Source organism: Halomonas caseinilytica, assembly GCF_001662285.1.
GTDB lineage: Bacteria > Pseudomonadota > Gammaproteobacteria > Pseudomonadales > Halomonadaceae > Halomonas > Halomonas caseinilytica.
Genome location: NZ_BDEO01000011.1, coordinates 112442 through 167630, shown reverse-complemented (window position 1 = coordinate 167630; position 55189 = coordinate 112442). Strand labels below are relative to the sequence as shown.

The following is a 55189-nucleotide window of genomic DNA, read 5'->3' as shown; positions in this document are numbered from 1 at the left end:
CCATGAGCGTCAGGCTCAGCAGGCTGGCGCCGAGCACCAGCATGAAGGCATAGGGCATCAGCACCGAGACCCACACCGAGCGACCGGCGTGGGTATCCGGGGCATGGAAGATGATCGCCAGGGCATCCTCCAGCATGCGGAAGGCGAAAGAACTGAAGACCAGCAGCACCGGGATGCCGAGAATGCCGATGGCATCACGCGAGTCGAGCAGCGAGCGCACCGCATCGAGTACCACCTCGGCATAGGCGGGAGTGAGGTGGCGCACCTGGATGGCCAGCACGCCCATCAGTTGCTGTTCGTCCACCACGCCGGCCAGCAGCACGACCAGCAGGGCAAACAACGGCACGATCGACAGCAGGACGTTGTAGCCGACGCCGCCCGCCAGCAGGATGCCGCGATTGCGCAGGAAGGTGGTCAGTACCCGCCAGGCGAAGTGTGCCACGCGACTGGCGAGAAGTGGCAGGCGGCGTCGGGAGGATGGCACCGGAGAATCAGACATGGGCAAGCCGGTCGAGGATCTTCCGGCATGATACGCTGTTCGACGCGATTCACGTCAATCGCCGCATGCCGGGATGGCGAACGTCTGCCCCATGAGGTTCGCTTGTGAAGGATTGTGCCCCGGTGTGGACGAGGGGGCGCAAGGTGGCGCCCCAGGGTGTATGCTGAATCGACCCATCGCGTATGGCCCGGGAAGGGGCCTATACCATCCACATCGACCCATGTCGGGGGAGAAAGCCGATGTCAGACAGTTCCATGCGAGAGCTCTTTCAGGACAACCGCGTCAGGGTGCTGGCTATCGTGGCCGTGGTGGCCGTGATCTGGGCGCTGTTCGCTCAATCCAGTGTCAGCTCCAGCAACGAGGCGCGTCGTTCCCTGCAATCACGCCTTGAGGCGGCGCAGACCGAGAACCAGACGCTCAAGAGCCAGGTGGCTGAGTACGAGGCGGCGCAAACCGAGGTCGAGGAACTCCAGGCGCGTACCGCTGAGCTCGAACAGCAGCGCAAGGCCGCCGAGGCAGAGTTGGAGAGCGTCACCTCCGAAGTGGAGCAGGCCGAGGCGCAGCTCGAGCAAGCCAATGCTGCCCTCGAGCCCTTGCAAGCCAAGGTTGACAAGGCCGAGCAGCAGCTCGAAACGCATCAGGCGTCTCTGGAGCAGGCCCAGCAGGAGGCGGAAAAGGCCACTCAGGCTCGGGACGAAGCTCAGGCGGCTCGCAAGGAGGCCGAGCAAGCGCGCAAGAAGGCTGAACAGCAACGGGAGACCCTGGCGAAAGAGGTTGCCGAACTCGAGGAGCAGCGCGACGAGCTCAAGTCTTCCCTGAAGCCATTGCGCGAGCAGCACCAGCAACTGCAGGCTCAGCGTGACGATGCCAGCAGCAAGCTGGATGCCTTGCAGGCCAAGCTCCAGGAAGGACGCCAGGAGTTGGCCGGGCTCGACGCCAAGGTCGATGCGCGCAGCCAGCAATTGGCACAACTGAAGAGCGACCTGGCGGGCTGGCGCGATGCCCTGGCTGACCTGGATGCCGAGGTGGCATCCGACGATGGCGCCAGTGACGGCAAGGCTCGCCCGGAAGCCGGTGACGACGCCTCGACGTCTTCCGGGTCGAGCGAGGGCGACGCCTCCCGCTCTCAGGATGGCAAGGCCGCATCGTCTTCCTCCGAGTCAGGCGAGGGCGACGAGAAGGCGCAGGAGTCATCCGACCAGGAGAAGGAGGCTCAGGAGGCCTGAGCGTCTCGAGTTGCCGATGAAAGGACGCGCCAAGGCGCGTCCTTTGTCGTTCATGGGCATGCTCGACGTTGCATGACGCCGAGCGGGGACAGGTATACTGGTCACTCCGGCCGCAAGGCGGTCGGCCCCCCAAAGTGCAAAAGGAGCGAGTCGTGATCGAAGGGGTCAAGCATATCGTTGCCGTGGCGTCCGGCAAGGGAGGCGTCGGCAAGTCCACCGTCACCGCCAACCTGGCCTTGGCCATGGCGGCCGAAGGGTATCGCGTCGGCATTCTCGACGCCGATATCCATGGGCCCAGCCAGGCTCGCATGCTGGGTGTCGCCGAGGGGACAAGGCCCGAATCGGCCGGCGAGAATCGTCTCAAGCCCCTGGAAGCCCATGGCCTGCAGGCGATGTCCATGGCATTCATGATCGACGTTCGCGAACCGACGGTGTGGCGTGGCCCGATGGTGGCCGGTGCCTTCCAGCAGTTGCTGACCCAGACAGTGTGGGATGACCTGGATGTGCTGTTCATCGACATGCCGCCCGGCACGGGGGACATCCAGCTTACGCTGGCGCAGAAGGTGCCGGTGGACGGCGCCGTGATCGTCACCACTCCCCAGGACATCGCGCTGCTGGATGCCCGGAAGGGCATCGAGATGTTTCGCAAGGTCAATGTGCCCACCTTCGGCGTGGTGGAGAACATGAGCCTGCATGTCTGCTCGAACTGTGGCCACAGTGAGCCGATTTTCGGCGAAGGCGGGGGCGAGCGCATCGCGGCGGAATATGATACCCGCCTGCTGGGACGCTTGCCGCTGACCCTGGCGATTCGCGAGCAGGCCGATGGCGGCGAGCCGACCGTGGTGGCCGAGCCCGATGGCGAGGTGACCGCTACCTTCCGTGATATGGCGCGCCAGGTGGCCGAGCAACTGGGCGGGCCGGTAGACGAGGGACCGGAGATCTCGTTCAGCGAATGAGCTTTGTTGAACCGTGACGACAGGCGTCGTGCCCGCTATCATGGCGGGCCTTGTTTCGACCCACCAGGACGACCCCATGAGCATCAAATCCGACAACTGGATCCGTCGCATGGCCGAGCAGGAGGGCATGATCGAGCCCTTCGAGGCCGATCAGGTACGTTATGTGAACGACCAGCGGGTGATCTCCTACGGGACGTCCAGCTACGGTTACGATGTCCGCTGTTCCGATGAGTTCAAGGTGTTCACCAACATCCACTCGGCGGTGGTTGACCCCAAGGGGTTCGACGACAAGAGCTTCGTCGACATCAAGGGCGATGTCTGCGTGATTCCGCCCAATTCCTTTGCCCTGGCGCGCACCGTCGAATACTTCCGCATTCCCCGCAGCGTGTTGACCATCTGCCTTGGCAAGTCCACCTATGCGCGTTGCGGCATCATCGTCAACGTGACGCCGCTCGAGCCGGAATGGGAAGGGCATGTGACCCTGGAGTTTTCCAATACAACCAACCTGCCGGCCAAGATCTATGCCAACGAAGGGGTGGCCCAGATGTTGTTCCTGGAATCCGACGAGGTCTGCGCCACCTCCTATAAGGATCGTGGGGGCAAGTACATGGGGCAGCGTGGGGTGACGCTGCCACGGACCTGAATGAGCCTGTGCCGAAGCGGAGGGGCGACCTGCCAGGTTGCTTGTCAGGCCCCTTCGGCTTTTGTCGTGGCAGGCTCGCGATGCGGTTATTCGAGGCCGAGCTCCCGCCGGTACCTTTTGCTCAACCCCATCGTCACTAGATGATGCGATTCGCTGAGATAGTGGCTCAACTCGTCGTTCGGGCATTGGCGGCCGTCGTATAGCTGTATCCATTTCAGGCCGCGCGAGGCCAGGTAGGGAGCGGGTCTGAATCCTGGCTGATCGCGCAGCACCTCGAAGTCGAGCTCCGAGACCTTGAAAGTGAATGCCGGCATATCGAGCTTCTCCCAGCCGCCGATGGCGAATACCTTGCCTCCGACCTTCCAGACATGAGAACCGCCCCATTGCATGACGTAGGTGGTCGCCGGCAGGGAACGGCAAACGTCATTGTATTCGTCGTACGTCACTCCGACCTCCTTGGTGGCGACATTCCCCGGGCGGCGCTTTTCCATCAGGATTCTGCGTGACCACAGGGCGCCCAACGTTCATTCGTGTGTCTGTTATCCGGGTTTCCCCGGAGGTTGTAATGAGCTCTTGGTAAAAAATGTTGCAAACACTTGATTGAATCGTACGTTTTGCTGCCAATCTTTTCAGATATCGGTGGCGCTGGATCGCACCGATCTTCAAGGCAACAGGGCAATAAGACAAAAGGATACGATAATGATCAAGGGACTTCCCTCTGGAACCACGGCTGGAATAACTCAATACTTCGAGCTTCGCCGCCTGACGGCTACCATCCTCTGTGCCGGAATGGGAGTGGCCGGGCTCATGGCCTCGGCTCCGGCGATAGCTTATTCCAGCGTCTATGTGTTCGGCGACAGCCTGAGCGACACGGGGCAGTTTCCGGATGGCGAGTCGGGCGGGCTGAATGCGCAACGCTTTACCAACCGGCTGGGACCGGACCACGACACTACACCCTATGGGCCAGTAGCGACGCAGTTGCTGGCACAAAAGCTGGGCCTCTCCGCGATTCCTTCGACTTCCATCGGCCGGCAGCAGGCCGGCTTGCTGGATGGCACCAATTATGCGGTGGGCGGGTATACCACCGGCCAGATATGGGCCTCGATCACCCAGGAGGGTGGCTCGGTTGTGCAGGCGGGAACGCCATTCGACCGGACCCAGAACGGCTATCTCCCCGCTGTCGGCGGCATGGCCGCCCCGGAGGCGCTCTACTACATCAACGGCGGCGGCAATGATTTCCTGAGTGGCCAGGTGACAGGGCCGGAGGAAGCCGTCAGCGCCGCTCATACCTTGGCCGATGCGGTGGATGCCCTGGCCGAGGCGGGGGTGCACGCTCTCGGGTGATCCGAAGGGGATGGGGTCAGTGCTGAAGTGCGATTCGATTATCGGTTCGCGGACAGTGATTTGCCCTGATACACCGCGCCTTTCGTGGCGTATCGCCACCTCGACGCTGACGAAGCGGCCGAGGTACGCCTGGCCAGCCTGCCGAGCAATGCATGGAGTGCCGATGACATGGAGCGCGACAGCGATCACTACCTGCGCGTCGATGCCGGCTGGCGCATGTGGCTAGGCGAGAATGGCAGGCTGCATCTAGGGGCCGGTGCCGAGACATGGGATGACATCGCCGCCCATTTCGAGGTTGGCGCTAGCCTGGCCTTCTAAGTGGCGACGCTACCAGCCCCCGACGTGGTCAGTGGGGGCTGGTAAAGTGTTCAGTCGTCTTCGTCCAGCTCCTCGGCGGCATCGTCGTGGGAAAGGCGCATGCCGGTAGCGGGCAGAGGGGTGCCGTCCATGGTGACGGCGTCGCCCGCCAGCTTGAGGCGGCCTTCGAGGAACCAGTTCACGGCGATGGGCAAGATCAGGTGTTCGCGGGCCTGCACCTTATCCTTCAGGCTGTCTTCGGAGTCCGTGCGGTCGACCCTTACCTCGGCCTGGAGTGCCACCGGGCCGCCGTCCAGCTCTTCGGTGACGAAGTGCACGCTGCAGCCATGCTCGGTCACGCCATCGGCGAGGGCTCGGGCATGGGTGTGCAGGCCCTGGTAGGCTGGCAGCAGCGAGGGGTGGATGTTGAGCATTCGGCCCAGGAAGCGCTGGACGAAGCGAGGGGTGAGAATGCGCATGAAGCCGGCCAGGACCACAAGGTCGGGCTCGTGGCGCTCGATAACCTTGATCAGCGCACCATCGAAGGCTTCACGGCTCTCGTATTCCCGATGGGGCAGCGCCACGGCGTCGATGCCAGCATCGCGAGCCCGCTTGAGGCCGTAGGCGTCGGGCTGGTTGGAGATCACCGCGGCGATCTCGCCGCCGAGGCGGTCGTGCTCCTGGGCTTCGATCAGTGCCTGGAGATTGCTGCCGTTGCCGGAGATCAGCACCACGATCCGCCGCGGCTCGGCGGGCTCGGGGGTGAAGTCCTGCAGGGTGTCGCTGGGGTAGTCGGTCTCGCTCATTCGTTCAGGTTCTCCAGTCGGACCGCCTCGTCATTCTCGCCGCGTGCGACGATGTCGCCGATGCGGTATACCGTCTCGCCCTGGGCCTGGAGGTGGGCGCGGGCCTGGTCGGCCCGATCCGCCGGTACCACCAGAACCATGCCAATGCCGCAGTTGAGCACGCGATGCATCTCGTGTTCGTCGACGTTGCCCTGGGTCTGTAGCCAGTCGAAGACCGCCGGACGTTTCCAGCTTGCGGCGTCGATGCGGGCGGCAGTGCCCTCGGGCAGGACCCTGGGCAGGTTCTCGAGCAGCCCGCCCCCGGTGATGTGGGACAGCGCATGGACCGGGATGTCGGTTTCCTTGAGCAGGGACAGCAGCGGCTTGACGTAGATGCGGGTCGGCGCCATCAGGGCATCGCCCAGAGGGCGGCCGTCGATGGCGGTGTCCAGGGATGCCTCGCTGAGCTCGAGAATCTTGCGGATCAGCGAGTAGCCGTTGGAGTGGGGCCCGGATGAGGCCATGCCGAGCAGGACATCGCCTTCGTCGACCCGCTGGCCATCGAGGATCTCGTCTTTCTCGACCACGCCGACGCAGAAGCCGGCCAGATCATAGTCGCTGCCCTCGTACATGCCGGGCATTTCGGCGGTTTCGCCGCCGACCAGAGCACAGCCGGCCTGTTCGCAGCCCTGGCCGATGCCGGTCACCACATCCGCGGCGATGTCGACATCCAGCTTGCCCGTGGCATAGTAGTCGAGGAACAGCAGAGGCTCGGCGCCGGCAACGACCAGGTCGTTGACGCACATGGCCACCAGATCGATGCCGATGGTGTCGTGCCGGCCGAGATCCATGGCCAGGCGCAGCTTGGTTCCCACGCCATCGGTGCCGGAGACCAGCACCGGCTCGCGGTAGCCGCTGGGGAGCTGGCACAGCGCGCCGAAGCCGCCCAGCCCGCCCATCACCTCGGGACGAGTCGTGCGACGGGCGACGCCCTTGATGCGGTCGACCAGGGCATTGCCGGCATCGATGTCGACGCCGGCATCCTTGTAGCTGAGCGAGGCGCCGTTCGGGCGCTTGGTGGAATCGGTCATGGCCTGTCCTGTTATGAACATTGCTGTCGAAGGCGCGTCCCGGTGCCTTGGCCGTCAATTGGCGCAAGGACGCCGCGGTGGGCAAGATCGGGCGCAGATTGTAGCATCACGAGGCGTGGCACGCACCGCCACACCGGGCATCGCACAGGGAGAGCAGGATGCGTAGACAAGGTTGGATAGCGGCCGTACTGGCGGCGCTGGGGTTATGGTTCCTGATCAGCATAGAACCGGTGTTGATGCCGTTTTTCGTCAGCATGGTGCTGGCCTATCTCGGTGACCCGCTGGCCGATCGGCTCGAGGAGAAGGGACTGTCGCGACGATTGGCGGTATCGCTGGTGTTCTTGCTGCTGACGCTGATCATCGTCTTGAGCCTGTTGCTTGTCATCCCGGTCCTGGGCCGGCAGATAGGACAACTGATCGAGTCGTTGCCCGCCATTCTTGGCTGGGTGCAGAGCACGGTGGTGCCGCGCGTCCAGTCGATGACGGGGATGGATCTCAGCACGGACTTCGATCAGATGCGTCAGGCACTGGTCGACAACTGGAAGGAAACCGGCACCTTCGCTGCGACCTTGCTGGCCCAGGTGTCGAAGTCGGGACTGGCACTGGTCGCGATGGTCGGCAACCTGGCGTTGATTCCGGTGGTGACCTTCTACCTGCTGCTGGACTGGGATGACCTGGTGGCCAAGGTGCGCGGTTCGCTGCCGCGTCGCTGGGAGCCGACGGTGGTGCGACTGGCCGGGGAATGCGATGAAGTTCTCTCGGCCTTCCTGCGCGGGCAACTGATCGTCATGTTGTGCCTCGGGATTATCTATGCCATTGGCCTGACCTTGCTCGGCGTGAAGTTCGGGCTCTTGATCGGGCTGCTGTCGGGGCTTGCCAGTATCGTGCCCTATCTCGGCGTGATTGTCGGTATCTCGGTATCCGGCCTGGTCGCCTTCTTCCAGTCAGGCGAGATATGGATGCTGCTGGGCGTGGCGGCGGTCTTCGGCTTTGGCCAGTTCATCGAGAGCATCGTGCTGCAGCCCAAGCTGTTGGGTGACAAGATCGGCCTGCACCCGGTGGCGGTGATCTTCGCCGTGCTGGCCGGCGGCCAACTGTTCGGCTTCACCGGGGTGCTGGTGGCGCTGCCGGTGGCGGCCATGGTCATGGTGGTGTTGCGTTATCTGCACGATCGCTATAAAAACAGTGCGCTCTATGACGCGGACCACCGAGCTTCGAACGAGGAGTCGCCATGAGTCGAGCGCCCGCGCAGTTGCCCCTGGGCGTGGGGCTGCGAGACGATGCCACCTTCGCCAACTTTCATCCTGGCCCCAGCGCGACCCTGGTGGCCTGCCTGAAGCATCAGCTGGACGAGAGTGGCGAGCCGTTCCTCTACCTGTGGGGGAGCGATGGCGTGGGACGCAGCCATCTTCTGCAGGCGGCCTGCCATGCCGCTTCCGATCAGGACCGGCGGGCCCTCTATCTGCCACTCGAGGAGCTGGGGCACTTTCCGCCGTTGATGCTCGAGGAGGTGGAAAGGCTCGACCTGGTGGCCATCGATGATCTGGATCGGGTGGTTGGTCGCAAACGCTGGGAAGAGGCATTGTTCCATGCCTTCAATCGGCTGCGGGACGACGGGCGACGCCTGATCGTCGCCGCTTCGGTGCCCCCTCGGCAACTGGCGGTCACCTTACCCGATCTGGCATCCCGCCTGACCTGGGGAATGACGTTTCAGGTCCCCGGGCTCGATGACCAGGGGCGCCTCGACGCCCTGCGGTTGCGCGCTCGGGGGCGAGGCATGGAGCTGCCCGACGAGGTCGCCCGATACATCCTGCATCGTGGCCCCAGACGCCTGGATGCGTTGTTCGACGTCCTGGAAACCCTGGACCGAGCTTCGCTCTCGGCCCAGCGCAAGCTCACCATTCCTTTCGTCAAGCAGGCGCTGGGCTGGTAGCGCGCTCATGTCTCCTGGCGGCACAGCCACTCGGTCTCGAAGCGGAAGGCATTGAGGACGTCATCCTGGGTGAAACCGTGGCGCGTCAGGGTGTCTTCCCATTCCTGGGTATGACGATAGTCCGTGAGGGCGTCATCGAAGGCATCCCGCAACGTCTCGGCGTCGGTGGGGAAGGTGAACCCGCCCCAGCTCCGGACGATCTTGCCGTCTACCTTGGGATCCTCGAAGCCTTCCACCACCTCGACATCCGGACTCTGGCCACCGAGCTGACTGACCGTGAGGCCGGTGCCGGCATAGGCATCGGCGCGATCGGACAGCAGCGCTTCGATGGCGGCGTCGTTGGACGCTATGGTGGTCATCCGATCGTCGGGAACCTCGAGTGCCCGAAGGATATCGACCTGGGTCGCGCCCTGCAGAACGGCGACGCTGATGTCGTCACGACTGGCGAAGTCTTCGTAGCCGCGAATGTCGAGGGGATTGGTGGCCCTGACCAGCAGTCCTTCGCCATAGGAGGTGTTGGGCGCCGAGAACAGCACGCGTTCGCACCGTTCGGGACGAATGGCCATCTCGGCGGCGGCCATGTCGAAGCGTCCTTCCTCGAGGCCCGGTATCAGGTCGCCGAAGGACGTGGCGACCCACTCGATATCATCGATGCCGATTTCCTCGAGCACGTGGCGCGCCACCTCGGGGCCGGCGCCCTGGCCCTGACCTTCATCGTCCAGATAGCCGTAGGGCACCTCGTTGGCCACGGCGACACGGATGCTGCCCTGCTGGCGAAGTTCCTCCAGTGATGCGGCCAGGGCGGTCGGAGCCGCCAGGATCACTGCCAATGGCACGGCCAGCCAGGCGAGGCGTGTGCTGTCGATGTCCTTTTCGTCCATTGCCTACCTCCTCCGTTTGGCACCACCAGGCAGGGAGACATCGCTGGAATGCCTGCCAAGGCAGGCATTCCGAGTCTCCTGCGTGGCGTGAGACTCCTCTCACAGCGTAGATCGCTACCCTGGTGGCCGCCATCGGCGGTGGCGTTACCGGTTCAGTTGTATCTCGCGGTGTTGGCCATCACCCAGGCGTGTCTCGTGAATGATGACCTTGCGCTGGCCGCTCGAAGGGTCAACCAGGCTACCTGATACATAGAAGTGTCCGGAGGGCAGGCCGCGCAGCATGAAGTAGCCATTGCCATCGGTGCGGGTCGTGTGGGTATAGGCGCGGGCTCGTGGATCCGCCCGTTCCACCGCGCGGCCGGCCAGGGCCTGTTCGGCCGCTTCAGCGGAATAGGTGGTGACCGGCGCCACCGAGACGGTCTCGCCGGCGCCGACCACGGTGCCGGAAGGGGTGTCGAGGGTCAGGCGACCACTGAGCGCGGCGTTGCCGGTTTTCTCGAGGGCGGCATACTCGTCCGCGGGAAAGTCGACCTGTCGCGGTACGCGACCAGTATCGGTAGCGGGCTTTTCGCTGATATCGGTGATGTCGACCGAGTCATCGCGCTGCGTGCCGCTCGATGGGGGAAGGGCCTGGCAGCCCGCGAGAACGGTGCCCAGTAGAAGGGGCAGAAGGATATGGCGCATGGCGTCTCTCTTTCTTTAGCATTGGCCCTGTGTGCCGCAAGAGCTTAACGCAAAAGGGCCACCGCCAGTAGCGGTGGCCCTTGGGGCGCCGTGTCGGAACGAGGATCAGGCCTTGCGGGTGGCCTTCTCGACGCTCTCGGAGGCTTGCTTGACGTTGGCGTCGGCCAGCTTCTGGCTTTGCTGGACGAAATCCTGCTGCAGGGAGACGACCTTTTCGGCGTCATTCTTGAAGCGTTCGGTCAACTCCTTGGTGACCTTCTGCTGGCCTTCCATGTAGGTACGCAGACCGTCGGCATCCTTGACGTCGAGCAGGGAACGCAGCTGGGCGATGCCGGTTTCGGTGTAGGCCTGGCTGGCATCCAGCTGAGCGCGCAGCAGCTTTTCGGTGTAGTCCACGGACAGCGACGCATAGGCGCGTGCCGGGCCGAAGAACAGGGATTCGAATTGCTCGGTGAACTGTTGGGTATTGAAGTCGCGCATCGTCTGCACCCTCCTGGGGTCGGTCTTCGGTGAAGGCCTGGGCGATCCGCCGATGCCTTCTCGTTCATGTTGCAATGCACAATAGCAGGCGCTTTTGTGCGTCGCAACATGCCGAATGTAAAAAAATGCACGTGCGCAACGGCGCATCCCGGAGGAGAAGTGAACGATGCGATCAGGAATCGTTCATAAGCGCCTTGCAAGCTGACCGCGGCATCGCCATGGTGAGAGCAGGATATGCCGACGAGGAAGCGAAAATGAGCGACAAGCGTATCGAGCGTGACAGCATGGGCGAGCTGGAAGTGCCGGCCGAGGCCCTCTACGGCGCTCAGACTCAACGTGCGGTGAACAACTTTCCGGTCTCCGGGCAATCCATGCCGGCGGCCTTCATCCATGCCATCGCGCATATCAAGCGTGCTGCGGCCAGGGTCAACCATGACCTGGGGCTGCTCGATGGGCCGCGTGCCGAGGCCATCGTCAAGGCGGCCGAAGCGGTGATCGACGGACGGCATGACGATCAGTTTCCGGTGGATGTCTTCCAGACCGGCTCCGGGACCTCGAGCAACATGAACGTCAACGAGGTGATCGCTCACCTGGCCGCCGCCGAAGGTGTCGATGTCGGCCCCAATGATCACGTCAACATGGGACAGTCGAGCAACGACGTGATTCCAACAGCCCTGCACCTGTCGGCGGCGCTGGAGGTGACTCGCGAACTGCGCCCGGCACTGGTGCACCTGCGCGAAACGATCGACAGTCGGGCCGCCGAGCTCGATGAGGTGGTCAAGACCGGCCGCACCCACCTGATGGATGCCATGCCGCTGCGCATGAGCCAGGAACTCGGTGGATGGTCGAGCCAAGTGGGGCAGGCCATCGAGCGAATCGACAGTGCCATGGCGCGGCTTTGCCGTCTGGCCCAGGGCGGCACGGCGGTGGGAACCGGTATCAACGCCCATCCCGAGTTCGCCGAGCGCATGGCCCGGGAACTCGGCCAGCGCACCGGGCTGACGCTGACGCCCAACGACAGCTTCTTTGCCAGCCTCGGTTCCCAGGATGCCGCGGTGGAGCTTTCCGGCCAGCTGCGAGGCCTGGCCTGTGTGGTGATGAAGATTGCCAACGACCTGCGCTGGATGAACTCCGGGCCATTGGCCGGCCTCGGCGAGATCGAGCTCGAGGCGTTGCAGCCGGGCAGCTCGATCATGCCGGGCAAAGTCAATCCGGTGATTCCCGAGTCGGCCGCCCAGGCCGCCGCCCAGGTCATCGGTCTGGATTCGGCGGTGACCGTGGCCGGCCAGAGCGGCAACTTCCAGCTCAATGTCATGCTGCCGCTGGTGGCCAACAACCTGCTCACCGCGATCACCCTGATGAGCAATACCTCGCGCCTGCTGGCCGATCGTGCCATTGCCACCTTCAAGGTGCGCGAGGATCAACTGCGCGAACCGCTCTCGCGCAATCCCATCCTGGTCACGGCATTGAACTCGGTGATTGGCTACAACGCTGCGGCGGCCATCGCCAAGCAGGCCTACCAGGCGGGGCGGCCGATCATCGAGGTTGCCGAGGAGCAGACCGAGCTGTCGCGCCAGGAGCTGGAGCGCCTGCTCGACCCGGCGGCCCTGACACGGGGTGGGATACCGGAATGACCGGGGCGCCCGGGAGCTTGAAGTCGTACGCTTGAAGCGGGAAGAAAAGCCCCTTGACCCGATGTTGTCGGGGGCATTCAGCTTATGTCTCCTGTTCCCTTTCCTTGCCTTCGCGGATCGTGGAGTGCGCTTCGTGGTGCTCGTCGCGGTCCGCCTCAGGTGTTTCATGTTCATCGGCTCGGGAGGGGCGATAGCAGAGCGTGGTGAGAATCGGGAAATGGTCCGAGCCGAACCCCGGCAGACGCCGCATGTCGCGTAGCGTGAAGTGTTCGCTGGAGAAGACATGATCGAGCGGCCAGCGCAGCAATGGATAATGTGCGTGGAAAGTGCTGAACATGCCGCGACCTCGGCGTGGATCGAGCATGCCGCTGATGCGACAGAAGAGCCGGGTCGTGCGTGACCAGGCCACGTCGTTGAGGTCGCCGGCCACGAGGGTCGGGGCGGGGGCATCGTGGATGCGCTTGCCGATCAGCAACAGTTCGGCGTCACGCCACAGCGATTCCTCGCTTTCGTTGGGTGCCGGCGGTCGAGGATGCACGGCGTACAACTGGATGTCGTCCCCGCAGGGCAGGGTGACCCCGGTCGATATGGACGGAATGTCGTCCTGGATCAGCCGCTCGACCTGCGGTGAAACCAGGGGCAGTCGTGAATAGAGGTGCATGCCGTACAGGTTGTCCTGGGGAATGCGTACGGCGTGTGGCCATTGGTTGGCCAGGGCGGCATCGAGTTGACGGCCCCACCAGTCGTCTGACTCGAGGGTCAGGACGATATCCGGCTGATGCGCGTGAATGAGATCGACCAGCCCTTCGGCATTGCGATTGGGTGTCAGCACATTGGCGACCAGCAGACGAATGCAGCGATCGTCATGGCCGGGTTCGCTGCGCTGGACCTGCACGGGCCAAAGGCGTGTCCACGGCAATATGTAGCAGGCCTGGACCACGAGGGTGGCAAGGCTGCTTGCCACGATCATCCAGCGCCATGGTGCCTCGGTGAGAGGGGCGAGCAACAAGGTCAGCAGTGCCAGCGTGGCGATCTGTAGACGCGGAAACTCGCAGCTGCGTATCCACCACCAGTGAAACGGCAGTCGGGCAAGAATCGTGATTCCCAGAAGCAGGATGGCAAGGGTCGCGATGATGACGGACAGCACGGCACGTCCTCCATGTCGATGCCAGTGGTATAGCGGAGCATACCGCGGATAGTGCAGCGATGGGAGAGCCGGCCGCTGGTCCGTCGTGCGCGTCGCGGCAGGGTCTCACGCGACACGATCAAGGAGCGCGACATGGCATGCCTCGAGACTCGTTGGTATACAGACGCATGCGTTTCAGGAAGTGTGGTGATGATTCCTTCTCGAAAGACGTTTCAGTTTCTGCGTTTCAGGAGTGTATCGACTCGATGTCAGACACGTTATCGCTCGACCCGTCAGGTTGCCGCAATCGTTACCTGTTGATGCGTCACGGCCATAGCGAGGCCAATCGACAGGGGCGCATCATCAGTTCACCGGGGCAAGGCATCGCGTCTTTCGGTCTGTCGCCGCAAGGACGCAAGGAGGTGGACGATATCCTGGAGACTTGGCATTGGGAGGTGCCGACACATGTCGTGCATTCCGATTTCCTGCGTACGACCCAGACGGCGGTTCGAGTGGCGGAGCACTTTGGTGTCACCGTGACGCCGAATCCCGGGCTGCGTGAGCGAGGGTTCGGGGAGCTCGAGGGGGAGGAGGACGCCCGCTATGCGGATGTCTGGGCCTGTGACGCCGTCGATGCGAGCCATGCGCGATTCGGTGTCGAGCCCGTCGAGGCGGTTGCCGCGCGCATGGTGGCGGTCGTGCGCGAGCTGGAGCGTCGCGCAGCAGGAGGCGTCGTGTTGCTGGTGAGCCATGGCGATCCGCTGCAGATCCTGTTGTCCGCCGTGACGGGTTTCGATCTGCGACGTCACCGCGACCGGTCGCCGTTGCGACCCGCCGAGGTGGTGGCGTTGTTCGAGAGCTGAGCCAATCTCCTGGTATTGGCCTCAGCGACATTCTCGTCACCGCGCCTAGGCGATGGCAGTGAGTCGGTCGCGTGCCAGGTATTCCGCCAGGCGCTGCTGCTGGTCGGGCGTCAGCCGCAAGGCCAGCTTGGTGCGTCGCCAAAGGATGTCCTCTGGTCGACGTGCCCACTCATGCTCCACCAGGTAGTCGACTTCGGCGGCGGTCAGGCCGGCACCGAACGATTCCCCGAGATCCTCGATGCTACGCGCTCCATCCAGGAATGCCAGGCACAGGGTGCCGTAGCTGCGTGCGAAGCGCTGCGCCTGGGCCTTGCCCAGGAAGGGATAGTCGGTCTCGAGGCGTGCCGCGAAACTTGCCTGATCGTCGATGTCGCCACCGGGGAGCGCGGCGCTCTCCGTCCAGCTACCGCTCATCCCGGGAAAGTGCGGGGTGAGGGCATCGAGGGCCGCTTCGGCGAGCTTGCGATAAGTGGTGATCTTGCCGCCGAACACCGACAGCAGCGGTGCGCCGCTGCTGTCGTCCAGGTCCAGCGTATAGTCGCGGGTCATGGCGGAAGGGTCTGCCGATTCGTCGTCGCACAGGGGGCGCACGCCGGAGAAGGTGCGCAGGACGTCCTGGCGCGTCAGGGGCGTGGCGAAGTGGTCGTTGACGACGTCGAGGAGATAATCGATTTCTTCCTCGCTGGCCTCGACCCGGGACGGGTCGCCCTGATAGCGACGATCCGTGGTGCCGATCAGGCTGAAATCCTCCTCGTAGGGCAAAACGAAGACGATGCGCTGGTCGGTGTTCTGCAGGATGAAGGCTCGCTCGTCGGCGTTGCGGCGCGGCACGATCAGGTGGCTGCCCTGGATCATGCGAACGCCGTAGCGCGAGACTCGTCCCGCCTGGCCGCGCACCACACTGTCAACCCAGGGGCCGGCGGCATTGACCAGGGCTCGGGCGTAGCGAGTGAAGCGTCGACCGGTATCGCCGTCTTCCAGCTCGATCTCCCAGTGGTCGCGATGGTCCCGCGCGGCGACACAGCGTGTCCTGACCATGATGCCGGCACCATGGCGCTGGGCATGCATGGCATTTAGCACCACCAGTCGAGCGTCGTCGACCCAGCAGTCCGAGTATTCGAAGCCTCGGCGGATGTCTGGCTTCAGGCCCAGTGATGACGACAGGCGAATCCCCCGGGAGCCGGAGAGTCTCTGGCGCTTGCCGAGATGATCGTAGAGGAACAGACCGGCCCGCAGCATCCAGGCGGGCCGCAGATGTGCGCGATGCGGCAGCACGAAGCGCAGGGGGCGGATGATGTGCGGCGCCTTGGCGAGCAGCACTTCGCGCTCGCGCAACGCTTCCCTGACGAGTCGGAATTCGTGGTGTTCCAGGTAGCGCAGGCCGCCATGGATCAGCTTGCTGCTGGCCGAGGAAGTGGCGCTGGCCAGGTCGGCCTGTTCGCATAGCGCGACCGAAAGGCCGCGACCGGCGGCGTCGGCTGCGATACCGGTGCCGTTGATGCCGCCGCCGATCACGAAAAGATCCAGGATGTGGTCCTTGGAAGTGCTCATCGCACAAGCTCCGACCGGCGAGCTGCCGGGTTCGTAGGTGAACATGATGTGTTTGAAAACGAAAATATAACAATCGAATTCGAACATCAAGCCGGCCCGCTCATTCAAGTGGGCGTGACGCGGGGCTGGGTGGAGTGGCGTTGAGCGATGCGGCGAAGGAGGGCGGCGCCGGCAGCACAAGCGCCACGGATCGTGGGATCAGGCCAGGTAGAGTGTCACGTCGTGCTGCGTCAATAGCCGCTTGATGCTCTCCGGGGGCTCGCGATCGGTGAACAGTGCGTCGAGTTGGGCGAGGTTGCCCTGGCGTACCACGGGATTGCGCTGAAACTTGGAGTGATCGGCGGCCAGGAAGACCTGACGGGAATTGTGGATGATGGCCTGGGCGACTCGGACTTCCTGATAGTCGAACTCGAGCAATGAGCCGTCTTCGTCGATGCCACTGATGCCGATAATGCCGTAGTCGACCTTGAACTGATTGATGAAGTCGATGGTGGCCTCGCCGATGATGCCGCCATCCCGGGAGCGTATCTGGCCGCCGGCGATGATGACGTTGAAGTCCTCCTTGTGCTGCAGGATGGCCGCGACATTGAGGTTGTTGGTGATGACCTCCAGGCCGTGATGATGCAATAGTGCCTCGGCGATGACCTCGTTGCTGGTGCCGATGTTGATGAACAGCGAGGCATGGTCGGGAATCTGCCGGGCGAGCAGGGCAGCGATGCGTTGCTTGGCTTCCAGATTGAGTGTCTTGCGGGTCGAATAGGCGGTGTTGACCGTACTCGATTCAAGCCCGGCGCCGCCATGCACGCGGCGAATGCGGCCCTCGCTCGAGAGCTGGTTGAGGTCGCGACGTATGGTCTGCGGCGTGACCGCGAAATGCTCGGTGAGCTGCTCGATACTGGCGTAGCCCTGGCGTCCTACCAGTTCGAGAATGCTGGCCTGGCGTTGTTGTTGATTCATGGCGACTCCTTGGATGTCGACGATTCTACTGCATCGGTGGCGGTGATGCAGTGAGTCGCCGGTATGCGCCGAAGGTCGTAGTCATCACGGCCTTTCTCCAATTGAGTGGGCAAGGCCACTGGAGTAGGCTTTATGATCGTAAACGAACATTGACGTTGCAAAACGAAATTGGCCGATCAGGAAGCGCTGAAAGCTGCGCTTCTTACAACGACAGGACGCTTTCATGGCTTCTCATCTGCTCGCCATCGATCAGGGCACCACCAGTTCCCGCGCCATTCTCTTTGATCGCGAGGGCCATGTCGCCGTTACCGCCCAGCGAGAGTTCCCCCAGCAGTTTCCCGAGGATGGTTGGGTCGAGCACGACCCCGAGGCGATCTGGGAAACGGTGGTCGCCACTTGCCGGGAGGCCATCGACAACGCGGATATCGGCATCGGTGACATTCTCGGCATCGGCATCACCAACCAGCGAGAAACCACCCTGGTATGGGACCGTGTCACCGGCGAGCCGCTTTACAATGCCATCGTCTGGCAGGACAGGCGTACTGCCGAAACCTGCGAGCGGCTTCGTGAGGCGGGGCATACCGAGCTGGTGCAATCGCGCACCGGCCTGTTGATCGATCCCTACTTCTCGGCCACCAAGCTGGCCTGGATCCTGGATAACGTGCCTGATGCCCGGGAGCGTGCCGAGCGGGGCGAGCTGGCCTTCGGCACCGTCGATACCTTTCTCATCTGGCGCTTGACCGGTGGACGGGTGCATGCCACGGATGCCACCAATGCGTCGCGTACCGCCTTGTTCAATATCCATGAGCAGCGCTGGGATCCATCGCTGCTCGAGCTCTTTGGCATTCCCGAAAGCCTGTTGCCGGAGGTCAGGGATTCCAGTGATGACTTCGGCCATGCCGATGCCGAATGGCTGGGGGGAGAGCTGCCCATCGCGGGCGTGGCGGGCGACCAGCAGGCGGCGCTGGTCGGGCAGGCCTGCTTTGCGCCGGGCATGGGCAAGAGCACCTATGGCACCGGCTGCTTCATGATCGTCAACACCGGTCATGAGGCGGGTGTGTCGCGCAACCGGCTGCTGACGACGGTCGGGTACCGCCTGAATGGCGTGACGACCTACGCCATGGAAGGCAGCATCTTCGTCGCCGGGGCCACCGTGCAGTGGTTGCGAGACGGCTTGCAGCTGTTCGCCGATGCCGCCGAGACCGAGGCGCTGGCGCGCAAGACGCGCCGTGGGCACAGCGTCTATCTGGTGCCGGCCTTTACCGGGCTAGGGGCGCCGTACTGGGATCCCAAGGCACGCGGCGCCATCTTCGGCCTGACCCGCGACACCGGCATCGCCGAGATCGTCGCCGCCGGCCTGCAGGCGGTCTGTTACCAGACCCGGGATCTGCAGATGTGCATCAATGACGACATGACGGCCGCGCCGGGGACCCTGAGAGTCGATGGCGGCATGGTGGCCAACAACTGGGTGATGCAGTTTCTGGCCGACATGCTGGGCGTGAGGGTCGATCGGCCCACGGTGCTGGAGACCACGGCCCTGGGGGCCGCCTATCTGGCGGGGCTGAAGCTCGGTTGGTATCAGGACCTCGAGGAGATCGCCGGTCTATGGCGTTGCGAGCGAAGCTTCGAGCCGGAGATGCCGGAAGAGGAGCGCAGCCGACTCTATGCCGGTTGGCTGGAAGCGGTGGAGAGGGTGCGTTCGGCACCTTCGGCGCATGACCCAAGTCACTGATCCTCGGGCCGTTGAAGGAATCGGCTCGTGACAATCGGGGGTTGCATTTCGGCTCGGGATGCGTAGAATACGCATCCGTTGTCGAGGCGAACATCGCCGAGGGACGTAGGACCATAGCTCAGTTGGTTAGAGCGCCACGTTGACATCGTGGAGGTCGGCGGTTCAAATCCGCCTGGTCCTACCAAGATATTGCTTCCCATCTCGACACGCCTTCGATAGAGGACCATAGCTCAGTTGGTTAGAGCGCCACGTTGACATCGTGGAGGTCGGCGGTTCAAATCCGCCTGGTCCTACCAGATCCCGAAAGCCCCATGGTCTTCTTGCCGTGGGGCTTTTTCGTGTGCGCCCGGTGTCCGGGAGTCGGTTGCTTGTGAGGCGAATCGTACAAGGCTGCGACGGCTGGCGTCAGGCCCCGACGTCGTGGCTGGCGCCGGGGAGAGTGTCAGAAGGTCGTGCGGGCGATGAATATCTCGACCAGTGATTCGATGCCGGCCTGGTCGGCCTCGGAGAAGCGATTGCGTTCGGGACTGTCGAGGTCGAGTACGCCCCACAGGCGATCATCGACGACGACAGGCACGACCAGCTCGGCCTGGGAGGCGCTGTCGCAGGCGATGTGGTCGGCGATGGCGTGGACGTCGTCGATGCGCTGGGTCTGGCGGGTCCGGGCTGCCGCGCCGCATACGCCCTTGTCGAAGGGAATGGGGTGGCAGGCCGGCTTGCCCTGGAAGGGCCCTAAATGGAGCATGTTCGGCTGGCGTTGGAGATAGAAGCCCGCCCAGTTGAGAGCGGGGATTTCCTGCATGAGCAGTGCGCAGGTCTGGGCGCTGTTGGTCAGCCAGTCGGGAGTATCCAGCAAGGCATCCAGCTGTCGGCCGAGCAGGGTGTAGTCGGTCATGGTCTCTCCTTACAACGCGAGGGGCCGGCACAGCGGCCGGCCCCGACATTCCGATGCTTCGATGATCCGGACGGGTACCAGGGGCGCCCATCCGTCTCTGTTCATTTCCAGCCAGGTACCGCCTGGGCGCCGAACAGTTCCTCGGCCTTGGCTTCCACTTCGTCGCTCTGGTAGGCATCGACCAGCTGCTGGATGCTTTCCTTGTCCTCGTCGCCGGCACGTACGGCGATGATGTTGACGTAGGGCGACTCTGCGCCTTCCTTGAGCAAGGCGTCGTCCAGGGTCAGGCCTGCCGGCTGCGCGAAGGTGTTGTTGATGAAGGCCATGTCGACATCGGGCAGCACGCGGGGCAGCTGGGCGGCCTCGATCTCGCGGAACTCGAAACCATGGGGGTTTTCAACCACATCCAGCGGCGTGGCTTCGAGGTTTTCCGGATCATCCAGCGTGATCAGCCCCTCGTTGTGCAGCAGGATGAGGGAGCGCCCCTCGTTGGACGGGTCGTTGGGCAGGGCGATGGTCGCGCCATCCGGCAGTGCCTCGATGCTGTCGTACTTCTCGGAATAGGCGCCGATCGGGTACACGAAGGTGCGGCCGGCGATGGCGAAGTCATAGCCGCGGTCTTCGACCATCGACTGCATGTAGGGCTCGTGCTGATAGGCGTTGGCGTCCAGGCTGCCGTCGGCCAGGGCGGCATTGGGGGTCACATAGTCGGTGAACTCGATGATCTCGACGTTCAGGCCGTGCTCGCGCTCGGCGATATCCGCGGCGACTTGCATGACCTCGGTTTCCGGGCCGGCGACGGTGCCGACCTTGAGGGTCTGCTCATCGGCATTGGCTTGGCCGAAGGCCAGGACGGAGGCGGCCAGGCCGCCGATCAGGAAGTTGCGCATATGTGATGTCTCCCTTCGAGGAAATCATGAGCTCATGGTTATGTTATTGGAATAACCAGGATATGTGTAATTCTTTTTGGTTATCAGCGTCCGTGGTACATCATTTGTGGTCGCTCTTGCGTACCAGGTAGTCGCCGAGGCTCTGAAAACCCTGGACCATGATCACCAGGATTGCCACGGTGATCAGCATGATGGTGGGGTTGAAGCGGTTGTAGCCATAGCGAATGCCCAGGTCGCCCAGGCCGCCGCCGCCCACCGCGCCGGCCATGGCAGAGTAGCTGACCAGGGTGACGATGGTCACCGTCAGGGCGGTGAAGATGCCTCCTCGCGCCTCGGGCAGCAGTACCTTGGTGATGATCTGCCAGGGCGTGGCGCCCATGGATTGGGCGGCCTCGACGAGCCCGGGGGATATCTCATTCAGCGCCCCTTCCACCAGTCGGGCAATGAAGGGAATGGCGGCGATGGTCAGCGGAACGGCAGCCGCGTTGGTGCCGATAGAAGAACCGACCAGGGCGCGGGTGAACGGAATGATGGCCACCATCAGGATGATGAAAGGGATCGAGCGTCCGATGTTGGTGATGATGCCGAGCACGCTGTTGAGCACTGGCTGGGCGAGGATCTGGCGCGGCCGGGTGACATAGAGCATCACGCCCAGCGGGATGCCGAGCGCCGCGGCGATCAGGCCGGATACCGCGACCATGTAGAGGGTATCCAGGGTGGCCCCGAGGATCAGGTTAATCATCGCGCTGGACATGGCCGAGCACCTCCACTTGCAGATCGTGGTTTCGCAAATAGTCGAGGGCGCGGCGCGTATCGTGCGCATCGCCCATCAGTTCGGCAATCATCAGGCCCAGGGTGCGGTCCTGGATCGATTCGACCTTGGCCTGGAGGATGCTGACATCGACACCGCATTCCCGAGCCAGGCGCGAGACGAGCGGGGTGGAGACGGCATCGCCGGAGAACGCCAGGCGCACGACCGGGTGGCTGTGCTCGCCCGGCGTCTCCTCGAGGCGTTCGATGAGCGCGGCGGGCGGCTCGAGTTCGAGGAAGTCGTTGAGAAAGTCGCGTCCCAGCTGGGTGGTTGGCGAGGTGAAGAAGTCGCCGACATCGGCTTCCTCAACCAGCTCGCCGTCGGAGATCAGGCTGACCCGGTGGCAGATCGACTTGACCACCTCCATCTCGTGAGTGATCAGCAGGATGGTCAGACCGAGCTTCTGGTTGATGTCGCGCAGCAGCTCGAGAATGGCGCCCGTGGTGTGGGGATCGAGCGCTGAGGTGGCCTCATCGCAGAGCAGCACCCGTGGACGGCTGGCCAGGGCGCGGGCGATGGCCACGCGCTGTTTCTGGCCGCCGGAGAGCTGGGCCGGATACTGGCGCGCCTTGTCGTCCAGGCCGACCAGTTCGAGCAGCGGTGTGATCCGTTCGCGAATGTCGCCACGCTTCATGCCCATGAGTTCCAGGGGGAGGGCAATGTTGTCGTATACGGTGCGCGAGGTCAGCAGGTTGAAATGCTGGAAGATCATGCCGATGCGATGGCGTGCCTGATTGAGAGCTTCGCCGGACAGCCCGGTGAGCTCCTGGCCATCCACGGTCACCGTGCCGGTGGTAGGGCGCTCGAGGAGGTTGACGCAACGAATCAGGGTCGACTTGCCGGCCCCGGAGAGGCCGATCACGCCATGGATCTGTCCCTGAGGGACATGCAGGTCGACCGCCTTGAGGGCTTCGATACCTCGGGCGTTGCGGCGCTTGCTCGTGGGAAAATAGGTCTTGGAAACGTTCTGCAGTCGGATCATCTGGCCACCAGGCGGTGGCGCCGCAGGGTCGCGGAGCGGGCGGGCAGGTTCGGGAGGCCAAAAAAAGGCCACCCTGACGGGTGGCCATCAACGCTGGACACACCCTTTTAGCTGCATTTCACAACGCGCCGGACATGCCGCCGCGACGTCGGCGCCCGCAATCCGGGTACAAATCGGCGCCTACGAAATGTAGCGCGAAATCCTAGGTGTCATACGGGTGTTTGTCAATCGCTTTGGACGACTCTGGTGGCGATGCTGCCTTGATACAGCAAAAAAGGACTATGCGTCGCTCAGGTGCAGTAATATTTATGGCATCACGGCGACAGCCAGGTGCCGCGGCGGTAGCTGGCGCAAGCTGGTGACGTGGACGCCGGCTGGCTGGTTTTCATAGACTGGTTACCTTTTCGCCGTTCGGCATTGGCTCAATCAATGGGGATTCGTCATGTTCACGGGTATCGTCCAGGGAACCGCCGAGGTGGTGGTCATCAAGGAGGCCGAGGCTTTTCGCACACATGTGCTGTGGTTGCCGGAGGCGCTGTGCGAGGGGTTGGAGATCGGCGCCTCGGTGGCGCACAACGGTGCTTGCCTGACGGTCACCTCCATCGATGGGAGGCGTGTCGGCTTCGACCTGATGCGCGAGACGCTGAGAGTCACCAATCTGGGGGATCTTGAGGTCGGGGATCGCGTCAATATCGAGCGTGCAGCGCGTTTCGGCGATGAGATCGGCGGTCATGCCATGTCGGGTCACGTCATGGGGACGGCCGAGCTGGTGGACGTCGAGCAGGCACCCAACAATCGGCGGCTCTGGTTCGAGCCGCCCGAGCGGCTGGCGCGCTTCCTGTTCGACAAGGGGTACGTCGGCCTGGACGGGGCCAGCCTGACCATCGGCGAGGTGCGACCTGGCACCGAGGGGCGCGGAACGCGTTTCTGCGTGGACCTGATTCCCGAGACGCTGGCGCGCACCGTGTTTGCCGACCGTGTTCCGGGAGATCGCGTCAATCTCGAGATCGATCCCCAGACCCAGGCGATCGTCGAGACGGTCGAGCGAGTGATGGCCGAGCGTGTCGACTGAGCCGTTCAGCCCGCGTTGGTGACCGGAGTGGCGCTCTGAACCGGGAGCCGCTTATATAGACAGTCATGTGCCGTGCCGGCGGGGGTGGTGTCTCGCATCCCGGAGCGCCATCCGCTACCATGTGCGGCTTTTCTCGCACCCCGGACGCATGACGTCCCCGCGCAGGATGTTCCCCATGTTGAAACGTCTGATCGATGACCATTTCAAGCTTGCCGAGCATGGCACGAATGTGAAGACCGAGGTGATCGCCGGTATCACCACTTTCCTGACCATGGCCTACATCATCTTCGTCAATCCGAGCATCCTCTCGGAATCGGGGATGGACTATGGCGCGGTGTTCGTGGCGACCTGCGTGGCGGCGGCCATCGGGTGTCTGATCATGGGGCTGTGGGCCAACTATCCGATCGCCCAGGCGCCGGGCATGGGGCTCAACGCCTTTTTCACCTATGGCGTCGTGATGGGCATGGGCTACAGCTGGGAGACCGCGCTAGGGGCGGTGTTCCTGTCCGGCTTCACCTTCTTTCTGCTCAGCATCTTTCGTATCCGCGAGTGGATCATCAACTCGATCCCCATGTCGCTGCGGCTCGGCATCGCCGCGGGCATCGGCCTGTTCCTGGCGATGATCGCCCTGAAGAATGCCGGTATCGTGGTCGCCAACGAGGCCACCTACGTGGCCCTGGGCGATCTTTCGGCACCTTCGGCCCTCTATGCGCTGCTCGGCTTCTTCGTGATCACGGCCCTGGCATACCTGCGTGTGACCGGCGCGGTCATGATCGGCATCCTCGGCGTGACCCTCCTGGCCATCCTGCTGGGGCATAACGAGTTCGGCGGCGTGATGTCCATGCCGCCGTCCATCGCGCCGACTCTGATGTCGCTGGATATTGCCGGCGCTCTGGACGTGGCGATGTTCAGCGTGATCTTCGCCTTTCTGTTCGTCGATCTGTTCGATACGTCCGGCACTCTGGTCGGGGTGGCGCATCGTGGAGGATTGCTCGACGAGAACGGCAAACTGCCTCGCATCGGGCGTGCCATGATGGCCGACAGCACTGCGTCCATGGCGGGTGCCGTGCTGGGAACCTCGACCACGACCAGCTACATCGAATCCACGGCCGGCATTGCCTCCGGCGGCCGTACCGGGCTCACCGCCGTGGTGGTGGCCGCGCTCTTTCTGATCAGCCTGTTCTTCTCGCCGCTGGCCGGCTCGATTCCTGCCTATGCCACGGCCGGTGCACTGCTTTACGTGGCAGTGTTGATGGCCGGCAGCCTGGCCCACGCCGATTGGGACGACGCCACCGAGGCGGCCCCGGTGCTGATCGCTGCACTGGCCATGCCGCTGACTTTCTCGATTGCCGAGGGCATCGCGCTTGGCTTCATCAGCTTTGTGGCCATCAAGGCGCTTTCAGGGCGTTTCAAGGACCTGAACCCTGCTGTGGTGGTGCTGGCGCTGATCTTCGCTGCCAAGTTCCTGTTCCTCGACTGACACTTACTGACTGAGATTCGTGATGAGCATCTACGGCGACTACATCAAGTCCGTGATCCGTACCGTCCCCGATTGGCCTCAGCCTGGGGTCAACTTTCGCGATATCACGCCGCTTCTGCAGAACAGTGCGGCGTTTCGCAAGTTGATAGACAGCTTCGTGCACCGCTATCAGGAGATGGACCTCGATGCCATCGCCGCGATTGATGCGCGAGGCTTCATCGTCGGCGCGCCCCTGGCGTATGAGTTGGGCTGCAGTTTCGTGCCGGTACGCAAGAAGGGTAAGCTGCCGTTCAAGACCATCAGCGAAACCTACACGCTGGAATACGGCGAAGCCGAGGTGGAGCTGCATTCCGATGCCTTCCGCGAGGGGGATCGCATTCTGGTGGTGGATGACCTGATCGCCACCGGCGGCACCATGCTGGCCGCGGCCAAGTTGATCTCCCGCAGTGGCGGCCTGGTGGTCGAGACCTCGACGATCGTCGACCTGCCGGACCTGGGCGGTGCCCAGCGGATCCGCGATGCGGGATTCGGCGTCTTCGCGGTCTGTTCCTTCACCGAGGACGAGTGAGCTGCTCATGAGTACCCATCGTTATCATCAGCATTTCACCGTGTCCTGGGATCAGTTGCACCGGGATGTGCGTGAACTCTGTCATCGGCTCGTCGAGCGCGATTTCAAGGGCATCGTCGCCATCACCCGGGGCGGGTTGATTCCCGCCGCGCTGTTCGCACGAGAACTCAACGTGCGTTTGATCGACACGGTGTGCATCAAGAGCTACGACCACATGGAGCAGGGCGGCCTGGACGTCATGAAAGGCGTCGAGCATGATGGAGATGGCTGGCTGCTCGTCGATGACCTGGTCGATACCGGCAAGACGGCGCGGCGGGTCCGCGAGATGTTGCCCAAGGCACACTTCGTGACGGTCTATGCCAAGCCCGAAGGGCGCCCCCTGGTGGACCAGTACCTGACCGAGGTCGCGCAGGACTGCTGGATTCAGTTCCCTTGGGACATGGGCGTGGCCTATGTCGAACCCCTGGCGGATCAGATCAAGCGGTGACCCATGAGCATTCCGCTGCCCGACAGCTGGCAACAATGGCTGGGTGCCGAGTTCCAGGCACCCTACATGCAGGCATTACGTGATTTCCTGGCCGGGGAGAAAGCAGCCCGCAAGGTCATCTATCCGCATTCGTCGAACTGGTTTCGTGCCTTCGAGCTGACGCCGCTCGACGAAGTGAAGGTGGTGATCCTGGGCCAGGATCCCTATCACGGCCCGAACCAGGCGCATGGCTTATGTTTCTCGGTACGGCCCGGCGTGCAGGTGCCGCCTTCGTTGGTCAATATCTACAAGGAACTGGCCGCCGACGTCGGGTTCCAGCCGGTCAACCATGGCTTTCTGGAAAGCTGGGCGCGACAGGGTGTCTTGCTGCTGAACACCTCGCTGACGGTGGAGCAGGGCAATGCCGGCTCGCACCGTGGACGTGGCTGGGAGACCTTCACTGATCGTGCCATCGCCACGGTCAACGAGCATGCCGGTCCCACGGTGTTCCTGCTCTGGGGCAGTCATGCTCGCAAGAAGAAGGCTCTGGTGGACACCAGCCGCCACCTGGTGCTCGAGTCGCCCCATCCCTCGCCGCTGTCGGCGCATCGCGGCTTTTTCGGCAACCACCATTTCTCGCGGGCCAATGCCTTCCTCGCCGAGCAGGGTCGTACGCCCATCGATTGGCAATTGCCTCAGCAACCCTGATCCAGCTCGCCTGGCCGCGGCCTTGGGCTCCATGCCCCGGGCTGTGGCTGACCAACTTAACCTCAACGCAGGATGCGGGTAGAATGGCGCGCAATTTGCGCATGCCCCATGCGACAAAGGCCGCCATCGATCCCATCGCCGCCGAAGAGGTTCCCGCCCATGAGTGTTCATGCCATTCAACATCCCCTTGTCCAGCACAAGCTGGGGCTGATGCGTGAAGCCGGTATCAGTACCAAGAGTTTTCGTGAGTTGGCCGGCGAGGTGGCCAAGCTGCTCACCTACGAGGCGACTCAGGATCTCGAGCTCGAGACGCAGGATATTCCGGGATGGAGTGGCGAGCCGATTGCCGTCAACCAGCTCAAGGGAAAGAAGGTTACCATCGTGCCGATCCTGCGTGCCGGCCTCGGGATGCTGGAAGGCGTGACCGACCTGATTCCCAGCGCCAGGGTCAGTGTGGTGGGCCTCTACCGCGACGAAGAGACCCTGCAGCCGGTGCCGTATTTCTCGAAGTTTGCCGGCGATCTGGATGAGCGGATGGCCATCGTCATCGACCCGATGCTGGCAACCGGCGGTTCCATGGTGGCGACCCTGGACATGCTGCGTGACCGGGGCTGCAAGCACATGAAGGTGATCGTCCTGGTGGCGGCGCCGGAAGGGATCGAGCGGGTGCAGCGGGACTATCCGGACATCGAGATCTACACGGCCTCGGTGGATGACCATCTCGACGAGAATGGCTACATCGTGCCGGGTCTGGGAGACGCGGGCGACAAGATCTTCGGCACGCGCTGATCGACGGCGGCAGGGCGCCGTCGTGACTGCCAATCGCCAATAGCCTATCCCGGTTCGCTTGCCTGATGGGCGTCAATGGATCCCGGTTCATGGTGGTGACCGGGGGATGTCAAAAGGGTCGCTTAGAGCGGCCCTTTTTTATGTTCGAGTTATGTTCGAAATCGAAAAAACGTGGTGGAGCATGGCACGTCGTCCATCCGACATGTCGACCATCTGTGTGTAGACAAAAGTTTTACTGATAAAAATAATCTATATAAAACATATAGTTATGAATAATCTTCGACGAGTTTCGGTCGTCGAGACAGTGTTTTCGCTAAACTACATTTGTGTCCGAAATCGAATCTCGGCTAACGTGATGCTACGCATGCCTCAAGCGTGATCGCATAACAAAGAACAGCCGAGATCCGTATGTCATTGATCCTAGAAAACATCGACCGGGTGGTCGGCGGTGAAACACATATCGCCGACATGAACCTGTCCCTCGAACCCGGATCGTTCAATGTCCTGCTGGGCCGGACGCTCGCCGGCAAGACCACGCTGATGCGGCTGATGGCTGGCCTCGATACGCCGACCCGTGGGCGTGTCCTGATGGACGGCGAGGATGTGACCGGCCGTTCCGTCCGCCATCGCAATGTATCGATGGTCTATCAGCAGTTCATCAACTATCCCAGCCTGACCGTCTACGACAACATCGCCTCGCCGCTCAAGCTGGCGAAGGTCGGGCGTGCCGAGATCGATCGCCGGGTGCGGCATATTGCCGAGATGCTGCATATCGAGCACCTGCTCGATCGACAGCCTCTGGAGCTGTCTGGTGGCCAGCAGCAACGTACCGCCATGGGACGTGCTCTGGTGAAAGATGCCGACGTGGTGCTCTTCGACGAGCCGCTGGTCAATCTGGACTACAAGCTCCGCGAGGAATTTCGCGAGGAGCTTCGGGCAGTCTTCAGCGAGCGTAACTGCATCGCCGTTTATGCCACCACCGAACCCGCCGAGGCGCTGGCGCTGGGCGGCAACACGGCGGTACTGCACGAAGGGCGCTTGCTTCAGTATGGCCCGACCGAGGAGGTCTATCACCGTCCTCGGGATATTCTGAGCGCCGAAATGTTCTCGGAGCCCCCCATCAACATCATCGACGGCGTCATCGAGGGCGCCTCGGTCTCCTTCGCCGATGGACATCGGCTGCCGGCCGCGGCCAGCTTCGGTGGCTTGGCCGCTGGTGCTTATCGGTTCGGTGTACGGGCATCCCACCTGTCGCTCGAACGAGTGTCCGAGCATGACGTCGCCATGGAGATGATCGTCGACCTCGCCGAGATCAGCGGTTCCGAAACCTTCCTGCATGTGCGCAACGACCACCTCTCGATGACGGCCCACCTGACCGGCGTGCATCACTTCGAGGTGGATGATCCGGTGACGCTCTATTTTTCCGCCCAACGTGCCTATGCCTTCGATTCGCAGGGCGCGGTTAGGCACATACCGGCCCACCTGGGAGGCGTTTGACGATGGCCGAGATTACCCTCAGGTCCCTGGCCCACACTTACCTGCCAAACCCGCGGACACCGGAAGACTATGCGATTCGCGAAATGAATCACGTCTGGCACCAGGGGGGCGCCTATGCGCTGCTCGGGCCTTCGGGGTGTGGCAAGTCGACGTTGCTCAACATCATCTCCGGCTTGCTCGAACCCTCCAGCGGCGAAGTGCTCTTCGACGGTGAGGTGGTCAATGCCTTGCCGCCGGAAGCACGCAATATCGCCCAGGTTTTCCAGTTCCCTGTCATCTACGACACCATGACGGTCTACGACAACCTCGCCTTTCCGTTGCGCAACGTGAAGACGCCTGAGGCGAGGGTCCATGAGCGTGTCATGGAAGTTGCCGATGTCCTGGAGCTCACCGCCCAGCTCAAGCGCAAAGCCAAGAACCTGACCGCCGACGAGAAACAGAAGGTCTCCATGGGGCGTGGCCTGGTACGCGACGATGTCTCGGCCATCCTGTTCGACGAACCCTTGACCGTCATCGACCCACAGCTCAAGTGGAAGCTGAGACGCAAGCTCAAGGAAATTCATCAGCGCTTTCAGATCACCATGGTCTATGTAACCCATGACCAGCTCGAAGCCTCGACCTTTGCCGACAAGATCGCCGTGATGTACGAGGGGCAGGTGGTGCAGTTCGGCACGCCAAGAGAGCTGTTCGAGGCGCCGAACCATACCTTCGTCGGTTACTTCATCGGCAGTCCGGGGATGAATTTCCTGGATGTCATGGCGCGCGACGGGAGCGTGATGACCGGTGATACCGAACTGACGGTCGGGCGGGGCATTCATGATGCCGTGGCTCGAGCGAGCTCCTCCAACATCAAGCTGGGAATCCGACCTGAATTCGTCGAGGTGCATGCCGAGCCGGTGGAGGGTGGTATGCCGGCTCGCGTGGATCATGCGCAGGATCTGGGAACTTATTCGATCGTCTACCTGACGCTTGGCAGCGTCTCGCTCAAGGCCCGTATCGAGGAAGATCAGGTAACGCCCACGGAGCAGGCCTGGCTACGCTTCCCCGATGCGCATCTCGGCCTGTATGTCGACGAATATCGCGTGGAGTTCGACCATGAATAAAGTCTACAACAACCGGGCCTGGTGGCTGATCTTGCCGATGCTGCTGTTGGTGGCCTTCTCGGCGATCATTCCGCTGATGACGGTGGTGAACTATTCCGTACAGGACGTCTTCGATGCCCATACGCGCTTTTTCACGGGTGCCGAATGGTTCAAGGAGATGCTCAATGATCCGACACTGCAGGCGGCCGTGCTGCGTCAGTTTGCCTTCTCGCTGACCGTGCTGGCCATCGAGGTGCCGTTGGGTATCGGCATCGCCCTGCTCATGCCCAAGAAGGGATGGCAGGCCTCGGCGGTGTTGATCCTGGTCACCATGCCATTGCTGATTCCCTGGAATGTGGTGGGCAGCATCTGGCAGATATTCTCCCGGGGCGACATCGGCCTGATGGGCTGGAGCCTGCGCGAACTGGGCTATGGCTACAACATCACGGCAAGCCCCGTGGATGCCTGGGCGACCATCATTCTGATGGATGTCTGGCACTGGACGCCGCTGATCGCACTGCTCTGCTTCAGCGGCCTGCGCTCGATTCCCGATGCCTATTACCAGGCAGCGCGCATCGATCGCGCCTCGAAGTGGGCGGTCTTTCGCTACATCCAGTTGCCCAAGCTCACCAATGTACTGGTGATCGGGGTTCTGTTGCGCTTCATGCATTCCTTCATGATCTACGCCGAGCCTTTCGTGCTCACAGGAGGAGGGCCGGGAAGCTCCACTACCTTCCTCAGCCAGTCGCTGACGACCATGGCCATCGGTCAACAGGATCTGGGGCCCTCGGCGGCGTTCTCGCTGATCTATTTCCTGATCATCCTGCTGGTTACCTGGGTGTTCTATACCGCGATCATGAACATGCAGAAAGACGACAAGAACAAGGAGGCATGAAATGAGTCATTCAGCGCCCACGACCCCCGATGATGTGCGCCAGCGTGCGGCGGCCGCCAACAACCGGCGTCGTCGCCAGGCTCGCCCGGCTTCCCGGCAGTGGCGCCGTCGGGGGCTGATGGCGGCCTATATCGTGTTCGTACTGTTGCCGATCTATTGGTTGCTCAACATGTCCTTTCAGTCCAACACCGAAATTCTCGGTGGGCTGACCCTGTGGCCCGAGGACTTCACCATCGAGCACTACGCCAAGATTCTGACCGAATCCAGTTGGTACATGGGGTATGTGAACTCGATCATCTATGTGCTGATGAACATGCTGATCAGCATCGTGGTGGCGTTGCCGGCTGCCTATGCATTCAGCCGTTATCAGTTCATCGGGGACAAGCACCTGTTCTTCTGGCTGCTGACCAACCTGATGGCACCGCCCGCCGTCTTTCTGCTGCCGTATTTCCAGCTCTATTACACCGTCGGGTTGTTCGACACCCATGTGGCGGTCGCTCTGGCCCATTGCCTGTTCAATATTCCGCTGGCCGTGTGGATTCTCGAAGGCTTCATGAGCGGTGTCCCCAAGGAGATCGATGAGACCGCCTTCATCGATGGCTACAGCTTTCCGCGATTCTTCGTGAAGATTTTCATTCCCATGATCAGCTCGGGGATCGGTGTGACGCTGTTTTTCCTGTTCATGTTCTCCTGGGTCGAGCTGCTGCTGGCCAGCACTCTGACCTCGACCAATGCCCAGCCCATCGCCTCGGTCATGACTCAGACCAAGGGAGCGTCGGGGATCGATTGGGGGGCGTTGGCCGCTGCGGGAACGCTGACGATCCTGCCGGGCATCGTGGTGGTCTATTTCGTTCGCAACCATATTGCCAAGGGCTTTGCCCTGGGCCGTACCTGAGGAGGGCGCGACATGGAATGGATGGTCTGGACCACGCCCACCGCGGTCTTCTTTACCGTCATCGCGGCCATGCTGGCCGGCATGACGGCCTGGGAAGTCATCTCGCCGACAGTCGAGCGAAAGGGCTTTCTGCCGATCTCGACCACGCGAGGTGATCGTTTTTTCATCGGTCTACTTTCCGCCGCCTATATTCATCTGGTGGTGGTGGGGTTCACCCCGCTCAGCATCTGGCTGGCGCTGGGCGCATCGGTGCTCTGGCTGCTGATCCTGATGCGCTGGGGCTGACAGCAACGCATGGAGCCGAATATCCAGGGACGGACGACAACAACCCAAGAGGTCAACATGAAAGCGAGAACAATGAGACTCTCTCTACTGGCTGCCGGTGTGATGCTGGCAAGCGGTGCTCTGCACGCCGACGATCAGGATGCCCGCGCCATCGCCGAGCGCCTGGTCGATGAACACTTCCAGGAATCGACGCTTTCCCGCGAGGAACAGATCGAAGAATTGATGTGGTTCGCCAAGGCGGCCGAGCCCTTTCAGGGCATGGAGATCAACACCGTCGCCGAGGGACTGACCACGCACATCTATGAGCGGGATGTGCTGGCCGAGGCGTTCAGCGAGCTGACGGGCATCGAGGTGACGCACAACATCATCGGCGAGGGGGATGTCGTCAACAACATGCAGACCCAGATGCAGTCGGGTCGCAATATCTACGATGGCTACGTCAACGACACCGACTCCATCGGCACGCACATTCGCTACGGCACTACCATCAACCTTTCCAAAGCCATGGAAAACGAGTGGGCCGACTACACGCTGCCGACCCTGGATCTCGATGATTTCATCGGCTTGCAGTATGGCACCGGCCCGGATGGCAGTGTCTATCAGTTGCCGACCCAGCAATTCGCCAACCTCTACTGGTTCCGCTATGACTGGTTCCAGCGCGAGGATCTGCAAAAGCAGTTCCGCGAACGCTATGGCTATGACCTGGGCGTGCCGACCAACTGGACCGCCTACGAAGACATCGCCGAGTTCTTCACCGAGCATGTCGGCGAGATCGATGGGGAGAAGGTCTATGGCCACATGGACTATGGTCGTCGCGATCCGTCGCTGGGCTGGCGTTTCCATGACTCCTGGCTCTCCATGGCGGGCATGGGCAGTCCCGGCGTGCCGTTCGGCAACCCGGTGGATGACTGGGGGATTCGCGTCAACGAGCAGAGCCAGCCGGTCGGGGCCAGCGTGTCTCGCGGCGGGGCCACCAACTCGCCGGCTTCGGTGTTTGCCGTCACCAAGATGGTCGATTGGCTCGACAAGTATGCCCCGCCCGAAGCCAGCGGCATGACCTTTGGTGAAGCTGGCCCCGTGCCGGCTCAGGGCAATGTCGCGCAGCAGATCTTCTGGTACACCGCTTTCACGGCCGACATGACCGACCCTGAGCTGCCGGTTACCGACGAAGAGGGCAATCCCAAGTGGCGCATGGCGCCGTCCCCGACGGGGCCTTACTGGGAAGAGGGCATGAAGGTCGGTTATCAAGATGTGGGAGCCTGGACCTTCTTCGACTCGACGCCCGAGGATCGTCGCACGGCTGCCTGGCTGTTCGCGCAGTTCACCGTCTCCAAGACGGTATCGCTGGAAAAACTGATGGCCGGTCTGACGCCGATCCGCGAATCGGACATCTTCTCCGAACAGATGACCGAGATGGCCCCCAAGCTGGGTGGTCTGGTGGAATTCTATCGCAGCCCGAACGAATCCAACTGGACGCCGTCCTCCACCAACGTGCCGGATTACCCGCGCATGGCGCCGCTGTGGTGGCAGAACCTGTCGCCGGCGGTCAGCGGGGATATCTCGCCCAAGGAGGCGCTCGACAACCTGGCGGGGGATCTCGACAGCATCATGGCGCGCCTGGCGCGAGCCAAGGTCTTCGATACCTATGCGCCCAGCTTGAACGACGAGCGTGACCCGCAGTACTGGCTCGATCAGCCGGGTTCGCCGAAACCGCAGCTCGACGACGAGATGCCGCAGGGTACGACGGTTCCCTATGACGAGATGATGGAGGCGTGGATGGCCGCCGGTTCTCGCGAATGATGATGGGGCGGATCAGCTGATCCGCCTCCGTTGCCCCGGCGACTGTCGGGGCCTCTCCAAGATCGTGTAACCGGTTGCCTGAACGGGACTGAGGCCCCGCTCGGTGCATGCCGAGCGGGGCCTTCTGCTTTGAAAAGGGCCAGACATGCAACTCAGACAGCACAACATCAGCAAGCTTCCCGAGCGGATCTTCGACGCTCTGGTCATCGGGGGAGGCATCAACGGCGCCTCGGCTGCCGCCGCCCTGAGTGGCAAGGGAGCCAAGGTGGCCTTGATCGATCGCGGCGACTTCGCCGGCAGTACCAGCATGCATTCCTCCAATCTGATATGGGGGGGCATCAAGTACATGGAAAGCGGTGACTTCAAGCTGGTGCGCAAGTTGTGCAAGAGCCGGAATCACCTGATCAAGAGCTATCCGTCCACGGTCCAGGAAATTCGCTTCTTGACCACCATCAACAAGGGGTTTCGCCATCATCCGCTCTATCCCTGGGCGGGGACCTGGCTGTATTGGCTGATGGGCAGTGCCTTTACGCGAATGCCGAACTTCCTGCGTCCTGCCGGAATCAAGGCGCGGGAGCCGATCATCGATACCCGCAACGCCCTGGGCGGGTTCGAATACTCCGATGCCTACCTGTACGACAATGATGCACGTTTCGTCTTCAGCTTCGTGCGAGGCGCACTGGACTTTGGCGGTGTGGCGGCCAATTACGTAGAGTCGCTGGGCTCGCGCCGCGAAGGCGATGTCTGGGTTACCAGTGTGAAGGACCGTATCGATGGCTGTGCCTTCGAGATTCGTTCCCGGGTGCTGATCAACGCCGCCGGTCCCTGGGTCGATCAGCACAATCGTCTCTCGGGGCAGCGCACCGACCATCATCACGTCTTCTCCAAGGGCATTCATCTGATCGTGCCGCGCTTGACCGAGAACAAGCGCGTCCTGGCCTTCTTCGCCGACGATGGTCGATTGTTCTTCGTCATCCCCATGGGGCCGCGCACCTGCATCGGGACCACCGACACGCGCGTGGACAAGCCCGAGGTCGATGTCACGGAGGAAGACATCCGTTTCGTGCTCGACAATATCAACAAGCGGCTCGAGCTTCGGAACCCGCTCGGCGAGGGGGATATCATCGCCACTCGCTGTGGGGTGCGTCCTCTAGCCGTCAAGCCCAATGGTGGCAACGACCGCGACTTTCTCAATCTGTCGCGCAAGCACGCCATCGATACGGACGACGAGAATGGCCACCTGAGCATCTTCGGCGGCAAGCTGACCGATTGCCTGAATGTCGGCGAGGAAGTCGTCGAGGAGGTGGCCCGGCTCGGTATCGAGATTCCGAAGCCTGATTTTCGCTGGTACGGTGAGCCCGATGCCTCGGCCCGCGAGACGTTCATGCACCAGGCTCGGCTCATGGAACTGGACGCGATGACCAGCGCCGAGGCCATGGAGCCGCTCAGTGTCCGGCTGTGGCGACGCTATGGCACCCAGGCACTGGAGTTGCTCGAGGACATTCGACAGGACCCGCGCCAGGCGGAAGTGCTCATCGAGGGCACGGAATACCTGCGTGGTGAGCTGAAACTGGCCAGGCGCCGCGAAATGGTGACCAAGCTCGAGGATTTCCTCAGGCGTCGCTCCAAGATCTCGTTGGTCGTTTCGCGCGCCAGCCTGCGTGATTCGCCGGGGCTGAAGGAAGCCTGCGACATCCTGTTCGGCGAAAAAGCGGAGCAGCGGCTGGCGGAGTACTGGTCTGTCGAGGCTGGAGAGATCGAGGCTGACTCGGCCTGACTGCGATTTAACGGTCGGGGTTGCTAGAATGCCGCGCGTTCGACTTCTCCTCCCTCCAACGCCAGGAGCTTCCTACCATGACCGACGATACGTCGGCCTCGGCGATGCCGACCGATACTCCCGTGCGCACCCTGCTGGTGGGTGCCCAGATGCTTTTCGTAGCCTTCGGCGCCCTGGTGCTGGTGCCGTTGCTCACCGGACTGGACCCCAATGTGGCCCTGTTCACCGCCGGCATCGGCACTCTGGTCTTTCACGCCGTGACGGGCGTCAGCGTGCCGGTGTTCCTGGCCTCCTCCTTTGCCTTCATCGCGCCCATCCAGAGTTCGGTGACCAACTTCGGCATTCCCGCCACCCTGGGCGGCATGCTGGCGGCCGGCCTGGTCTATGTTCTGATTTCCCAACTGGTGAGGCTCAAGGGCACCGCCTGGTTGCATCATCTGCTCCCGCCGGTGGTCGTGGGGCCGGTGATCATGGTCATCGGCCTGGCGCTGGCGCCGGTGGCGGTCGACATGGCGACCGGCGAGACCAGCGATGCCATCGGTTACGGGCGGGCCATTGTCCTCTCCATGGCGAGCCTGCTGGTGACCCTGGTGCTGGCGGTGTTCGGACGGGGGCTGATCCGGCTGGTGCCGATCATGGGCGGCATCGTGACCGGCTATGCGCTGTCGATGATGATGGGGGTGGTGGATTTCACGCCGGTGCGCGAGGCAGCCTGGCTGGCGCTGCCGGAGTTCACGGCCCCGACCTTTCATTGGGCGGCGGTGCTGTTCATGATCCCGGTGGCCATCGCGCCGGCGGTGGAGCACATCGGCGACATGGTCGCCATCGGCTCTGTGACGCGCCGGCACTACCTCGAAAAGCCGGGGTTGCATCGCACGCTGCTGGGCGATGGCCTGGCGACCTGTTCGGCGGCGCTGTTCGGTGGACCGCCCAATACCACCTACTCAGAGGTGACCGGTGCCGTCACCCTGACGCGCGCCTTCAATCCGCGCATCATGCTGGTGACCGCCGCCATTGCCATCGTGCTGTCTTTTCTCGGCAAGCTGGGCGCCTTGCTGCAGACCATCCCAGCGCCGGTGATGGGGGGCATCATGACGCTGCTGTTCGGCTCCATCGCCGTGGTGGGCATGAACACCCTGGTCCGGGCGGGGAGCGCCTTGACCGAGCCGCGCAACCTGGTGGTGGTGTCGCTGATCCTGGTCTTTGGCATCGGAGGCATGCAGTTCGGTGACGGCCAGTTCACTCTGCAGGGGGTGAGCCTCGCGGCGCTGGTCGGCATCGGGCTCAACTGGCTGCTGCCCAGCGCCCCCGAGGCCTGACCGAAGGACGTTCAGCAAGACGGCGCCATCTCGGAAAGCCGAGGGGGATCAGCCCTCGGCACCATTCTGGCCATGATGCAGCACCTCGCCGCCATCCGAGAAGGAGGGCGGGGTGTTGGCGCTGACGATCACGCATTCGGTGTCGCCGACATTGCGGAAGCGGTGGGGCAGCCGGGAATCGAAGTAATAGGCGTCGCCCGCTGACAGAATCGCCACTTCGCCGTTGACCGTGATTTCGATGCGGCCGGCGATGACGACGCCACCTTCTTCGCCGTCGTGCTCGAGCATGTCTTCGCCGCTGTCGGCGCCGGGAGGATAGCGTTCATGCAGTACCGACATGCGGCGGTCGGGACGACGTGCGGCCACCAGGCGCCATGAGAGCACGCCGTCGCCGATTTCGGTGAGCTCGTCGGCCTTGTAGAAAGGACGAGGGTGGCTGGGTTCGTCCCCGGCAAAGAAGGCGTTGATCGAGACCGGCAAGGCGTCGAGTATTTTCTTCAGCGAGCTGACCGACGGGCTGACGCTGTTCTGTTCGATCAGCGAGATGGTGCTGTTGGTGACCTGGGCGCGCTTGGCGAGCTCGCGCTGCGAAAGGTGTCGTTCCTGTCGAAGCTGACGCAGGCGTGCCCCGACGTCGAATCCTTCTTCCATCCTGTGTCCTGTATGCGGCGTTGCCGCCATCCTGCATCGTGGAAAATTCTTGACGAATGATACCCGCTCGAGGCCCTGTCGGTCACCATTGCGGGCCGGGGCCATGGCACCGCATCGCAGGGTAAGGCATCATGGCAGAAGTGAAGCATTGCCGAAGGCAGGAGACGACATGATCCGTCGCGACGACCTGACCGGTCTGGTACTGGCCGGTGGTCGGGGGAGCCGCATGAGAGGGTGCGACAAGGGGCTCGAGCCTTTTCTCGGCCGTCCCCTGGCGGCTCATGCCGGTGCTGTGTTGCGCGGGCATGTCAGCGAACTGCTGATTTCCGCGAATCGGCATCTTGGCGCCTACGCGGCATTGGCCGATCGGGTCGTCGAGGATATCACGTCGGGTTATCAGGGGCCGCTGATGGGGCTTTACAGTGGTCTGCGTGCTGCCCGCACCCCCTGGCTGGTGGTCGTGCCCTGCGATGCACCGGCACTGCCGCTTTCGCTTGTCTCCCGTCTGGTTGAGACCATCGGCGAGGGGGACATCGCCGTCGCCCACGATGGTCGACGAGCGCATCCCGTGGTGGCTCTGGTGCGCGTCGCTCTGGCGGATGATCTGGCGCGTTGCCTGGCCGAGGGCGAGCGCAAGGTCGAAGCCTGGCAGGCGCGCCATGCGCGAGTCTGGGTCGATGTCTCCGACTGCCCCGAGGCCTTTGCCAACCTGAACACCGATGCCGAGCGGCAGCGTCTAGCGCAGGCGCTCGGCGGGGAGGCATCGCCGACATGACCGAAGGGATGTCCACGACACTGACAATGCCGGAAACGCCGGCCCTGCTGGGCATCGCGGCCTGGAGCGGAACGGGCAAGACGACGCTGCTCGAGCAGTTGCTGCCCGCCCTGCGGCAGCGAGGTCTGCGGGTGGCGGTGATCAAGCATGCACACCATGCCTTCGATGTCGATCAACCGGGCAAGGATAGCCACCGCTTGCGTCAGGCCGGTGCCATGCCGATGCTGGTGGCATCCCGGGCACGCATCGCGATGATGCTGGAGACGCCGGACCAGGAAGAAGCGGACCTGGCACAACTGATCGAGATGGTACGCCCGCAGGCACCGGACCTGATCCTGGTGGAGGGGTTCAAGGCCTGGCCGCTGCCCAAGCTGGAACTGTATCGGAGTGAGCTCGGCAAGCCGCCGCGCGCCGCGGAGGACCCTTGGGTGAAGGCCGTGGCCGCCAAGGGGGACTGGCAGCCGCCGGTCGGCGTCGAGAGCCTGGATCTCGATGACCTCGACACCTTGATCGACTGGGTAGCGGCCTGGCCGGTGCGCTGGCCTTCCGAACGCGCACCCCGGCCCGTGGCAGGTGATCGGTGAGATTGTCCGGCGTCGCGGTCCTGCCCGGTCATCCTGACGTAGATGATGATCGCCGGAGGGCCGGCTTTGGCCTGTCAGCGGGCGACCATCCAACCCTATACCGTGACCGTCATGAGGCATTGAATCCATGACCCTGACTCATCTCAACGTACGCGGCGAGGCCCGCATGGTCGATGTGGCCGACAAGCCGGAGAGTCGTCGCGAAGCCAGCGCCTCTGGCTTCATCCATATGCAACAGTCGACATTGCAACTGTTGGTCGAGGGCAATCTTCCCAAGGGCGACGTGCTGGCCACTGCGCGCATTGCCGCGATTCAGGCCGCCAAGCGTACCCATGAACTGATCCCCTTGTGCCATGCCTTGCCCTTGTCCAAGGTCGAGGTCGATTTCCATGTCGACGAGGCCGAAGGCGGCGTGCGTGTCACCGCGAACTGTCGGTTGAATGGCCGAACGGGTGTGGAAATGGAAGCCTTGACGGCGGTTTCCGTGGCGTGTCTGACGCTCTACGATATGTGTAAGGCGGTGGACAAGGATATGGTGATCGGTGAGATCCGCCTGGAGGAAAAGCGTGGAGGCAAATCTGGCGAGTATCGACGTGCGGCACCGGCCGAGCCGGCGCCCATCGTGACGGGCGAGGGTGCCAGCGGAGAGGTGTCGCTGGGTGTGCGCTGTGCGTTGGGTGAGCCCTGCGTCCGCGTCAAGTGTCTGGCGGAGCTTCGCGAGCGTCTTGGCGTCGGAGAAGTCGCGGTACCCTTCGATCGACTCGAGAGTGCTGACATCAATGGCCTCAAGGCGGTATTGAAAGAGATGGACGCACGTTTTGCCGGTCTCGAAGAGGGCCGTGTCCTGTGCGCCGTCAACCAGGTCATGGCAGGAGGTGCCACGCCATTGACCGCCGATGACGAAGTTGCCTTCTTCCCCCCGGTGACCGGAGGCTGACAGCATGATCCGCGTACAACAACAATGCTTCGATGCGGGCGATGAACAGCGGGCGTTGCTGGCCGGGCGCCATGATATCGGTGCGGTGGTCGGCTTCACGGGACTGGTGCGGGACTTCAACGAGCGCCCCGATGTTCAGGCGCTGACTCTCGAGCATTATCCCGGAATGACCGAGGCCGCCTTGGCCGAGATCGTTGCCGAGGCCGAGTCGCGCTGGCCACTGCAGGACGTGCGCTTGGTGCATCGTGTGGGACGTCTTGAGCCTGGAGACCCTATCGTCCTGGTGTTGGTCGCCAGTGCACATCGACGCTCGGCCTTCGAGGCCTGCGATTTCATCATGGATTATCTCAAGACGCGTGCGCCTTTCTGGAAAAAGGAGCATACCGCCAGTGGCGATTACTGGGTCGCCGAACGCGAGATTGACCACCGAGACGCCCGACGCTGGGAGGCCATATCATGACCGATGAGCTCATCGACGATTTCGGCAGACGGGTGAGCTATGTGCGCATCTCCGTCACGGATCGCTGTGACTTCCGATGCGTGTATTGCATGAGCGAGGAAATGACGTTTCTGCCACGCGAGCAGGTGCTGACCCTCGAAGAGCTCGGGCTGGTCGCCAGAGCCTTTACCGAGCTGGGCGTGGAAAAGATTCGCCTGACCGGTGGGGAGCCTCTGGTCAGGCGTGACATCGATCGTCTGGTGGCCGATATGGGGGCGTTGCCGGGGCTCAAGGACTTCGCCATGACGACCAATGGCGCAGGCCTCGGTAAATATGCATCGCGCCTTCGCGAAGGGGGACTGCAACGTCTCAACATCAGTATCGATTCTCTGGATCCGGAACGCTTTCGGCGCCTGACGCGAACTGGTGACCTCAACAAGGTCATCGATGGCATGCGGGCTGCTCGAGAGGCAGGCTTCGAGCGGATCAAGCTCAATGCCGTGATTCTCAAGGGGCGCAATGATGACGAAGTGACATCACTGGTCGAATTCGCTCGCCAGGAGGGCGTCGATATCAGCTTTATCGAGGAAATGCCGCTTGGTGACGTCTCCGATCATTCGCGTGCGGAAACCTACTGCTCGAGCGACGAGGTCCAGGCGTTGATCGAGCAGCACTACGAACTCATTCCCACTGCCGAGACCACTCTGGGCCCATCCCGCTATTTTCGTATGCCCGATAGCGAGAGCCGTGTAGGCTTCATCTCGCCGCACAGCCATAATTTCTGCGCTTCCTGCAATCGTGTGCGTGTCACGGTCGAAGGGCGTCTCCTGCTGTGTCTGGGCAATGAACACTCCGTCGACCTCAGGGCCGTGTTGCGCCGTCATCCCGGCAATATCGAGGAACTCAAGAAAGCCATCGTGGCGGCAATGCCTCTCAAGCCGGAGCGTCATCACTTCACCACCGACGGGGATGTGCAAGTGGTTCGTTTCATGAACATGACCGGTGGCTGATTGCTTCCAGTGGCTCGATTGATCGTTTTTTACGATTGATGATCCGAGTGTTTTCACTGGCTTTTCTTGCCAAACCTGCATTGGCGAATATACTTTTGTTTAGGCCGGATGATCGGCTTTTGGGAAAGCCTGAGTGCTTCGGCGCGATGCAGGCTCGGTGACCGATTGCAAATGCCGGGATTCGCGATCGTATATTCAGTATTTCCCTTGCACGTCAAAATTCGTCATGGAGGGGGTAATGTCCAATCAGACCCTGGAGCGAATCGCTCGAAACAAGAATGTGGCACGCGCGGCGGCTCGTCAGTTGAGCATGGAGCAACTGCATAAACTGGCTGAGGTGATCGGCGAGGTTATCGAGCAGAAGAACGACGAGGAAAAGCGCCGTCAGGAAGAAGAGGCGCAAAAGGCGCGCAAGCTTGCGGAAATCCGTGAGCAGATCAATGAGGCCGGCCTTTCCCTTGAAGATCTGGTACCTGACCAGCCGAAGCGCAAGCGCGGTCGTCCGCCGAAGAATGCCAAGGATGCCGACAAGGGGTAAAGGAAAGGCAACGCGCTGAAGGACAAGGCCAGGAGAAGGGCATGCACTCTGTGCCACTTCTTTTGGTCGGCTCGTTACTTTTCCATCACGGCTTGGGTCTCCACGGCGAAGATCTGAAAATGGACGTCGGGCACGCGGTGGAGATGGTCGGCTAACCAGGCCATCAAGTCGGGATAAAGGATTGCACGTAAGTCCGCCAGGGAATCCCCTTGGGCGGTTTCCAGGCATTCGTCGAGCCGATCGGCCAATGATGCTTCGTCGAGAGGGCTGGTGTGACTGTCGTCCAGCATGAGGCGCCCGATGCGTGTCCATCCTTGTTCGGTGGCAGCCACGGAAATGGCCAGGAAGAGCTGGCCATGGCGTGTGCTAGAATCCCCTTCCGCTCCCACAACGGGCGCGATCTTGTCTTGATCGATGATGTGTGGTGTCAGTCGATAATGTCGCTCGAGCTGGAGGCCCTGATCATCCAGCCGTATTAGGTCTCCGTTACGCGGCGTCAGCGGTGCCTCGATCGACATCTCGCGCGCGATAGCCTGGTGAGCCTTCTGGTGGCGCGCTTCACCGTGTACGGGCAGCAAGCGATGCGGTGAAACCCACTCGTAGAAGGTACGCAATTCATCCTGATAGGGGTGGCCCGAGGCATGCAGCCCTGGTCGCTGTATGTCGTCCAGCAGCGTGACGCCGGTCAGTCTCAAGGCATGCTTCAAGCGCTCGATGAGGCGTTCGTTGCCGGGAATGGCACGGGCCGAGAAGATGACGCTGTCGCCCGTCATCAATTCGAAATGCGGATGACGCCCTGCCGCCAGTCGTGACAAGGCCGCGCGGGGTTCGCCTTGACTGCCGGTAGCGATCACCAGGACTTCCTCGGCGGGCAGATAGCCCAGGTCCCGCACCGGAACCAGGGGAGGGAAATCTTCCAGATAACCGAGTCCCTGGGCGATTCGCACCATGCGTTCCATGGAACGTCCCATCAGGCTGATGCGTCTTCCGCAACGGTCGGCTGCGCGGGCGATGGCCAGTACCCGATCGAGGTTGCTGGCAAAGCAGCTGACCACCACACGACCGGTGAGTGGGGCGATGGCGCTTTCCAGGGCAAGCGCTACCTCACTTTCGCTGCGTGAATGCCCTGGCTCCGGCGCGCAGGTAGAGTCGCCGACCACCAGGTCTACCGGCGCAATCGCGCGATAGGTGTCGGGATCGATGGGTGCGCCGAGCAATGGGGCGGGATCGAGCTTCCAGTCGCCGGTGTGCAGAATGCGGCGTTCGCCGGCTTGTATCAGCAGGGCGCAGCTTTCCGGTATCGAATGCGTCAGGGGCAGGTAGCGCAGTGCGAAGTAGCCGACCTCGATCGCTTCCCCGGGCTCGATGACGTGGATAGCATCGGTGCGCAGGCCGCGTTCCGCGAACTTGCTGTGCAACAGGCCGGCGGCAAGGGGAGTGGCATGGATCGGGCAACCCCATTGCGGCCACAGCCAGGCGGCCGCGCCGATATGGTCCTCGTGGCCATGGGTGATGACGAGCGCCTCTGGCGCGATGCCGAGTGTGTCGATCGGGGTCAGATCGGGCACTTGCAGGGGCGCGCCAGGCAGGTCCTGGCGAATCATCATGCCGCAGTCCACGGCGATCCAGCGGTCCCGGTGCCCATAGAGCGTGAGGTTCATGCCGATCTCGCCACAACCGCCGAGCGGAAGGAGATGAAGCGGGGCGCGGCGGCGGGAACGGATCTGGACGCGGGGCTGAGGCATCGAGCAAAGCTGGGCAAGGTGTGTGCCATTCACTATACGGGATCGTCGCCATGCCCCACAATGCGCCGCTTCGTGGTGTGTGGTGGCTGCTGGATTTCGCTACAATGTCGCCCCTTGTGGTTACCCCAATTTGTTCTTCCAATGGAATGCGTTTGCGATGTCTCATTACTATCGTCTGGTGATTTCCTGCCCTGATCGTCTGGGAATCGTGGCCCGAGTGTCCAGCTTTATCACCGGACATGGTGGTTCCATTACCGAAGCCAGCCAGCATTCCGATCTCGAGTCCGGGCGTTTCTTCATGCGCTACGAGATCCTGGCGGACTCTGTCGACATGACGCCGGAAGACCTGCGTGAGGCTTTCGAGCCCATTGCCCGGGAATTCGATATGCAGTGGGCGCTGACCGATACCCGACAGCGTCGTCGCGTGGTGCTGATGGTGTCCCGGGAAAGCCATTGTCTGGTGGATCTGCTTTACCGTTGGACCGCTGGTGAGCTCGACTGCGATATCGCGGCGGTGATTTCCAATCACGACGACCTGCGCAGTCTGGTGGAATGGCACGAGATTCCCTACCACCATGTGCCGGTGCCGAGCGAGGACAAGGCGCCGGCCTTCGCCGAGGTCGAACGACTTGTCGAGTCGGCGGGCGCCGATTGCGTGGTGCTGGCGCGTTACATGCAGATTCTCCCTCCAGGGCTCTGCCAGCGCTATGCTGGCCGCGTGCTCAATATCCATCACAGCTTCCTGCCATCCTTCGCCGGAGCCAAGCCTTATCACCAGGCATACCAGCGCGGGGTGAAGCTGATCGGTGCCACCTGCCATTACGTGACCGAAGAACTGGATGCCGGTCCCATCATCGAGCAGGATATTCATCGGGTCAGCCATTGCCACACGCCCGATGACCTGGTGCGTTTCGGTCGCGATGTCGAGAAGGCGGTGCTGGCGCGAGGCGTGCGTTGGCACCTGGAAGATCGCGTCTTGCGCCATGGCAACAAGACGGTGGTCTTCGCCTGAGGCGCGGGATCGGCTACAACGGCAGGGGGAGTTGCAGGCGGGCTTCTTCGGACACCAGGCGTGCGCCCACGCCGAGCAGTCTGACGGGGCGGTGGGCGCGTGACCAGGCGTGTTCGAGCAGCTGCGAGAAGCTCTCCTGAGACACCGGAAGGCCTCGGCTCTCTAGGGTGGTGAGACTGAAATCGTCGAAGCGAACCTTGACGAACAGGCCGGCAAGAGGCGGCTGGCCGTGTCGATCCAGCCGTTCCGTCAAGCGTTCGCACAAGGGGACCAGTGCCTGTCGGGCGCTGTCGAGGTCCGGTAGATCCTGCCCGAAGGTCGTCTCGACGCTGATCGATTTGCGCTCTCGCTCGGTGCGTACTGGGCGTTCGTCGATGCCTCGCGCCAGTTCGAACAGCCGCCGTCCGAACTTGCCGAACTCGTCGATCAGTCGCTCGAAGGGCTGGTGTCTGAGGTCGGAGCAGGTCGTGATGCCCAAGGCTTCCAGCCGTGCCGCGGTGGCGGGGCCAACGCCGTGGAGCTTGTTCACCGGCAGCGAGGCGACGAAGTCGTCGACCTGTTCCGGAGGAATCACCGTGAGACCATCGGGTTTTTCCCAGTCGCTGGCGATCTTGGCCAGGAACTTCGCCGGCGCGACGCCCACTGACACGGTGATGCCGGTGCGGGCCAGGCATTCCCGCTTGAGCCATTGGGCCATCCAGGTTGCGCTGCCCTGGAAGTCCTCGACATCGGTGACGTCCAGAAAGGCTTCATCGAGCGAGAGGGGTTCGACCAGCGGCGTCAGCTCGTGGAAGATTCGCTGAATATCCCGGGAGACCGCACGGTACTTGTCGAAATCGCCGGGCAGCAGAGTCAGGTGGGGGCAGAGCCTCAGTGCCCGGGCAGTGGGCATGGCCGAATGGATGCCATAGGCCCGGGCCGGATAGTTGCAAGTGGCGATCACGCCGCGGCGTTCCCGTGAGCCTCCGATGGCCAGGGGGATGTCGCGCAACGAGGGATCGTCGCGCATCTCGACGGCCGCGTAGAAGCAGTCGCAGTCGGCATGCAGGATCTTGCGCACGGCCGTCTCCGCACCTCTCGTCCACCGGGGTCAGGCCAGGGCCTGGCCGTTGCCACCCCGGATGACACCCACGCCGATACCCTCGATCTCCAGTTCCTGATGGCGAAGATCAACCTCGATGGGAGCGAAGTCGGGATTCTCGGCTTCCAATACCACGTGATGGCCCTGGCGATGGAAGCGTTTGACGGTGACCTCATCCTCGAGCCGTGCCACCACGATCTGCCCGTCGCGGATGCGCTCGGTACGATGCACGGCCAGCAGATCACCCTCGAGAATGCCGATGTTCTGCATGGACAGGCCGCGAACCCGCAGCAGGTAATCGGCACGGGGAGTGAAATATTCGGGCGGCAGTGGGCAGTAGCGATCGATATGCTCGGTGGCGAGGATCGGGCTGCCGGCCGCCACTTCGCCGATGATCGGCAACCCTTGGGAGGAGGTGGTATCTCCGGAGGCATCGCCGACCGCCTGGGTGTCGTTCTCCTGGGCCGGCAGACGAATGCCCCTCGATGTGCCGCGAATCACTCGGATGACCCCCTTGCGTTCCAGGGCGCGGAGGTGTTCTTCGGCGGCATTGGGCGAGCGAAAGCCGAGAGCACGGGAGATTTCGGCCCGGGTCGGGGGATAGCCCAGCTCGTTCATGGTCTTGACGATGAAGTCGAGGACATTCTGCTGGCGGGGCGTGAGGGAGCGAGTCATGCGACCTCCGGGTCGAGAACCTGTTAGTGGACGGTTCGGTGAGCCTGGTGCGCTTGAAACGCCGGGCGAGCCCGGGCATTTTCTGGCAGCGTCAGAGCCGACCTCCATGCTATTGGTCAAGTATACAGCATGATGATCTATCCAGTAAAAGAGGGCCGCGTTGTCGGTCTACGCTGTGTGCTCGATTCGACATTTCAAACAGTTGACGGTTCGTGACATTGAGGCAATGTGATGGCTGTCGTACACTTGCTTCATATTCAAACAATTGTTTACAACATTGGACCCGATTCATGGCCCAGCCCGACACCGTCACGCGTATTCTGGACACCGCCGAAGTGCTGTTCGCCGAACGAGGGTTCGCCGAGACATCATTGCGCAACATCACCAGCAAGGCCAAGGTCAACCTGGCAGCGGTGAATTATCACTTCGGCTCCAAGAAGTCGTTGATCCAGGCTGTCTTCTCGCGTTACCTGGATCCCTTCACCACGCGCTTTCATGCCGCCCTGGATGATCTGGAGGCGCGGCACCGCCAGGATGGCAGCATTATTCCCCTCGAGGAACTGCTCGAGACCATGGCACGAACTGTGCTCGAGGTGCCGGCGGAGCGTAATAGCCTGAAAGTGTTCATGCGCCTGCTGGGCCTGGCGTACAGTCAGGCTCAGGGGCATCTGCGTCGTTATATCCAGGAAGAGTACGGCAGCGTCTTCACGCGGTTTACCGAGCTGGTGAGAAAGGCGACGCCGGAACTGCCGGACGCCGAGCGTTTCTGGCGCCTGCACTTCGTGCTCGGCACGGTGATCTTCACGCTCTCGGGGCTGGATGCGTTGCGTGATATCGCCGAGCAGGATTACCACGAGCATGTCTCGGTACGTGACCTGATCCGGCGCCTGCGCCCCGTGGTGGTATCGGCAATGCAGGCCCCATTGCCTGAGCCGCCGGTACAGGAAGTAAGTTGATTGGTGCGCACACCGCGTCCTGAACCCATAAGCCCCTCAAGGGGCCTTCGATGCGCTATTGAGTGTTGCTGACCGCCAGGATGTCGCGCACCGCCACGCGTCGGCGTTTTCCTAGATAGCACCGCCGAGCGCGAAGATGGGCAGATACATCGCCACGACCAGCCCTCCAACCATCACCCCCAGGATCACGATGACGGCGGGCTCGAGCAGCGATGTCAGCACATCGACACGTTCATCGACTGCCTGTTCGTAATGGTCGGCGATACGATCGAGCATCTGATCCAGGGTGCCGGATTCTTCGCCAATGGCGATCATCTGGATCGCCAGTGAGGGAAAACCTTTCGAATGGCGCATGGCGACGTGAAGAGGCTGGCCGTCCAGCACGTCGTGCCGGATATGATCGACGGCCGTGCCGAAGGCGCGATTTCCCGTGGCGCCGGCAGCACTTTCCAGCCCTTCTACCAGGGGGACGCCAGCACCGACGGTGGTCGCCAGAGTCCGGCAATATCGGGCCACGCAAGACTTCGCGAGAATGTCGCCAAGCACGGGCAAGCGGAGCGCCAGCGCATGCAGGCGGCCAGCGAAAGTCGAGGAACGACGTTGGCCGACATGCACCAGCAGGGGCAGGCCGATCACCAGCATGACTCCCCAGAGCCAGTAGTGTTGGACAGCCTGGGAAAGCATCAGGGTCAGCCGCGTCAACGCCGGCAACTCGGCGCCGAAATCGCGAAACAGCCCTTCGAAGCGGGGCACGACCTTGATCAGCAGCAGGGTGGCGACCACGATCCCGGTGGCAAGAACGACGGCCGGATACCAGAGAGCCTTGCGGACGCGGGCCTGGAGCCTTTCGACCTTTTCCTTGTGGGTCGCCACGCGGTCGAGCATGTGCTCGAGTGTCCCGGATTGCTCCCCGGCTGCCACCAGATGAGTGAACAGGCTCCCGAAATGCCGAGGATGTCGCTCCAGTGCCTCGGCCAGGCTGGCGCCCTCGGCTACGTCCTTGCCCAGGGTTTCCACCAGCAGACGCATGGCCGGCTTCTCGACGCCGTTGGCGATCACCTTGAACCCTTGCAGCACGGGAATGCCGGCACGGAGCAGGGTGGCCATCTGGCGTGCAAACAGCATGATGTCACGGGACCCGACACGACCTGCCCCCGTGCCGAAGCCTCGCTTGAGCCGAATATGTCGGACGAGGATGCGTTGCTCGGCAAGGCGTCTGGCGACGTCTTCGCGTCGTGGGGCAACGACCTCGCCGGCGATGCGTCGTCCGTCCGCATCCCGCCCCGTCCAGCGCCAGCGGCGTGGTCTGGTGTCATCACCACGGTGAGCCTTGGCATCTTCCATATTGCGCTGTCTCAGTGATTGCCGGTGACGCGGTTTACCTCGGCGAGACTGGTCAAGCCTTGCAGGGCCTTGTCGAGCCCATCGTGCCACAGACTCGGGTAGCCACTGCGTCGTGCCTGTGCCTCGAGATCGGAGCCCTTGCCGCGACGCAGTATCCGCTCGCGCATCGCCGAGTCGATCGGCACGGTTTCGTAAAGGCCGATGCGCCCCTTGAAGCCTTGCGTGCAATAGCTGCAACCAACGGGTTCATGAAGGTCGGCATGGCTGGCGGCCTGCTCATCGATACCGAGATCCTGAAGGGTTCGCTCATCCAGCACGACGGGCCGCTTGCAGTGGTCACAGAGTCGACGCGCCAGTCGCTGGGCGATGATCAGGCTCACCGAGCTGGCGATGTTGAAGGGGGCGATCCCCATGTCGACCAATCGGGTCAGGGTCTGTGCGGCGGAGTTGGTATGTACCGTGGAGAGCACGAGATGGCCGGTCTGCGATGCCTTGATGGCGATCTCCGCAGTTTCCCGGTCACGAATCTCGCCGACCATCACCACGTCCGGGTCCTGCCTCAGGAAGGCACGCAGAGTGCTGGCGAAATCCAGCCCGATGCGTGGCTGGACGTTGACCTGATTGATGCCTTCCAGCTTGATTTCCACTGGATCTTCGGCAGTGCAGATATTGCGGCTGGCCTCATTGAGCCGTCCCAGGCCGGTATACAGCGTTACCGTCTTGCCACTCCCGGTGGGGCCCGTGACCAGAATCATGCCCTGTGGCGCGGACAGGGCGGATTCGTAGAGCCGCCTTTGTATCGGGGAGAGGCCGAGCTGGTCGATATGCCAGTGTGCCGTGGTGGGATCGAGCAGGCGTAGCACGATTTTTTCGCCATGCACCGTGGGCAGGGTGCTGACGCGGAAGTCGATTCCGGGGCCTCCGAGGTGACGCCACTTGATGGCACCATCCTGGGGAAGCCGCCGTTCCGAGATATCCAGGTGTGCCATCACCTTGAGGCGAGCGGCGATGCGTGAGCGCATCGAGACGGGCGGGTGCGCCACATCGTGCAGCATGCCGTCGATCCGCAGGCGGATGCGCAGATGTTCCGCGTAGGGTTCGAAGTGGATGTCGGAGGCTCCATGCTGGATGGCCTCCTGGAGGATGCTGTCGATGAAGGCAATCAGCGGGGCGTCGTCATGCGAGGTGCCGGATGCCGCGATGTCATCCTCACGGCCTGCCCCCGTGGAGATGGGGGTTGCCTCCATGCGAGCCAGCGCCGCCAGTGCATCGTTTCTGGGGGTGAGGTAACGATCCAGCCAGGCCGCGAGCTGGTCCCTGGGCGCCAGGACGCCCTCCGGGGTTAGACCGGTGGCGAAGCGTAGTTCGTCCAGTTCGGCCAGCTTCGCAGGATGGTCGATGGCGACGGTGAGGCGCTGCCCGTGATGACGCAAGGGTAGTACTTCTAGCCGGCGAAGCAGAGCTTGCGGATACTGCTCGACGGGAGGCAGCTCGCCGAACGCCAGCGTCTCCAGGTCGATCACGGGCAGCCCGTATTCTCTCGACGCCACCTCGGCGACTTGCCGTGCCGTCAGGGCCCCGACATCGATGAGGTGGGACATAAACGAGCATTCCTGCCGCTGGGCCTGACATTCCAGGCGCTGTGCACTCCGGGCATCGAGCAGGCCCTCATCGACCAGGCGCCGAGCCAGGCCAGCAAGCTCCTCGGAGGATGGCTCGGGTTCCTGCCCCATGTCTTCACCTGCCGGATATCCACTCATGGCAGCTCGCGATACTGGTTGGATCACCGCCGAGTCTAGTCAGTCGGTGCGATGTCAGCCCTAGGCGTTTTGCGTAGGGAGGGCGAGGAATTTGCAGACTCCTTCATGCGAAATATCGACGCCGAGAAGACAGAGAATCTTCCTTGTCGGGTTTAGGCTCGCTTCCTACCGTCAAGGACAAGAGCGGCAGGCATGGAGGGAAGTGCGGATACAACCGACAGAAGCCCCGCGGCTTCTGATCAGCCAATGCGGATAGGCAATCGGGGAGACAGACATGGAAAGGATGACACACGACGCGAGCGTGCACGCGCCGATGAGGCAAGCCGGCTTCACCCTGATCGAACTGCTGATCGTGGTGGCGATCATCGGCATATTGGCGGCAATTGCCGTACCTCGTTACCAGGATTATACGGAACGCGCCAGACACAGCGCCGCGTTGTCGGAGCTGAGTGCGGCGAAGCTGCGTGTCTCGATGAATATTTCCGAGGGCCTGGAGGACCCCTGCGAGGACGTGGGATGGAACTGCACCGTCAGCGGGGATTCCGGCTCCATCGAGAATACCGAGCAGAGCAATGAGACCGGCTCCGAGAATGTCCATCCCAACGCCGTGCTGACCTGGAATGCCGACAACGAGGACGGCATTACCTGGCAAGCGAAGGACTGGAACGATGAATGAGGGCCATGCAAGGCGGCGACACAGTCAATCGCTCCGGCAGCGGTGATCACGCCGGCCGAGTCATTCGGCCGGCTTGCCGGCCCAGAGCTCGCCGATACGGCACTCGGCCAGGCTGCGGTAGGCCTCGCCACGCAGCTTGCTGGCGGTCAAGGAGGCTTGGATGGCGGGCCAGCGCTCGTCGGTACGCCGCGGCAACGGGCGGACGTGGGCATCGATCCAGTTCAGGTGCCCCTGGTCATCCACCATGAGATTGTTGTAGTGCAGGTCCCGATGTACGTAGCCGGCATGGGCGAGTTGCACGACTTCCTGGCAGAAGTGCTCGAGAAAGCGTTGTCGTCCGTCCTCGTCGAGTTCATCGAAGACCTCCCCACCCACTCGGGCATTGTGTAGCTGTTCCATCAGCAGCAGTGACGGATTCCGGTTGGCGGGATTGAAGGAAATGCCCCAACCGTAACAGTCGGGCACGCGCAGACCTGCATGCCGCAGGATGCGACGGCTGAGAAACTCCTTGCGGGCATCGGACTGCATCAGCAAGCGCTTCTCGAGATAATCGCGATACATCCATTTCAGTGGCTGCCGTTGCTTGCGGTACTTGTCCGGTACCACCTTGGCGAGGATTCGCTGATCCTGCGAGACATAGAATCGGCTGCTGCCCAAGGCCTCGAAGGCTGCCGTCGTCGTAGTGCTGGCCAGTCGCAGGCGATCCGGCAGATTACGAGGATGAAAGATGAGATAACGTCGGCGACGATCATCGAAGGGAATGTCGAGCAGTTTCACGAGCGGACTCTTCTCGGGACCTGTCTGGAGCAGGTCATAGGACAAGTAGAATCGGCATGCCGAGATGGTGTGCTGACATTCCTGCCGATGCTAGGCCATTGATTCTACCGTTTCGGGAGGTAAGCGCCTAGCCATGATCACCATGCGGCAGAGAGCCCGGCGTTCTCTGCTAGGCGGCGTGCACGATCACTCGCCGTTGAGCGTTGCGATCAGGCGTCGGGGACCGCCATGGTCACGATGCTCGCCGAGCCAGATGCCCTGCCAGGTACCGAGTGCCAGACGACCGTCACGCACGGCCAGTGTCAACTGGGTACCGAAGAGGCTGGCCGCGATATGGGCGGGCATGTCATCGGGCCCCTCCATAGTGTGGCGAAAATAGGGCAGATCGCCCGGGATTCGATCCCGCAGGAACGCATCCATGTCGTGGCGTACATCGGGGTCGGCATTTTCGTTGAGAGTCAGCGAGGCGGAAGTGTGCAAAAGCTGCAGGTGCAGCAGGCCCCTTTTCAAGGTGCTCAGTCGAGGAACCGACCCGACGATCTCTTCGGTGATCAGGTGAAAGCCGCGTGAACGCGGCGCGAGGCGGATTTCTTGCTGATCCCACATGGTCACTTGCCCTCGAGAGTGTGGATACCCGTCGAAGGATAGGGGATATGAAGAAACGCGGATAGTTGCTCACCGCGCCTCGCTGTCCTTGCGCTCATCGAGCAGGGCCTTCTGGAAGTAGTCGTCGATGCGGGCATGGCTGCGAGCGTACCAATCGTCGTCCTTGGTGATGGCGCGCTCGGCATTCAATGGATGGGTGGGAATGTGAAGGCGCATGTCGACGCCGCTGTCGGGATGATGGGTAACTTGCAGGGTAGCCGAGCGACGCGAGGGGCCGTAGGGGATGAGCCGGGCCAGGGCGGCCTGCCGTTCGCTGGAGGTGGCGAAACGGATGAAGTCGCGGGCGATGTCGGGATGGGCGGCATGCCGGGGCACAGCCCAGGTTTCGTGCTCCTGGACCTGGCCGTCCCAGAGAATGTCGATAGGCAGGTCGCGGTTGATCATGGCGTCGAAAAAGCGCCCATTGTAGCCCGAGGCCATGACCACTTCGTTGTCAGCGAGCAGTCGGACCGGGGTGTCGCCGGCCTTCCACCAACGGAGGTTTTCGAGGCTGTCGATTCGTTCGAAGGCGAGCGAGAGGCCACGATGCGTGCTGAGCAACCGATAGATTTCTTCCCGAGGCACGCCATAGGAGAGCAGCGCCCACTCCAGGTTGACCGCGGGCGTGCGTTGCAGGGCGCGAGGACCGGGGAAGCGTTGCTGGTCGAAGAGATCGGCGATCTCGGTGGGGCGCCGACCGGGAAAGGCATCGCGGCGATAGGCGACGACGGTGGCGAAGACCGAGTGGGTGATGGAGCAGCGATTCAGGGCACCGTCGATGAAGTCGCGTTCGGCGGGGGTACCGTCAGGCGCGGGAGCGGGCAGATCGGGCGACAGTGGCTCGAGCAGCTGCTCGGCGCAGGCGGACTTGGCCTGGCTACGGGTCATGTCGATCAGGTCCCAGGGCACCTTGCCTTCGGCCACGGCGCGGCGCAGCTCGGCGATATCGCCGTCGTACTGATGGACCTCCACCGGAATGCCCGTGACCTCGGTGAAAGGTGCGAACAGGGCGCGCTGCTGGGCCCGCTCATAGGCGCCGCCCCAACTGAGCACGGTCAGTGCGTCGACCGGGGTGTTATCGCCGTGGGGCGAGGATGCCAGCAGGAGCATCATGCAGAGCAGCGCGCCAGAACAGGCGCGGCGTATGCCGTGATCAACCCGTGCCATGTTCCTCCCGTCGCAGTGCTTCGCTGTGCTGCAGGTAAGCGCGAGCGATACTCGCCTCATAGACCACGCCGAGGAAGGCATCGCCGGCCTTGTCGTCGACCACGGCGATCGCCTCGCCAGTGACGTCCTGGAGTTGGTGCATGGCCTCCCACACCGAGGCTTCCGGTCCCAGCACTGGGCGTGGGGTGCGCGGGCAGTCGCGGACCTGGCGCCTCCCCCGGTCGCGTTCGCGCATGACCTCGAGGTCGGCCAGTGTCACGCTGCCCCGATAGCGGCCCTTGTCGTCGACCAGATAGGCCTCGCCGTGACCTCCATGGCCGAGGATTGCCACGGCATCGTCAATGCGCGTGCTCGGTTGCAGGGTCACGCAGTCCTGGCTCAGCAGGTGCTTGAGTCGAGCGCTCTGCAGCAGGGCCCGGCCACGTCCGGCCGAGAGATCCAGGCCGCGCTTGGCGAGCTGGATATCGAAAAGCGAACGGCCGAACAGTTGCGCGGCGATGGGGCTGGCCAGGGTCACGCTGGCCAGGGCGGCGGTGGTCAGTACGTAGCTGCCGGTGAGTTCGAAGACGATCAGCAAGCTGGTCAGCGGGGCTCCGATCACCGGCGCGGTCACCGCGACCATGCCGCACACGGCATAGAAGACGAAGGTGTCGCCGGCCAGGCCGGCATTGCCGATCAGGGTGCCGCACAACGCACCGAACAGCGTACCGATCACCAGCGCAGGACTGAACACGCCACCGCCGAAGCCCATACCGATGCACAGCGCCGTGGCGACCAGCTTGAGCAGCAGGACGGTGACCAGCTCGATGCCGTCGAAGGCGCCTTCGATGGTGGCGAAGCGCAGCGTCTCCTGCCCCATGCCGAGAATGTCCGGCACCCAGAGGGCAATGAGGCCGAGCGCCGCGCCGGCCAGGGCAGGGCGCAACGAAGGCACCACCGGCAGCCGGCCAGCCCAGCGGCCGACAGCGAGAATGGCATGCATGTAGGCACCGGCCACCAGGGCACCGAAACCGCCGATGACGATGAAGACCGCAAACTCCCAGGGACGCGGGACGGCAGTGTCGCTCACGTGGAAGAGGGCGCCGCTCGACAGCACGTTGGTGGCGATGACGTGTCCGACGATGGCGGCGGCCGCCACCGGGGCGAAGGCTCGCAGCGCATAGTGACGCAGGACCACCTCGTGCGCGAAGACGATGCCGGCCAGCGGCGCGTGAAAGGCCGTGGCAATGGCCGCCGCCACCCCGCAGGCGATGGTCACGTTGTCGTCGGAGCGTCCCAGTCTGAGCCATCTGGCACTCAGCGAGCCCAGGCTGGCGCCCAGGTGCACCAAGGGGCCGTACTGCCCCACGGAAGCGCCGGCACCAAGCGAGACCAGCCCGGACAGTGCCGAGAGAACCCCGGCCCGAGCCGGGAGACGGCCGCGACGCGTCTGCACGGCGGCAATCACGTCGGCGGGGGTGTGGGGGCGACGCTCGCGGATGGCGCGGTGCAGTTGTCCCACCACCAGGCCGCCGAGAGCGGGAA

57 protein-coding genes and 2 tRNA genes (2 of these 59 cut by a window edge) are annotated in these 55189 nt (G+C 62.8%); 35 read left to right on the top strand and 24 right to left on the bottom strand.

The window, feature by feature from the left end:
- Positions 1-499 carry the 5' portion of a YihY/virulence factor BrkB family protein gene (locus HSDC_RS12945; RefSeq protein WP_064700356.1) on the bottom strand. The gene continues 431 nt to the left of window position 1, outside the view, so 499 of the gene's 930 nt are visible here — the first part of the coding sequence; its start codon is at positions 497-499; its stop codon lies off the left edge, out of view.
- 239 nt (positions 500-738) lie between these two features.
- Between HSDC_RS12945 and HSDC_RS12940 the strand changes: the two genes are divergently transcribed.
- The 3 genes from HSDC_RS12940 (at position 739) to dcd (ending at position 3324) form a co-directional block, all read left to right on the top strand.
- A complete protein-coding gene (locus HSDC_RS12940) occupies positions 739-1725 on the top strand; it encodes a coiled-coil domain-containing protein (RefSeq protein WP_064700355.1) in 987 nt (328 codons plus the stop codon).
- A gap of 134 nt (positions 1726-1859) precedes the next feature.
- Positions 1860-2681, top strand: a complete 822-nt coding sequence (gene apbC / locus HSDC_RS12935; RefSeq protein ID WP_073292152.1) for an iron-sulfur cluster carrier protein ApbC — start codon at positions 1860-1862, stop codon at positions 2679-2681.
- Positions 2682-2757: 76 nt separating this feature from the next.
- On the top strand, positions 2758-3324 hold the full coding sequence (dcd, locus tag HSDC_RS12930; protein WP_064700354.1) for a dCTP deaminase: 567 nt from the start codon (positions 2758-2760) through the stop codon (positions 3322-3324).
- A gap of 86 nt (positions 3325-3410) precedes the next feature.
- Here the strand turns inward: dcd and HSDC_RS12925 are convergent, their stop codons facing one another.
- On the bottom strand, positions 3411-3815 hold the full coding sequence (locus HSDC_RS12925; RefSeq protein WP_244534459.1) for an MmcQ/YjbR family DNA-binding protein: 405 nt from the start codon (positions 3813-3815) through the stop codon (positions 3411-3413).
- 316 nt (positions 3816-4131) lie between these two features.
- Between HSDC_RS12925 and HSDC_RS12920 the strand changes: the two genes are divergently transcribed.
- Positions 4132-4668, top strand: a complete 537-nt coding sequence (locus HSDC_RS12920; protein ID WP_137055305.1) for an SGNH/GDSL hydrolase family protein — start codon at positions 4132-4134, stop codon at positions 4666-4668.
- 84 nt (positions 4669-4752) lie between these two features.
- Positions 4753-4986, top strand: a complete 234-nt coding sequence (locus tag HSDC_RS12915; RefSeq protein ID WP_064700352.1) for a hypothetical protein — start codon at positions 4753-4755, stop codon at positions 4984-4986.
- Positions 4987-5036: 50 nt separating this feature from the next.
- On the opposite strand, the gene purN is transcribed toward HSDC_RS12915, so the two are convergent.
- Together purN and purM are read right to left on the bottom strand one after the other, a co-directional pair.
- The gene (purN, locus tag HSDC_RS12910) at positions 5037-5771 is read right to left on the bottom strand and encodes a phosphoribosylglycinamide formyltransferase (protein WP_064700351.1); all 735 of its coding nucleotides are present in this window, start codon (positions 5769-5771) and stop codon (positions 5037-5039) included.
- Positions 5768-6841: a phosphoribosylformylglycinamidine cyclo-ligase gene (gene purM, locus HSDC_RS12905; RefSeq protein ID WP_064700350.1), complete on the bottom strand. Its 1074-nt coding sequence runs from the start codon at positions 6839-6841 to the stop codon at positions 5768-5770. The genes purN and purM overlap by 4 nt, the downstream gene beginning before the upstream one ends.
- A gap of 158 nt (positions 6842-6999) precedes the next feature.
- On the opposite strand from purM, the gene HSDC_RS12900 reads away from it, so the two are divergent.
- Together HSDC_RS12900 and hda are read left to right on the top strand one after the other, a co-directional pair.
- A complete protein-coding gene (locus tag HSDC_RS12900) occupies positions 7000-8076 on the top strand; it encodes an AI-2E family transporter (protein ID WP_064700349.1) in 1077 nt (358 codons plus the stop codon).
- On the top strand, positions 8073-8774 hold the full coding sequence (hda, locus tag HSDC_RS12895; RefSeq protein ID WP_064700348.1) for a DnaA regulatory inactivator Hda: 702 nt from the start codon (positions 8073-8075) through the stop codon (positions 8772-8774). The genes HSDC_RS12900 and hda overlap by 4 nt, the downstream gene beginning before the upstream one ends.
- 5 nt (positions 8775-8779) lie before the next feature.
- Here hda and ehuB read toward each other — a convergent pair whose 3' ends face one another.
- From ehuB to HSDC_RS12880, 3 genes are all read right to left on the bottom strand, one after another.
- A complete protein-coding gene (ehuB, locus tag HSDC_RS12890; protein WP_064700347.1) occupies positions 8780-9655 on the bottom strand; it encodes an ectoine/hydroxyectoine ABC transporter substrate-binding protein EhuB in 876 nt (291 codons plus the stop codon).
- A gap of 144 nt (positions 9656-9799) precedes the next feature.
- Positions 9800-10339 carry a hypothetical protein gene (locus HSDC_RS12885; protein WP_064700346.1) on the bottom strand — a complete coding sequence of 180 codons (540 nt, stop codon included), beginning with the start codon at positions 10337-10339 and terminating at the stop codon, positions 9800-9802.
- Between the two features lie 105 nt (positions 10340-10444).
- The gene (locus tag HSDC_RS12880) at positions 10445-10819 is read right to left on the bottom strand and encodes a phasin family protein (protein ID WP_064700345.1); all 375 of its coding nucleotides are present in this window, start codon (positions 10817-10819) and stop codon (positions 10445-10447) included.
- A 254-nt stretch (positions 10820-11073) separates the two neighbouring features.
- Here HSDC_RS12880 and HSDC_RS12875 point away from each other — a divergent pair, with 254 nt between their 5' ends.
- A complete protein-coding gene (locus HSDC_RS12875; RefSeq protein WP_064700344.1) occupies positions 11074-12453 on the top strand; it encodes a class II fumarate hydratase in 1380 nt (459 codons plus the stop codon).
- An 82-nt stretch (positions 12454-12535) separates the two neighbouring features.
- On the opposite strand, the gene HSDC_RS12870 is transcribed toward HSDC_RS12875, so the two are convergent.
- Entirely contained in the window at positions 12536-13600 is a 1065-nt protein-coding gene (locus HSDC_RS12870) for an endonuclease/exonuclease/phosphatase family protein (RefSeq protein WP_064700343.1), read from the bottom strand.
- 245 nt (positions 13601-13845) lie between these two features.
- Between HSDC_RS12870 and HSDC_RS12865 the strand changes: the two genes are divergently transcribed.
- Positions 13846-14442, top strand: a complete 597-nt coding sequence (locus HSDC_RS12865) for a histidine phosphatase family protein (RefSeq protein WP_064700342.1) — start codon at positions 13846-13848, stop codon at positions 14440-14442.
- Between the two features lie 45 nt (positions 14443-14487).
- Here the strand turns inward: HSDC_RS12865 and glpD are convergent, their stop codons facing one another.
- The gene (gene glpD / locus HSDC_RS12860) at positions 14488-15993 is read right to left on the bottom strand and encodes a glycerol-3-phosphate dehydrogenase (protein ID WP_064700504.1); all 1506 of its coding nucleotides are present in this window, start codon (positions 15991-15993) and stop codon (positions 14488-14490) included.
- A gap of 198 nt (positions 15994-16191) precedes the next feature.
- Complete coding sequence (locus tag HSDC_RS12855) at positions 16192-16950, bottom strand: DeoR/GlpR family transcriptional regulator (protein WP_064700341.1); 759 nt, start codon at positions 16948-16950, stop codon at positions 16192-16194.
- Between the two features lie 223 nt (positions 16951-17173).
- On the opposite strand from HSDC_RS12855, the gene glpK reads away from it, so the two are divergent.
- The 3 genes from glpK (at position 17174) to HSDC_RS12840 (ending at position 18978) form a co-directional block, all read left to right on the top strand.
- On the top strand, positions 17174-18682 hold the full coding sequence (gene glpK, locus HSDC_RS12850; RefSeq protein WP_064700340.1) for a glycerol kinase GlpK: 1509 nt from the start codon (positions 17174-17176) through the stop codon (positions 18680-18682).
- A 107-nt stretch (positions 18683-18789) separates the two neighbouring features.
- A tRNA-Val gene (locus tag HSDC_RS12845) sits at positions 18790-18866 on the top strand.
- A gap of 35 nt (positions 18867-18901) precedes the next feature.
- Positions 18902-18978, top strand: a tRNA-Val gene (locus HSDC_RS12840).
- A 146-nt stretch (positions 18979-19124) separates the two neighbouring features.
- Here HSDC_RS12840 and msrC read toward each other — a convergent pair.
- The 4 genes from msrC to HSDC_RS12820 all read right to left on the bottom strand — a co-directional run bounded on the left by msrC (position 19125) and on the right by HSDC_RS12820 (position 22260).
- Entirely contained in the window at positions 19125-19577 is a 453-nt protein-coding gene (gene msrC, locus HSDC_RS12835) for a free L-methionine (R)-S-oxide reductase MsrC (protein ID WP_064700339.1), read from the bottom strand.
- Between the two features lie 101 nt (positions 19578-19678).
- Entirely contained in the window at positions 19679-20467 is a 789-nt protein-coding gene (locus HSDC_RS12830; RefSeq protein ID WP_064700338.1) for a MetQ/NlpA family ABC transporter substrate-binding protein, read from the bottom strand.
- A gap of 100 nt (positions 20468-20567) precedes the next feature.
- Positions 20568-21221: a methionine ABC transporter permease gene (locus HSDC_RS12825; RefSeq protein WP_064700503.1), complete on the bottom strand. Its 654-nt coding sequence runs from the start codon at positions 21219-21221 to the stop codon at positions 20568-20570.
- On the bottom strand, positions 21202-22260 hold the full coding sequence (locus HSDC_RS12820; protein WP_064700337.1) for a methionine ABC transporter ATP-binding protein: 1059 nt from the start codon (positions 22258-22260) through the stop codon (positions 21202-21204). The genes HSDC_RS12825 and HSDC_RS12820 overlap by 20 nt, the downstream gene beginning before the upstream one ends.
- Positions 22261-22702: 442 nt before the next feature.
- Between HSDC_RS12820 and HSDC_RS12815 the strand changes: the two genes are divergently transcribed.
- From HSDC_RS12815 to HSDC_RS12750, 14 genes are all read left to right on the top strand, one after another.
- Positions 22703-23332 (top strand): riboflavin synthase, encoded by a 630-nt coding sequence (locus HSDC_RS12815; protein WP_064700336.1) that lies wholly within the window; start codon positions 22703-22705, stop codon positions 23330-23332.
- A gap of 175 nt (positions 23333-23507) precedes the next feature.
- Complete coding sequence (locus HSDC_RS12810) at positions 23508-24812, top strand: NCS2 family permease (RefSeq protein ID WP_064700335.1); 1305 nt, start codon at positions 23508-23510, stop codon at positions 24810-24812.
- Positions 24813-24834: 22 nt separating this feature from the next.
- On the top strand, positions 24835-25380 hold the full coding sequence (locus HSDC_RS12805) for an adenine phosphoribosyltransferase (RefSeq protein WP_064700334.1): 546 nt from the start codon (positions 24835-24837) through the stop codon (positions 25378-25380).
- A 7-nt stretch (positions 25381-25387) separates the two neighbouring features.
- Positions 25388-25867, top strand: coding sequence for a xanthine phosphoribosyltransferase (gpt, locus tag HSDC_RS12800; RefSeq protein ID WP_064700333.1), 480 nt, complete (start codon positions 25388-25390; stop codon positions 25865-25867).
- A 3-nt stretch (positions 25868-25870) separates the two neighbouring features.
- Complete coding sequence (ung, locus tag HSDC_RS12795; RefSeq protein ID WP_064700332.1) at positions 25871-26554, top strand: uracil-DNA glycosylase; 684 nt, start codon at positions 25871-25873, stop codon at positions 26552-26554.
- A 159-nt stretch (positions 26555-26713) separates the two neighbouring features.
- Positions 26714-27343, top strand: a complete 630-nt coding sequence (upp, locus tag HSDC_RS12790) for a uracil phosphoribosyltransferase (RefSeq protein ID WP_064700331.1) — start codon at positions 26714-26716, stop codon at positions 27341-27343.
- A 408-nt stretch (positions 27344-27751) separates the two neighbouring features.
- Entirely contained in the window at positions 27752-28840 is a 1089-nt protein-coding gene (locus HSDC_RS12785) for an ABC transporter ATP-binding protein (RefSeq protein ID WP_064700330.1), read from the top strand.
- Between the two features lie 2 nt (positions 28841-28842).
- Positions 28843-29943: an ABC transporter ATP-binding protein gene (locus HSDC_RS12780; protein ID WP_064700329.1), complete on the top strand. Its 1101-nt coding sequence runs from the start codon at positions 28843-28845 to the stop codon at positions 29941-29943.
- A complete protein-coding gene (locus HSDC_RS12775) occupies positions 29936-30817 on the top strand; it encodes a carbohydrate ABC transporter permease (protein WP_064700328.1) in 882 nt (293 codons plus the stop codon). Before HSDC_RS12780 ends, HSDC_RS12775 begins: the two co-directional genes overlap by 8 nt.
- 1 nt (position 30818) lies before the next feature.
- Entirely contained in the window at positions 30819-31712 is an 894-nt protein-coding gene (locus HSDC_RS12770; RefSeq protein ID WP_211598179.1) for a carbohydrate ABC transporter permease, read from the top strand.
- A 12-nt stretch (positions 31713-31724) separates the two neighbouring features.
- Positions 31725-31997 (top strand): DUF2160 domain-containing protein, encoded by a 273-nt coding sequence (locus HSDC_RS12765; RefSeq protein ID WP_064700327.1) that lies wholly within the window; start codon positions 31725-31727, stop codon positions 31995-31997.
- Positions 31998-32069: 72 nt separating this feature from the next.
- Entirely contained in the window at positions 32070-33797 is a 1728-nt protein-coding gene (locus tag HSDC_RS12760; RefSeq protein WP_244534458.1) for an ABC transporter substrate-binding protein, read from the top strand.
- A 145-nt stretch (positions 33798-33942) separates the two neighbouring features.
- Positions 33943-35574, top strand: a complete 1632-nt coding sequence (locus HSDC_RS12755) for a glycerol-3-phosphate dehydrogenase/oxidase (protein ID WP_064700325.1) — start codon at positions 33943-33945, stop codon at positions 35572-35574.
- Positions 35575-35651: 77 nt separating this feature from the next.
- Entirely contained in the window at positions 35652-36893 is a 1242-nt protein-coding gene (locus tag HSDC_RS12750; protein WP_064700324.1) for a uracil-xanthine permease family protein, read from the top strand.
- A gap of 48 nt (positions 36894-36941) precedes the next feature.
- On the opposite strand, the gene HSDC_RS12745 is transcribed toward HSDC_RS12750, so the two are convergent.
- Positions 36942-37544, bottom strand: a complete 603-nt coding sequence (locus HSDC_RS12745; RefSeq protein WP_064700323.1) for a cupin domain-containing protein — start codon at positions 37542-37544, stop codon at positions 36942-36944.
- Positions 37545-37713: 169 nt separating this feature from the next.
- Here HSDC_RS12745 and mobA point away from each other — a divergent pair, with 169 nt between their 5' ends.
- From mobA to HSDC_RS12715, 6 genes are all read left to right on the top strand, one after another.
- The gene (gene mobA / locus HSDC_RS12740) at positions 37714-38319 is read left to right on the top strand and encodes a molybdenum cofactor guanylyltransferase MobA (protein ID WP_064700322.1); all 606 of its coding nucleotides are present in this window, start codon (positions 37714-37716) and stop codon (positions 38317-38319) included.
- Positions 38316-38903 carry a molybdopterin-guanine dinucleotide biosynthesis protein B gene (mobB, locus tag HSDC_RS12735; protein ID WP_064700321.1) on the top strand — a complete coding sequence of 196 codons (588 nt, stop codon included), beginning with the start codon at positions 38316-38318 and terminating at the stop codon, positions 38901-38903. Before mobA ends, mobB begins: the two co-directional genes overlap by 4 nt.
- Before the next feature lie 127 nt (positions 38904-39030).
- Complete coding sequence (gene moaC, locus HSDC_RS12730; protein WP_064700320.1) at positions 39031-39840, top strand: cyclic pyranopterin monophosphate synthase MoaC; 810 nt, start codon at positions 39031-39033, stop codon at positions 39838-39840.
- Positions 39841-39844: 4 nt separating this feature from the next.
- Positions 39845-40300 carry a molybdopterin synthase catalytic subunit MoaE gene (gene moaE / locus HSDC_RS12725; RefSeq protein WP_064700319.1) on the top strand — a complete coding sequence of 152 codons (456 nt, stop codon included), beginning with the start codon at positions 39845-39847 and terminating at the stop codon, positions 40298-40300.
- Positions 40297-41289: a GTP 3',8-cyclase MoaA gene (gene moaA / locus HSDC_RS12720; RefSeq protein ID WP_064700318.1), complete on the top strand. Its 993-nt coding sequence runs from the start codon at positions 40297-40299 to the stop codon at positions 41287-41289. The genes moaE and moaA overlap by 4 nt, the downstream gene beginning before the upstream one ends.
- Positions 41290-41527: 238 nt before the next feature.
- Positions 41528-41827, top strand: coding sequence for an H-NS family histone-like protein (locus HSDC_RS12715; protein ID WP_064700317.1), 300 nt, complete (start codon positions 41528-41530; stop codon positions 41825-41827).
- Between the two features lie 74 nt (positions 41828-41901).
- On the opposite strand, the gene HSDC_RS12710 is transcribed toward HSDC_RS12715, so the two are convergent.
- Positions 41902-43488: a ribonuclease J gene (locus HSDC_RS12710; RefSeq protein ID WP_064700316.1), complete on the bottom strand. Its 1587-nt coding sequence runs from the start codon at positions 43486-43488 to the stop codon at positions 41902-41904.
- Positions 43489-43729: 241 nt separating this feature from the next.
- Between HSDC_RS12710 and purU the strand changes: the two genes are divergently transcribed.
- On the top strand, positions 43730-44584 hold the full coding sequence (gene purU / locus HSDC_RS12705) for a formyltetrahydrofolate deformylase (protein ID WP_064700315.1): 855 nt from the start codon (positions 43730-43732) through the stop codon (positions 44582-44584).
- A gap of 13 nt (positions 44585-44597) precedes the next feature.
- Here the strand turns inward: purU and dinB are convergent, their stop codons facing one another.
- Positions 44598-45644 carry a DNA polymerase IV gene (gene dinB / locus HSDC_RS12700; protein ID WP_064700314.1) on the bottom strand — a complete coding sequence of 349 codons (1047 nt, stop codon included), beginning with the start codon at positions 45642-45644 and terminating at the stop codon, positions 44598-44600.
- A gap of 30 nt (positions 45645-45674) precedes the next feature.
- Positions 45675-46340: a transcriptional repressor LexA gene (gene lexA, locus HSDC_RS12695; protein ID WP_064700313.1), complete on the bottom strand. Its 666-nt coding sequence runs from the start codon at positions 46338-46340 to the stop codon at positions 45675-45677.
- A 290-nt stretch (positions 46341-46630) separates the two neighbouring features.
- Here lexA and HSDC_RS12690 point away from each other — a divergent pair, with 290 nt between their 5' ends.
- Positions 46631-47296 carry a TetR/AcrR family transcriptional regulator gene (locus HSDC_RS12690; protein ID WP_064700312.1) on the top strand — a complete coding sequence of 222 codons (666 nt, stop codon included), beginning with the start codon at positions 46631-46633 and terminating at the stop codon, positions 47294-47296.
- A 111-nt stretch (positions 47297-47407) separates the two neighbouring features.
- Here HSDC_RS12690 and HSDC_RS12685 read toward each other — a convergent pair whose 3' ends face one another.
- The gene (locus HSDC_RS12685) at positions 47408-48640 is read right to left on the bottom strand and encodes a type II secretion system F family protein (RefSeq protein WP_064700311.1); all 1233 of its coding nucleotides are present in this window, start codon (positions 48638-48640) and stop codon (positions 47408-47410) included.
- Positions 48641-48651: 11 nt separating this feature from the next.
- Positions 48652-50400: a type IV-A pilus assembly ATPase PilB gene (pilB, locus tag HSDC_RS12680; protein WP_244883832.1), complete on the bottom strand. Its 1749-nt coding sequence runs from the start codon at positions 50398-50400 to the stop codon at positions 48652-48654.
- Positions 50401-50674: 274 nt separating this feature from the next.
- Here pilB and HSDC_RS17050 point away from each other — a divergent pair, with 274 nt between their 5' ends.
- Positions 50675-51076, top strand: coding sequence for a pilin (locus tag HSDC_RS17050; protein ID WP_280168499.1), 402 nt, complete (start codon positions 50675-50677; stop codon positions 51074-51076).
- 60 nt (positions 51077-51136) lie between these two features.
- On the opposite strand, the gene HSDC_RS12670 is transcribed toward HSDC_RS17050, so the two are convergent.
- The 4 genes from HSDC_RS12670 to HSDC_RS12655 form a co-directional block, all read right to left on the bottom strand.
- Positions 51137-51853: a lipopolysaccharide kinase InaA family protein gene (locus HSDC_RS12670; RefSeq protein WP_064700501.1), complete on the bottom strand. Its 717-nt coding sequence runs from the start codon at positions 51851-51853 to the stop codon at positions 51137-51139.
- A gap of 186 nt (positions 51854-52039) precedes the next feature.
- On the bottom strand, positions 52040-52459 hold the full coding sequence (locus tag HSDC_RS12665) for a secondary thiamine-phosphate synthase enzyme YjbQ (protein ID WP_064700308.1): 420 nt from the start codon (positions 52457-52459) through the stop codon (positions 52040-52042).
- Positions 52460-52528: 69 nt separating this feature from the next.
- Positions 52529-53665 carry an extracellular solute-binding protein gene (locus HSDC_RS12660; RefSeq protein ID WP_064700307.1) on the bottom strand — a complete coding sequence of 379 codons (1137 nt, stop codon included), beginning with the start codon at positions 53663-53665 and terminating at the stop codon, positions 52529-52531.
- A protein-coding gene (locus tag HSDC_RS12655) for a chloride channel protein (RefSeq protein WP_064700306.1) crosses the window boundary here: on the bottom strand, positions 53652-55189 show its 3' portion. 175 nt of this gene lie beyond the right edge of the window; the window shows 1538 of its 1713 coding nt (coding positions 176-1713); its start codon lies off the right edge, out of view; the stop codon is at positions 53652-53654. Before HSDC_RS12655 ends, HSDC_RS12660 begins: the two co-directional genes overlap by 14 nt.

Coding starts and splice junctions, on each gene's coding strand:
- HSDC_RS12940 (WP_064700355.1), top strand. CDS start 739: ATGTCAGACAGTTCCATGCGAGAGCTCTTTCAGGACAACCGCGTCAGG.
- dcd (WP_064700354.1), top strand. CDS start 2,758: ATGAGCATCAAATCCGACAACTGGATCCGTCGCATGGCCGAGCAGGAG.
- HSDC_RS12925 (WP_244534459.1), bottom strand. CDS start 3,815: ATGGAAAAGCGCCGCCCGGGGAATGTCGCCACCAAGGAGGTCGGAGTG.
- HSDC_RS12920 (WP_137055305.1), top strand. CDS start 4,132: ATGGCCTCGGCTCCGGCGATAGCTTATTCCAGCGTCTATGTGTTCGGC.
- purN (WP_064700351.1), bottom strand. CDS start 5,771: ATGAGCGAGACCGACTACCCCAGCGACACCCTGCAGGACTTCACCCCC.
- purM (WP_064700350.1), bottom strand. CDS start 6,841: ATGACCGATTCCACCAAGCGCCCGAACGGCGCCTCGCTCAGCTACAAG.
- HSDC_RS12900 (WP_064700349.1), top strand. CDS start 7,000: ATGCGTAGACAAGGTTGGATAGCGGCCGTACTGGCGGCGCTGGGGTTA.
- hda (WP_064700348.1), top strand. CDS start 8,073: ATGAGTCGAGCGCCCGCGCAGTTGCCCCTGGGCGTGGGGCTGCGAGAC.
- ehuB (WP_064700347.1), bottom strand. CDS start 9,655: ATGGACGAAAAGGACATCGACAGCACACGCCTCGCCTGGCTGGCCGTG.
- HSDC_RS12885 (WP_064700346.1), bottom strand. CDS start 10,339: ATGCGCCATATCCTTCTGCCCCTTCTACTGGGCACCGTTCTCGCGGGC.
- HSDC_RS12880 (WP_064700345.1), bottom strand. CDS start 10,819: ATGCGCGACTTCAATACCCAACAGTTCACCGAGCAATTCGAATCCCTG.
- HSDC_RS12875 (WP_064700344.1), top strand. CDS start 11,074: ATGAGCGACAAGCGTATCGAGCGTGACAGCATGGGCGAGCTGGAAGTG.
- HSDC_RS12865 (WP_064700342.1), top strand. CDS start 13,846: ATGTCAGACACGTTATCGCTCGACCCGTCAGGTTGCCGCAATCGTTAC.
- glpD (WP_064700504.1), bottom strand. CDS start 15,993: ATGAGCACTTCCAAGGACCACATCCTGGATCTTTTCGTGATCGGCGGC.
- HSDC_RS12855 (WP_064700341.1), bottom strand. CDS start 16,950: ATGAATCAACAACAACGCCAGGCCAGCATTCTCGAACTGGTAGGACGC.
- glpK (WP_064700340.1), top strand. CDS start 17,174: ATGGCTTCTCATCTGCTCGCCATCGATCAGGGCACCACCAGTTCCCGC.
- msrC (WP_064700339.1), bottom strand. CDS start 19,577: ATGACCGACTACACCCTGCTCGGCCGACAGCTGGATGCCTTGCTGGAT.
- HSDC_RS12830 (WP_064700338.1), bottom strand. CDS start 20,467: ATGCGCAACTTCCTGATCGGCGGCCTGGCCGCCTCCGTCCTGGCCTTC.
- HSDC_RS12825 (WP_064700503.1), bottom strand. CDS start 21,221: ATGTCCAGCGCGATGATTAACCTGATCCTCGGGGCCACCCTGGATACC.
- HSDC_RS12820 (WP_064700337.1), bottom strand. CDS start 22,260: ATGATCCGACTGCAGAACGTTTCCAAGACCTATTTTCCCACGAGCAAG.
- HSDC_RS12815 (WP_064700336.1), top strand. CDS start 22,703: ATGTTCACGGGTATCGTCCAGGGAACCGCCGAGGTGGTGGTCATCAAG.
- HSDC_RS12810 (WP_064700335.1), top strand. CDS start 23,508: ATGTTGAAACGTCTGATCGATGACCATTTCAAGCTTGCCGAGCATGGC.
- HSDC_RS12805 (WP_064700334.1), top strand. CDS start 24,835: ATGAGCATCTACGGCGACTACATCAAGTCCGTGATCCGTACCGTCCCC.
- gpt (WP_064700333.1), top strand. CDS start 25,388: ATGAGTACCCATCGTTATCATCAGCATTTCACCGTGTCCTGGGATCAG.
- ung (WP_064700332.1), top strand. CDS start 25,871: ATGAGCATTCCGCTGCCCGACAGCTGGCAACAATGGCTGGGTGCCGAG.
- upp (WP_064700331.1), top strand. CDS start 26,714: ATGAGTGTTCATGCCATTCAACATCCCCTTGTCCAGCACAAGCTGGGG.
- HSDC_RS12785 (WP_064700330.1), top strand. CDS start 27,752: ATGTCATTGATCCTAGAAAACATCGACCGGGTGGTCGGCGGTGAAACA.
- HSDC_RS12780 (WP_064700329.1), top strand. CDS start 28,843: ATGGCCGAGATTACCCTCAGGTCCCTGGCCCACACTTACCTGCCAAAC.
- HSDC_RS12775 (WP_064700328.1), top strand. CDS start 29,936: ATGAATAAAGTCTACAACAACCGGGCCTGGTGGCTGATCTTGCCGATG.
- HSDC_RS12770 (WP_211598179.1), top strand. CDS start 30,819: ATGAGTCATTCAGCGCCCACGACCCCCGATGATGTGCGCCAGCGTGCG.
- HSDC_RS12765 (WP_064700327.1), top strand. CDS start 31,725: ATGGAATGGATGGTCTGGACCACGCCCACCGCGGTCTTCTTTACCGTC.
- HSDC_RS12760 (WP_244534458.1), top strand. CDS start 32,070: ATGAGACTCTCTCTACTGGCTGCCGGTGTGATGCTGGCAAGCGGTGCT.
- HSDC_RS12755 (WP_064700325.1), top strand. CDS start 33,943: ATGCAACTCAGACAGCACAACATCAGCAAGCTTCCCGAGCGGATCTTC.
- HSDC_RS12750 (WP_064700324.1), top strand. CDS start 35,652: ATGACCGACGATACGTCGGCCTCGGCGATGCCGACCGATACTCCCGTG.
- HSDC_RS12745 (WP_064700323.1), bottom strand. CDS start 37,544: ATGGAAGAAGGATTCGACGTCGGGGCACGCCTGCGTCAGCTTCGACAG.
- mobA (WP_064700322.1), top strand. CDS start 37,714: ATGATCCGTCGCGACGACCTGACCGGTCTGGTACTGGCCGGTGGTCGG.
- mobB (WP_064700321.1), top strand. CDS start 38,316: ATGACCGAAGGGATGTCCACGACACTGACAATGCCGGAAACGCCGGCC.
- moaC (WP_064700320.1), top strand. CDS start 39,031: ATGACCCTGACTCATCTCAACGTACGCGGCGAGGCCCGCATGGTCGAT.
- moaE (WP_064700319.1), top strand. CDS start 39,845: ATGATCCGCGTACAACAACAATGCTTCGATGCGGGCGATGAACAGCGG.
- moaA (WP_064700318.1), top strand. CDS start 40,297: ATGACCGATGAGCTCATCGACGATTTCGGCAGACGGGTGAGCTATGTG.
- HSDC_RS12715 (WP_064700317.1), top strand. CDS start 41,528: ATGTCCAATCAGACCCTGGAGCGAATCGCTCGAAACAAGAATGTGGCA.
- HSDC_RS12710 (WP_064700316.1), bottom strand. CDS start 43,488: ATGAACCTCACGCTCTATGGGCACCGGGACCGCTGGATCGCCGTGGAC.
- purU (WP_064700315.1), top strand. CDS start 43,730: ATGTCTCATTACTATCGTCTGGTGATTTCCTGCCCTGATCGTCTGGGA.
- lexA (WP_064700313.1), bottom strand. CDS start 46,340: ATGACTCGCTCCCTCACGCCCCGCCAGCAGAATGTCCTCGACTTCATC.
- HSDC_RS12690 (WP_064700312.1), top strand. CDS start 46,631: ATGGCCCAGCCCGACACCGTCACGCGTATTCTGGACACCGCCGAAGTG.
- HSDC_RS12685 (WP_064700311.1), bottom strand. CDS start 48,640: ATGGAAGATGCCAAGGCTCACCGTGGTGATGACACCAGACCACGCCGC.
- pilB (WP_244883832.1), bottom strand. CDS start 50,400: ATGAGTGGATATCCGGCAGGTGAAGACATGGGGCAGGAACCCGAGCCA.
- HSDC_RS17050 (WP_280168499.1), top strand. CDS start 50,675: ATGGAAAGGATGACACACGACGCGAGCGTGCACGCGCCGATGAGGCAA.
- HSDC_RS12665 (WP_064700308.1), bottom strand. CDS start 52,459: ATGTGGGATCAGCAAGAAATCCGCCTCGCGCCGCGTTCACGCGGCTTT.
- HSDC_RS12660 (WP_064700307.1), bottom strand. CDS start 53,665: ATGGCACGGGTTGATCACGGCATACGCCGCGCCTGTTCTGGCGCGCTG.